50 protein-coding genes and 1 pseudogene (1 of these 51 cut by a window edge) are annotated in these 56752 nt (G+C 71.1%); 34 read left to right on the top strand and 17 right to left on the bottom strand.

Annotation, left to right across the window (positions count from 1 at the left end; genetic code table 11):
* From KUF83_RS15695 to KUF83_RS15685, 3 genes are all read left to right on the top strand, one after another.
* Positions 1-999: the 3' portion of an excinuclease ABC subunit UvrA gene (locus KUF83_RS15695; RefSeq protein ID WP_217455291.1), read on the top strand. Its footprint begins 1344 nt before the window's first position; 999 of the gene's 2343 nt are visible here — the last part of the coding sequence; its start codon lies beyond the left edge, outside the window; the stop codon is at positions 997-999.
* Between the two features lie 131 nt (positions 1000-1130).
* Entirely contained in the window at positions 1131-1907 is a 777-nt protein-coding gene (ddaH, locus tag KUF83_RS15690; RefSeq protein ID WP_217455290.1) for a dimethylargininase, read from the top strand.
* Positions 1908-2120: 213 nt separating this feature from the next.
* Positions 2121-3101 (top strand): acyl-ACP desaturase, encoded by a 981-nt coding sequence (locus tag KUF83_RS15685; protein WP_217455289.1) that lies wholly within the window; start codon positions 2121-2123, stop codon positions 3099-3101.
* Between the two features lie 116 nt (positions 3102-3217).
* Here the strand turns inward: KUF83_RS15685 and KUF83_RS15680 are convergent, their stop codons facing one another.
* Entirely contained in the window at positions 3218-3640 is a 423-nt protein-coding gene (locus KUF83_RS15680; protein WP_217455288.1) for a hypothetical protein, read from the bottom strand.
* 117 nt (positions 3641-3757) lie between these two features.
* Here KUF83_RS15680 and KUF83_RS15675 point away from each other — a divergent pair, with 117 nt between their 5' ends.
* Both KUF83_RS15675 and KUF83_RS41955 read left to right on the top strand, forming a co-directional pair.
* Positions 3758-4207: a hypothetical protein gene (locus KUF83_RS15675; protein ID WP_254643897.1), complete on the top strand. Its 450-nt coding sequence runs from the start codon at positions 3758-3760 to the stop codon at positions 4205-4207.
* Positions 4204-5667 (top strand): caspase family protein, encoded by a 1464-nt coding sequence (locus KUF83_RS41955; protein ID WP_254643896.1) that lies wholly within the window; start codon positions 4204-4206, stop codon positions 5665-5667. Before KUF83_RS15675 ends, KUF83_RS41955 begins: the two co-directional genes overlap by 4 nt.
* A gap of 126 nt (positions 5668-5793) precedes the next feature.
* Here KUF83_RS41955 and KUF83_RS15665 read toward each other — a convergent pair whose 3' ends face one another.
* Positions 5794-6039: a WhiB family transcriptional regulator gene (locus tag KUF83_RS15665; RefSeq protein ID WP_217455287.1), complete on the bottom strand. Its 246-nt coding sequence runs from the start codon at positions 6037-6039 to the stop codon at positions 5794-5796.
* Positions 6040-6428: 389 nt separating this feature from the next.
* Between KUF83_RS15665 and KUF83_RS15660 the strand changes: the two genes are divergently transcribed.
* On the top strand, positions 6429-7220 hold the full coding sequence (locus tag KUF83_RS15660) for a VOC family protein (protein ID WP_217455286.1): 792 nt from the start codon (positions 6429-6431) through the stop codon (positions 7218-7220).
* 344 nt (positions 7221-7564) lie between these two features.
* On the top strand, positions 7565-8791 hold the full coding sequence (locus KUF83_RS15655; protein ID WP_217455285.1) for a glycoside hydrolase family 64 protein: 1227 nt from the start codon (positions 7565-7567) through the stop codon (positions 8789-8791).
* Between the two features lie 272 nt (positions 8792-9063).
* Here KUF83_RS15655 and KUF83_RS15650 read toward each other — a convergent pair whose 3' ends face one another.
* Entirely contained in the window at positions 9064-10110 is a 1047-nt protein-coding gene (locus KUF83_RS15650; RefSeq protein WP_217455284.1) for a LacI family DNA-binding transcriptional regulator, read from the bottom strand.
* Positions 10111-10383: 273 nt separating this feature from the next.
* On the opposite strand from KUF83_RS15650, the gene KUF83_RS15645 reads away from it, so the two are divergent.
* Entirely contained in the window at positions 10384-10908 is a 525-nt protein-coding gene (locus KUF83_RS15645) for a GNAT family N-acetyltransferase (protein WP_217455283.1), read from the top strand.
* A 227-nt stretch (positions 10909-11135) separates the two neighbouring features.
* Here KUF83_RS15645 and KUF83_RS15640 read toward each other — a convergent pair whose 3' ends face one another.
* Positions 11136-12095 (bottom strand): multicopper oxidase domain-containing protein, encoded by a 960-nt coding sequence (locus tag KUF83_RS15640; RefSeq protein WP_217455311.1) that lies wholly within the window; start codon positions 12093-12095, stop codon positions 11136-11138.
* A 227-nt stretch (positions 12096-12322) separates the two neighbouring features.
* Here KUF83_RS15640 and KUF83_RS15635 point away from each other — a divergent pair, with 227 nt between their 5' ends.
* Both KUF83_RS15635 and KUF83_RS15630 read left to right on the top strand, forming a co-directional pair.
* Positions 12323-14842, top strand: coding sequence for a ThuA domain-containing protein (locus KUF83_RS15635; RefSeq protein WP_217455282.1), 2520 nt, complete (start codon positions 12323-12325; stop codon positions 14840-14842).
* Positions 14843-14910: 68 nt separating this feature from the next.
* A complete protein-coding gene (locus KUF83_RS15630; RefSeq protein ID WP_254643903.1) occupies positions 14911-17073 on the top strand; it encodes an OmpL47-type beta-barrel domain-containing protein in 2163 nt (720 codons plus the stop codon).
* A 54-nt stretch (positions 17074-17127) separates the two neighbouring features.
* On the opposite strand, the gene ligD is transcribed toward KUF83_RS15630, so the two are convergent.
* Positions 17128-18156, bottom strand: a complete 1029-nt coding sequence (ligD, locus tag KUF83_RS15625; RefSeq protein ID WP_217455281.1) for a non-homologous end-joining DNA ligase — start codon at positions 18154-18156, stop codon at positions 17128-17130.
* A gap of 93 nt (positions 18157-18249) precedes the next feature.
* Here ligD and KUF83_RS15620 point away from each other — a divergent pair, with 93 nt between their 5' ends.
* Together KUF83_RS15620 and KUF83_RS15615 are read left to right on the top strand one after the other, a co-directional pair.
* On the top strand, positions 18250-19320 hold the full coding sequence (locus tag KUF83_RS15620) for an ATP-dependent DNA ligase (protein WP_217455280.1): 1071 nt from the start codon (positions 18250-18252) through the stop codon (positions 19318-19320).
* Between the two features lie 348 nt (positions 19321-19668).
* Entirely contained in the window at positions 19669-20634 is a 966-nt protein-coding gene (locus KUF83_RS15615; RefSeq protein ID WP_254643895.1) for a DUF3048 domain-containing protein, read from the top strand.
* Between the two features lie 54 nt (positions 20635-20688).
* Here KUF83_RS15615 and KUF83_RS15610 read toward each other — a convergent pair whose 3' ends face one another.
* A complete protein-coding gene (locus KUF83_RS15610; RefSeq protein ID WP_217455278.1) occupies positions 20689-21162 on the bottom strand; it encodes a MarR family winged helix-turn-helix transcriptional regulator in 474 nt (157 codons plus the stop codon).
* A 206-nt stretch (positions 21163-21368) separates the two neighbouring features.
* Between KUF83_RS15610 and KUF83_RS15605 the strand changes: the two genes are divergently transcribed.
* From KUF83_RS15605 to pcaD, 7 genes are read left to right on the top strand one after another with little or no spacing between them, the layout of a single operon-like run.
* Positions 21369-22148, top strand: a complete 780-nt coding sequence (locus KUF83_RS15605; protein ID WP_217455277.1) for a CoA transferase subunit A — start codon at positions 21369-21371, stop codon at positions 22146-22148.
* Complete coding sequence (locus KUF83_RS15600; protein ID WP_217455276.1) at positions 22148-22807, top strand: CoA transferase subunit B; 660 nt, start codon at positions 22148-22150, stop codon at positions 22805-22807. The genes KUF83_RS15605 and KUF83_RS15600 overlap by 1 nt, the downstream gene beginning before the upstream one ends.
* Positions 22804-24006, top strand: coding sequence for a thiolase family protein (locus KUF83_RS15595; protein ID WP_217455275.1), 1203 nt, complete (start codon positions 22804-22806; stop codon positions 24004-24006). The genes KUF83_RS15600 and KUF83_RS15595 overlap by 4 nt, the downstream gene beginning before the upstream one ends.
* Before the next feature lie 8 nt (positions 24007-24014).
* On the top strand, positions 24015-24785 hold the full coding sequence (gene pcaH / locus KUF83_RS15590; protein ID WP_217455274.1) for a protocatechuate 3,4-dioxygenase subunit beta: 771 nt from the start codon (positions 24015-24017) through the stop codon (positions 24783-24785).
* A gap of 2 nt (positions 24786-24787) precedes the next feature.
* Positions 24788-25351, top strand: a complete 564-nt coding sequence (pcaG, locus tag KUF83_RS15585) for a protocatechuate 3,4-dioxygenase subunit alpha (protein ID WP_254643894.1) — start codon at positions 24788-24790, stop codon at positions 25349-25351.
* Positions 25348-26724, top strand: a complete 1377-nt coding sequence (gene pcaB, locus KUF83_RS15580; RefSeq protein ID WP_217455272.1) for a 3-carboxy-cis,cis-muconate cycloisomerase — start codon at positions 25348-25350, stop codon at positions 26722-26724. Before pcaG ends, pcaB begins: the two co-directional genes overlap by 4 nt.
* A gap of 26 nt (positions 26725-26750) precedes the next feature.
* Positions 26751-27857: a 3-oxoadipate enol-lactonase gene (pcaD, locus tag KUF83_RS15575; protein WP_217455309.1), complete on the top strand. Its 1107-nt coding sequence runs from the start codon at positions 26751-26753 to the stop codon at positions 27855-27857.
* Positions 27858-27962: 105 nt separating this feature from the next.
* Here pcaD and KUF83_RS15570 read toward each other — a convergent pair whose 3' ends face one another.
* Complete coding sequence (locus tag KUF83_RS15570; protein WP_217455271.1) at positions 27963-30638, bottom strand: AAA family ATPase; 2676 nt, start codon at positions 30636-30638, stop codon at positions 27963-27965.
* 224 nt (positions 30639-30862) lie between these two features.
* Between KUF83_RS15570 and KUF83_RS15565 the strand changes: the two genes are divergently transcribed.
* From KUF83_RS15565 to KUF83_RS15555, 3 genes are read left to right on the top strand one after another with little or no spacing between them, the layout of a single operon-like run.
* The gene (locus tag KUF83_RS15565) at positions 30863-32167 is read left to right on the top strand and encodes an MFS transporter (RefSeq protein ID WP_217455270.1); all 1305 of its coding nucleotides are present in this window, start codon (positions 30863-30865) and stop codon (positions 32165-32167) included.
* Positions 32168-32190: 23 nt separating this feature from the next.
* On the top strand, positions 32191-33339 hold the full coding sequence (locus KUF83_RS15560) for an anhydro-N-acetylmuramic acid kinase (RefSeq protein WP_217455308.1): 1149 nt from the start codon (positions 32191-32193) through the stop codon (positions 33337-33339).
* Between the two features lie 54 nt (positions 33340-33393).
* The gene (locus tag KUF83_RS15555; protein WP_217455269.1) at positions 33394-34353 is read left to right on the top strand and encodes a DUF2510 domain-containing protein; all 960 of its coding nucleotides are present in this window, start codon (positions 33394-33396) and stop codon (positions 34351-34353) included.
* A gap of 294 nt (positions 34354-34647) precedes the next feature.
* Here the strand turns inward: KUF83_RS15555 and KUF83_RS15550 are convergent, their stop codons facing one another.
* The gene (locus tag KUF83_RS15550) at positions 34648-35271 is read right to left on the bottom strand and encodes a TetR/AcrR family transcriptional regulator (protein ID WP_217455268.1); all 624 of its coding nucleotides are present in this window, start codon (positions 35269-35271) and stop codon (positions 34648-34650) included.
* 215 nt (positions 35272-35486) lie between these two features.
* Between KUF83_RS15550 and KUF83_RS15545 the strand changes: the two genes are divergently transcribed.
* Together KUF83_RS15545 and KUF83_RS15540 are read left to right on the top strand one after the other, a co-directional pair.
* Complete coding sequence (locus KUF83_RS15545; RefSeq protein WP_217455267.1) at positions 35487-36335, top strand: phosphatase PAP2 family protein; 849 nt, start codon at positions 35487-35489, stop codon at positions 36333-36335.
* Positions 36332-37321, top strand: coding sequence for a DMT family transporter (locus KUF83_RS15540; protein ID WP_217455266.1), 990 nt, complete (start codon positions 36332-36334; stop codon positions 37319-37321). The genes KUF83_RS15545 and KUF83_RS15540 overlap by 4 nt, the downstream gene beginning before the upstream one ends.
* A 60-nt stretch (positions 37322-37381) precedes the next feature.
* On the opposite strand, the gene KUF83_RS15535 is transcribed toward KUF83_RS15540, so the two are convergent.
* Positions 37382-39433, bottom strand: a complete 2052-nt coding sequence (locus tag KUF83_RS15535) for a phosphocholine-specific phospholipase C (RefSeq protein WP_217455265.1) — start codon at positions 39431-39433, stop codon at positions 37382-37384.
* A gap of 264 nt (positions 39434-39697) precedes the next feature.
* On the opposite strand from KUF83_RS15535, the pseudogene KUF83_RS41950 reads away from it, so the two are divergent.
* Positions 39698-39934, top strand: a pseudogene (locus tag KUF83_RS41950) (hypothetical protein); the annotation flags it as partial.
* 178 nt (positions 39935-40112) lie between these two features.
* Here the strand turns inward: KUF83_RS41950 and KUF83_RS15525 are convergent.
* Entirely contained in the window at positions 40113-40655 is a 543-nt protein-coding gene (locus KUF83_RS15525) for a DUF1360 domain-containing protein (RefSeq protein WP_217455264.1), read from the bottom strand.
* Between the two features lie 715 nt (positions 40656-41370).
* Between KUF83_RS15525 and KUF83_RS15520 the strand changes: the two genes are divergently transcribed.
* Positions 41371-42903: a glycoside hydrolase family 43 protein gene (locus tag KUF83_RS15520; RefSeq protein ID WP_217455263.1), complete on the top strand. Its 1533-nt coding sequence runs from the start codon at positions 41371-41373 to the stop codon at positions 42901-42903.
* Positions 42904-42922: 19 nt separating this feature from the next.
* On the opposite strand, the gene KUF83_RS15515 is transcribed toward KUF83_RS15520, so the two are convergent.
* Positions 42923-43099: a hypothetical protein gene (locus KUF83_RS15515; RefSeq protein ID WP_308403016.1), complete on the bottom strand. Its 177-nt coding sequence runs from the start codon at positions 43097-43099 to the stop codon at positions 42923-42925.
* 218 nt (positions 43100-43317) lie between these two features.
* Between KUF83_RS15515 and KUF83_RS15510 the strand changes: the two genes are divergently transcribed.
* The 4 genes from KUF83_RS15510 to KUF83_RS15495 all read left to right on the top strand — a co-directional run bounded on the left by KUF83_RS15510 (position 43318) and on the right by KUF83_RS15495 (position 46310).
* Complete coding sequence (locus KUF83_RS15510; RefSeq protein WP_217455262.1) at positions 43318-43812, top strand: MarR family winged helix-turn-helix transcriptional regulator; 495 nt, start codon at positions 43318-43320, stop codon at positions 43810-43812.
* A gap of 325 nt (positions 43813-44137) precedes the next feature.
* On the top strand, positions 44138-45202 hold the full coding sequence (locus KUF83_RS15505; protein ID WP_217455261.1) for an aromatic ring-hydroxylating dioxygenase subunit alpha: 1065 nt from the start codon (positions 44138-44140) through the stop codon (positions 45200-45202).
* Positions 45199-45369: a hypothetical protein gene (locus KUF83_RS15500; protein WP_217455260.1), complete on the top strand. Its 171-nt coding sequence runs from the start codon at positions 45199-45201 to the stop codon at positions 45367-45369. The genes KUF83_RS15505 and KUF83_RS15500 overlap by 4 nt, the downstream gene beginning before the upstream one ends.
* On the top strand, positions 45366-46310 hold the full coding sequence (locus KUF83_RS15495) for a PDR/VanB family oxidoreductase (RefSeq protein ID WP_217455259.1): 945 nt from the start codon (positions 45366-45368) through the stop codon (positions 46308-46310). The genes KUF83_RS15500 and KUF83_RS15495 overlap by 4 nt, the downstream gene beginning before the upstream one ends.
* Here KUF83_RS15495 and KUF83_RS15490 read toward each other — a convergent pair.
* The gene (locus tag KUF83_RS15490) at positions 46261-47076 is read right to left on the bottom strand and encodes an IclR family transcriptional regulator C-terminal domain-containing protein (protein WP_217455307.1); all 816 of its coding nucleotides are present in this window, start codon (positions 47074-47076) and stop codon (positions 46261-46263) included. The genes KUF83_RS15495 and KUF83_RS15490 overlap by 50 nt on opposite strands.
* A gap of 184 nt (positions 47077-47260) precedes the next feature.
* Between KUF83_RS15490 and KUF83_RS15485 the strand changes: the two genes are divergently transcribed.
* Genes KUF83_RS15485 through KUF83_RS15470 form a run of 4 tightly spaced genes read left to right on the top strand, consistent with a single transcriptional unit; the run spans position 47261 to position 50629 of the window.
* Positions 47261-48232 (top strand): ABC transporter substrate-binding protein, encoded by a 972-nt coding sequence (locus KUF83_RS15485; protein ID WP_217455258.1) that lies wholly within the window; start codon positions 47261-47263, stop codon positions 48230-48232.
* Complete coding sequence (locus tag KUF83_RS15480; protein WP_217455257.1) at positions 48229-49002, top strand: ABC transporter permease; 774 nt, start codon at positions 48229-48231, stop codon at positions 49000-49002. The genes KUF83_RS15485 and KUF83_RS15480 overlap by 4 nt, the downstream gene beginning before the upstream one ends.
* Positions 48999-49787 (top strand): ABC transporter permease, encoded by a 789-nt coding sequence (locus KUF83_RS15475; protein WP_217455256.1) that lies wholly within the window; start codon positions 48999-49001, stop codon positions 49785-49787. The genes KUF83_RS15480 and KUF83_RS15475 overlap by 4 nt, the downstream gene beginning before the upstream one ends.
* A 20-nt stretch (positions 49788-49807) precedes the next feature.
* Positions 49808-50629 carry an ABC transporter ATP-binding protein gene (locus KUF83_RS15470; RefSeq protein ID WP_217455255.1) on the top strand — a complete coding sequence of 274 codons (822 nt, stop codon included), beginning with the start codon at positions 49808-49810 and terminating at the stop codon, positions 50627-50629.
* Here KUF83_RS15470 and KUF83_RS15465 read toward each other — a convergent pair.
* The 5 genes from KUF83_RS15465 to KUF83_RS15445 all read right to left on the bottom strand — a co-directional run bounded on the left by KUF83_RS15465 (position 50601) and on the right by KUF83_RS15445 (position 56607).
* Positions 50601-52265, bottom strand: a complete 1665-nt coding sequence (locus KUF83_RS15465) for a glycoside hydrolase family 13 protein (protein WP_217455254.1) — start codon at positions 52263-52265, stop codon at positions 50601-50603. The two genes, KUF83_RS15470 and KUF83_RS15465, sit on opposite strands and share 29 nt — an antisense overlap.
* Positions 52266-52311: 46 nt before the next feature.
* On the bottom strand, positions 52312-53190 hold the full coding sequence (locus KUF83_RS15460; RefSeq protein WP_217455253.1) for a carbohydrate ABC transporter permease: 879 nt from the start codon (positions 53188-53190) through the stop codon (positions 52312-52314).
* Positions 53187-54149, bottom strand: a complete 963-nt coding sequence (locus KUF83_RS15455) for a carbohydrate ABC transporter permease (protein ID WP_217455252.1) — start codon at positions 54147-54149, stop codon at positions 53187-53189. The genes KUF83_RS15460 and KUF83_RS15455 overlap by 4 nt, the downstream gene beginning before the upstream one ends.
* Before the next feature lie 8 nt (positions 54150-54157).
* Positions 54158-55501, bottom strand: a complete 1344-nt coding sequence (locus KUF83_RS15450; RefSeq protein ID WP_217455251.1) for an ABC transporter substrate-binding protein — start codon at positions 55499-55501, stop codon at positions 54158-54160.
* Positions 55502-55611: 110 nt separating this feature from the next.
* Positions 55612-56607, bottom strand: a complete 996-nt coding sequence (locus tag KUF83_RS15445) for a LacI family DNA-binding transcriptional regulator (protein ID WP_217455250.1) — start codon at positions 56605-56607, stop codon at positions 55612-55614.
* Between the last annotated feature and the right edge of the window lie 145 nt (positions 56608-56752).

Genomic DNA, 56752 nt, shown 5'->3' with positions numbered 1-56752 from the left:
GTGGTGTTCGAGGGGACACCCCGCGAGCTGGCCTCGGCCGACACCCTGACCGGCCGCTGCCTGAACCGCCGCCGGCGGGTGAAGCCGGAGCCGCGGGCCGCCACCGGCGGGCTCCGGGTGAAGGGCGCGGACCTGCACAACCTGCAAAACGTCACGGTGGAGTTCCCGACGGGTGTGCTGACCGCGGTGACCGGCGTCGCCGGGTCGGGAAAGAGCACGCTCGTGTCGAAGGAGTTCACGGCCGCGTACCCGGACGCCGTGGTGGTCGACCAGTCGTCCATCGGCATCTCGGCACGGTCGACCCCGGCCACCTACCTCGGCGTGATGGACACCGTACGGAAGGTCTTCGCGCGGGAGACCGGAGTCGAGCCGGGACTGTTCAGCTTCAACTCCGAAGGTGCGTGCGGGACATGCCAGGGGCGCGGGGTCAGCCACACCGATCTCGCGTTCATGGATCCGGTGACGACGACCTGCCCCGACTGCGAAGGGCGGCGCTTCAAGGACGAGGTGCTGCGGCTGACCGTGGGCGGCAACTCCATCGTGGACGTACTGGAGATGACGGCCGATCAGGCGCTCGACTTCTTCGAGGACGCCGGGGTGCGCCGCAGGCTCCGAGCCCTGCGGGACGTGGGGCTCACCTATCTGACGCTCGGTCAGCCCCTGTCGACGCTCTCCGGTGGGGAGCGGCAGCGCATCAAGCTCGCGACCCGGCTCCACCGGACCGGGGCGGTGTACGTCCTCGACGAGCCCACGACCGGCCTGCACATGTCGGACGTCGACGGGCTGCTCTCCCTGCTCGACCGGCTGGTCGACGCGGGCAACACCGTCGTGGTCGTCGAACATCACCTCGATGTCGTCGCCCACGCCGACTGGGTCGTCGACCTCGGTCCCGACGGCGGCAGGGACGGCGGCCGGGTCGTCTTCGAGGGGACGCCCGGGCAGCTGCTGGAGGCACGGGGGTCGTTCACGGCGGAGCACCTGCGGCGCCATGTCGGGTAGGACCGCGGCAAGCGCTTGCGGGCCGTGAGGCCCGGTGGGGGCGGGTGGAGGCCGGGGGCCGGGGGGCTGTTGTGACTCCGGTGCGGGTTGCATGATGTGCGGGACGCACCCTGCCGAGACGGAGACCGCACGTGCCCAGCCAGAAGGCCCTCATCCGCCGCCCCGGCCCCCGCCTGGCCGAAGGTCTCGTCACGCACATCGAACGGACGGCGGTCGACGTCGAGCTGGCGGCCGAGCAGTGGGAGGCGTACGCGCAGGCGCTGCGGACGCACGGCTGGGAGACGGTCGAGGTGGAGCCCGCGGACGACTGCCCGGACTCCGTGTTCGTGGAGGACGCGGTGGTCGTCTTCCGCAACGTGGCGCTGATCGGCCGCCCGGGCGCGGAGTCCCGGCGCGGCGAGACCGCCGGGGTCGAGGAGGCGGTGGCCCGGCTCGGCTGCTCGGTGAACTGGGTGTGGGAGCCGGGCACGCTCGACGGCGGCGACGTCCTGAAGGTGGGCGACACGATCTACGTGGGTCTCGGCGGACGGACCAACGCCGCCGGGGTCCAGCAGTTGCGGGCCGCGTTCGAGCCGCTCGGGGCCCGGGTCGTCGCCGTACCGGTGAGCAAGGTGCTGCACCTGAAGTCGGCCGTCACCGCCCTGCCGGACGGCACGGTCGTCGGGCACGAGCCGCTGGTGGACACGCCGTCGCTGTTCCCGCGCTTCCTGGCGGTGCCTGAGGAGGCCGGATCGCACGTCGTCCTGCTCGGCGGCGGGAAGCTCCTGATGGCGGCGAGCGCCCCCAAGACCGCGGAACTGTTCGCCGGCCTCGGCCACGAGCCGGTGCTCGTCGACATCAGCGAGTTCGAGAAGATCGAGGGCTGTGTGACATGCCTCTCGGTCCGGCTGCGGGAGCTCTACGTGTGAACACCGGGCGACGTGCTCCGACGGTCCCGGGACCTGGGGTTCCGCCGGACGGGTGCCCTCCGTATGCGAACAGGAATGATCTTCAGAGAGATCGTCGCTGATCAGGGCTCTTTACGACGCGCTTAACCTACGGCATCGTAACCTACGGATACGTAGCCTACGATGCCGTAGGTTGTGTGAACGCTCAGTACTGACGTCCCCTCTGGAGTCCCCGTGACGATCACTTCTCCCCATCTCGGCAGCCCGTCCTCCGACTGGACCGACGCACGGCTGCTGTTCGCGCTGGAAGAAGTGGTGGAGACCGAACTCAACCGTCACCTGAAGGTCGCCAAGGACTGGATGCCGCACGAGTACGTGCCCTGGTCCGACGCCCGTAACTTCCCCGGCGTCTTCGAGGACGGCGAGGCCTGGGGCAAGGAACAGTCCAAGGTCACCGAGCTCGGCCGCATCGCGCTGGTCGTGAACCTCCTCACCGAGGACAACCTGCCCAGCTACCACCACGAAATCGCTTCCCTCTTCGGCCGCGACGGCGCCTGGGGCACCTGGGTGCACCGCTGGACCGCGGAAGAGGGCCGCCACGGCATCGTGATGCGCGACTACCTGCTCGCGTCGCGCGCCGTGGACCCGGACCAGCTCGAAGCGTTCCGTATGCAGCACATGAGCGAGGGCTTCGAGTCGGACAACCGCCACTCGATGCTCCACTCGGTCGCGTACGTCGCCTTCCAGGAGCTCGCGACCCGCGTCTCGCACCGCAACACCGGCCACCAGTCGGGCGACCCCGTCTGCGACCGCATGCTGGCGCGCATCGCGACCGACGAGAACCTGCACATGGTCTTCTACCGCAACCTCCTCAAGGCCGCGTTCGAGCTCGCCCCCGACCTGACCATGCAGGCGGTGCGGGACGTCATCGTCCAGTTCCGGATGCCCGGACACGGCATGCCCGGCTTCGAGCGAGCCGCCGCGCAGATGGCGATCGGCGAGGTCTACAACATGCGGATCCACCACGACGACGTGCTGATGCCGGTGCTCCGCCACCTCAGGGTCCTGCAGATCGACGGCCTGGGCCCCGAGGGCCTCAAGGCGCAGGAGGAGCTCGGCCTCTACATGGGCGGCCTGGACGCCGAGGCCTCGAAGTTCGACGAGAAGCTCGCGGCCCGCAAGGCCCGCATGGCGGCCCGCGCCGCCTCCGCGTGATGCGCGGCCCCGGCTCCGGCGTGCGCGCCTGAGCCGGGGCACCTCTCACTCGTACGCCGTCACCTGGGCCAACGCCGCATCGCGGACGTCGGCCACCGGGTGGCGGCGCAGTGCGTTCAGCTGGATACGCACGGCGGCCCCCAGTCCATACGGGCACCGAGCGCCCCTGCGAGGGCGACGGCGAGCAGCCCCTCGCTGTGACCGCCGTGCGCGGCGAGCCGGCGGGCCGCGCCCAGCAGGGTCCTGGGGTCGCCCTCGTGCGGCCCGCGGAGCAGTCGGCCGGCCAGTTCCGATGCGGTCCTGGCCGCGAGCGCCGGTCGCCCGGCCGTCGGCGCGGCCAGCCGTGCGAGGGCCGATTCCAGTGCATCCGCGTCCTTGTCCAGGTCGAGATGGGCCGCCGTGACCGCGGTCGCCTGCGGTACGAAGCCGTCGTACCGCGCCGGCCCAGCCGGAAGTCCTCGCGAGAGCGCCCGGATCTGCCGCAGGTTCCGGTGACAGGTCAGGTTCGGTTCCGCGGCGTGGAGGGCCGGTGTGACCATGACGGTTTCGTATTCGATGGACTCACACATGAGTTGTGGTCGGGTATGCCGGGACGCGGTTGCTGGCTGACCTCGCCGATGCCACCGGACTGACCAGCGCGCACGATCTTGTTGAGTATGCCGCGCAGCACCGGGCTGGAGGTGGACGATAGCCATCGGCAGTCGTCCACAAGGGCGGCTCTGCTTTTGGGCGGGGAGGTCTGGATGCGGTTGGTGGTGCGTTTGGAGTCGGGTCCGGGGCCGGGGGAACTGCGTTCCCTGCAGGGGTGGTTGCGGTCGGATCCGGATGTGCGCAGGTCCGCGCATGTCGAGGTGCAAGGGAGCGTGCCGCGTCCGGGGGAGATGGGCACGGCACTTGACGTGCTGCAGCTGGTGACGGGTAACGGGTGGAGTGCCGCATCGTTCGTACTGGCGCTGGTGGCATGGCGGCAAACCCGGCCGCAGCGCCCACGGGTAGAGATTCACCACGGTGACACAGTCATCATCCTGACCGATTGCTCACCCGAGGAAATCGAGCGGGCGACCGCAGCGCTGAACGCTGCCGCGGGCGAGGACCGGGACGCATGAGCGTCCTACCCGACCCGAGTGCCTCGCGCGCGGTCCTGATCGGCACGAGCCGTTACGACCACCTGGAACAGCTACCGGCGGTCTCGAACAACCTGACCGCCCTTGCCGACATCCTGAGCGGCCCGCTGTCCCTGCGCATGCCCGCCTCACACGTGACCGTCATCGAGAATCCGTGCGACCCGGCCACCGTGATGAACCCGCTGCGCCAGGCGGCCGCCGAAGCCACCGACACACTGCTCGTCTACTACGCCGGCCACGGTCTCATCGACCCCCACGACACGCTCGCCCTGGCCATGCCACACACGCACCTCGGCCGCATCGAGACCAGCCTGAACTACGACTGGCTGCGCCAGATCCTCCTGGACTCCTGTGCCCAGCGGCACATAGTCCTCCTCGACTGCTGCTACAGCGGCCTCGCCCTCGGCAGAATGAGCGCACTCCAGGGACTCGCCAACCACGCCGCAGTCGAAGGCACCTTTCTCCTCGCCGCCTCCGCCGAAACTCGCACCGCGCTGGCACCGATCGGCGACACCCACACAGCCTTCACCGGAGCCCTGCTCGACACACTGCGCCATGGCATTCCTGGCGGCCCGCCGCTGCTCGACCTGGAGAGCGTCTACCTGCACCTGCGCCGGACTCTGGTAGCACGGGCGCATCCCGCTCCGCAGGCCAGGAACCGCAACAGCGGTGCCCGAGTGGCGCTGGGACGCAACCATGCGGAGATTCCCTCAGCGCCGGTCACCGCGACAGCCGGCCCCGAGCAGCCGGACGAGGTGGACAGGCTGCTTGAGGCATCGAGCGCTCGACTCGTCGTCCAGGCCGGGGAAGTGGCTGCCTTTGGTGCGAATGCCGATGTGGCCTCTCGGCACCAGACAACGGGGGCGCTGAACTCAGCGATGGCCGCCCGCGTCCCTCCCGCGGGCGATGTGGCCAATCCATCCGCAGGCAAGAGTCCTGGCCATGATCGATCAGCCGCCGAATGGGAAGCTGCCCGATACAGGGCACTCGCCGACATCGCCGGGGCGATGGCAAGAGTTGTTGAATTCCACCGGCGTACAAACGCCCGTGCTGTTGTGCGGTCTTCTGTGGTCGGGCAAGGCGCGACGGGCAAATCGGTCGAGGTGACTTACCCGGACTGGAACCACTCACTGCTGCAAGGCATTGAAGGGAACCCGCGGAACCATGAGGTCGTGGAGTATCAGTACCGTGCGGCTGCCATGAAGGCCCTGTTGCAGCTCGAACTAAGGCTCACCGCAGTGACGGTTGTGCAGCCGGGTGTAGTACAGGTGCGCATTGAAGACGCTGCCAACCCGGTGTGGGCGCAGCGAGATTTCTGGGTGCACATCACCACACGGGGTAAACAGGGCCACCGCCTCAGTGCCATCCCGGTAAGCCTCGAGGTGGGGGATCACATGAGCCGGGAGGCACGCGGTGATCGCCGGGGTCAGCCCTTGAGGTAGGGGTGTTCATAGGAATCCGAGACGGTGGACATGTTGCCGCGGTGCGAGGACCATGGGCTGGATTGTGCCCGCCGAGGCAGCCACGCGCGCCGGATTTCCCGATGCGACCGGCCCGGTGCACGGCCACTACTGCTCTACGCGTCGCAGCCCCAGCCGCTCCTTCTCGGACAGGCCGCCCCAGACGCCGAAGCGTTCGTCGTGGGCGAGCGCGTACTCGAGGCACGCGGAGCGCATCTCGCACATTCCGCAGATCCGCTTCGCCTCACGCACGGAGCTGCCCGGCTCGGGAAAGAAGAAGTCGGATCCGGTCTGTGCGCACAGTGCCTGTTCCTGCCAGGAGAGGTCGGGCGCGATGACGGTGTCGTTGTGCATGCCGGCGATCGTGCCGGGCGCCGAAAAACGTTCGATCAACGCCGGCTCAACGGCCGCCCGGCGCACTCCTGGGCGACGGGGCCGGCCCTCGATCCAGAGCGCGAAGCGCGCACGGGGCCCGCAGCTCGGAACCTCACGATGCCCCGGGCGACATGCGGGCGCACGGCGGCGCGGCTCGATCGGGACGGATTCCCGCAGCCGACCGCCTCCGGCACGGACAACGGCCCGGCCCCCGGCACCAGCACCGGCACCGGCACCGGCACCGGGAATCCATCACGGTGAGTGACCGCTGACTCCGCCGGGCCCACGCCGGCCTTCCGGCAGCGGTTGTCAGTGGGCGGTGCGAGACTCGGCAGTGCAGGCAACGGGACCCCTCAAGGGAGGGCAACATGCTCACCACCCGCTTCGTCACCGGCGCCCCAAACTGGGTCGACCTCGGCACCCGCGACATCGACGGCGCCGCGTCCTTCTACCAGGCTCTCTTCGGCTGGGACTTCCGGTCGGCGGGACCGGATTCCGGCGGTTACGGCTTCTTCCAGCTGGCCGGAAAGACCGTGGCGGGCGGCATGCAGACCACCCCGGAGCAGGGCCCGCCGTCATGGGGTGTCTTCTTCCGGAGCCCGGACTCCGACGCGACGGCCAAGGCGGCCGAGCAGGCCGGGGGCAGCGTCCTGTTGCCGCCCGACGACGTCATGGACAAGGGCCGTATGACGATCCTCGCCGACAGGGCGGGCGTCTCCTTCGGCATCTGGCAGCCGGGCACGCACCAGGGCATCGACGTGGCCGGCGCCCCGGGCTCCCTGTGCTGGCTCGAGCTCTACACGCCGGACATCGCGGCGGCGGCCGCGTTCTACAACTCGGTGCTGGGCCTGGAGACCTCGGCCGTCACCTTCCCCGGCGGCACCTATACCTGTATCAATCCGTCCGAGGGCGGCGAGGACGCCATGTTCGGCGGTGTCGTCCCGCTGGCCGACGATCCGACGGAGCAGGGGGCGGAGCCCTACTGGCTGCCGTACTTCGAGGCCACGGACACGGACGCGGTGGCCGCGAAGGCCCAGGAACTGGGCGGTACGGTCCGTATGCCCGCCACCTCCGTGAGCGGCGTCGGGCGGGTGGCGAAGCTCGCCGACCCGTACGGGGCGCGCTTCGCGGTGATCAAGAGCGATCCGGCGCAGGGCTGACCGTCGCCGAGGCCGGGCTAGGGCCCCGTCCCGGCGGCCCGAGGACCGTCTCGGGCGCCCCGCCCCGCCCGGCCCTGCCTCGACGTCCCATGTGATCGGCCGAGGGCCCCTCGTCGGCGACCCCCGGCCTGACGAGCGCGGACCGAGCCGAAGCCACCCGCACGTCCGCGGCCGACCACCTGACCGTTCTACCGTCAACTTCTGAACGCACGAATATTTTGAGAGCGCTCCCAGTCATAACCCTTGACGCTTCAACTCCCCCTGGGGACAGTGGTGCTCCGCAGGGCGTCGATGCCCCACACATCGGCCCGTCCCTGCCTCCCCCACACCCCCAGGAGACCTCCGTGATCTCACGCAGAACGTTCCTGACCGGAGCCGCGGCCGTCACCACGGCCGCCAGTTACCCCGTCTGGGGAAGCGCTCTCAGCCCGGCGGCCGAGGCCGCTCCCGCCACGTGTCAACTCGCCCTCAAGAACGCCTCGTTGCCCGGTACGGTCCGCGCGTACGTCACCGGACACGAACTGTCGACGGGGAACTGGCTGCTGCTGCGCGCCGACGGCAGCGTGTACCGGCCCACCTCCCCGCCGGCGCCGCAGACACCGCTGCCCGTCGACTGCGCCATCCCGCTCGGCGCCGCAGGTTCAGCCCCGAGGGTCTTGACGCTTCCTCAGATGTTCGGCGCCCGCGTCTACTTCGTGCGCGACAGCACCCTCAACTTCTTCCTCAACCCGGGCCCCGCGCTGGTCGAGCCGGCGTTCGCCACGCCGGCCGACTCGAACTACGGCAAGACCTGGTCGTTCTGCGAGTTCACGTTCAACACCCAGCAGTTGTACGCCAACATCAGTTACGTCGACCTGGTCACCGCGCTGCCCATCGGGCTCACTCTGGAGGGCGACACCACGCACACGGTCGCCCCGCTGCCCAACGGTGCCGTCGACAGGATCGCCTCGGACCTCACGGCGCAGGCGGCCCGGGACGGCCAGCCCTGGGACAAACTGGTGATCCGGGGCAACAACGGCTCCGTACTGCGCGTGATCTCCCCGCAGAACCTGATGGCCCCGTACTTCGACCGGCCGGCCGAGATGCCCTTCCGCAACCTCTGGAACAGCTACATCGACCAGGTCTGGGCGAAGTACCGCTCCACCGACCTGAGGATCGACCTCCAGGGCGGCCGGGGCGTGCGCACCGGTCGTGTCAGCGGCGACACGCTCACCTTCGCCGGTGGCCACACCTTCAGTAAGCCCACGTCGAAGGACATCTTCACCTGCAACCACGGTCCGTTCGCCAACAACCCTGGCGATCCCGACGACAAGAAGGCGCTCCTCGCACGCCTCGCGGCCGGCTTCAACCGCTCGATCATGCTGTCCCACCCCAGCCAGCCCAACGGGACGACCACGTCCGACTACTACAAGGGCACCGTCACCAACCACTGGGCGCGTGTCGTGCACGCCAACTCGCCCATCGGGTACGCCTTCCCGTACGACGACGTACGCCCGGACGGCCAGCCCGACGTGTCGGGGGCGGCCCATGACGGCAACCCGCGCCGCTTCACGGTGACGGTCGGAGCGTAGGCGCTCCGCTGGGCCTGCAGCATTTCGACTGCGGGTCCGTCGTGGCGGGGCGCGCAGTTCCCCGCGCCCCTCCATGGCGACCACCGCCCCACAGGACCAGCACCATTTCGTCCGCGGATCCGCCATAGCCCGGCGCGCAGTTCCCCGCGCCCCTCCATGGCGACCTCCGCCCCACAGGACCAGCACCATTTCGTCCGCGGATCCGCCGTGGCCGGGGGCGCAGTTCCCCGCGCCCCTTCACGGGGCGTACCTGAACTGCGCGGCCTAGCGGTTTACGCCGAGGCTCGTCTGACCAGTGTCGTCGGCAGGACGACGCTGGACGGTGCTCCCGCCAATCCGACGGAGGTCCCCTCGGAAGCGGTCCGGTCCAGTCCGCGCAGGAGCAGTCGCGCCATCAGCCGGCCCATCTCCTCTATGTCCTGACGGACCGTCGTGAGCGGTGGGTCGGCCGATTCGGTGACCGGGAGCATGTCGTCGAAGCCGATCACGGCCACGTCCTCCGGCACCCGCCGTCCTCGCTCGCGCAGGACGCGCAGGGCGCCCGCCGCCGTGAGGTCGTTGGCGGCGAACACGGCGTCCAGGTCGGGGCAGCGGTCGAGGAGTTCCCTCATGGCGCGTTCGCCGCCCGCCGGGGTGAAGTCGCCCTCCGCGATCAGTTTCGGGTCCGCGTCCACCATGACGTCACGAAAGCCGTCGAGCCGGTCGACCGCCGAGGTCTGGTCGAGGGCACCGGTGATGTGGGCGACTCGCCCGCGCCCGAGCCCGACGAGGTGCCGGACCGCCTCACGGGCACCGCCTCTGTTGTCGCAGTCGACGTAGACGGCGCCGCGCGAGCCGCCGGCCCAGCCGGGGCGCCCCCCGTACACGGTCGGCACCCCGTGGATCAGGCCCGGCAGCGGGTCGTCGAGGTGCAGCGAGAAGACGAGCGCGCCGTCGACGTGGCCGCCGGCTAGGTAGCGCCCGACGCGGGCGTGGTCGTCGCGCCCCTCCGTCAGCAGCAGCACGAGCTGTGAGTCGTGCGCCGTCAGCTCCTTGCTGATGCCCCGGAGCTGCAGGGCGAAGAAGGGGTCCGCGAAGACCCGCGTCTCCGGTTCGGCGATCACCACGGCGACCGCGTCGTGCCGTCGGGTGACGAGACTGCGCGCGGCCTGGTTCGGGACGTAGCCGAGCTCTTCGACGGCGCGCCTGACCCGCTCGACCAGGGGCTCACGCACGCCCTCACCACCGTTGACGACACGGGACGCGGTGGCCCGGGAGACCCCGGCCCGGGCCGCCACTGCCTCCAGCGTCGGGCGTGGCTGTGTCGACTGCTCGGTCACCTCGGGGCTCCTCAGGGCGGTGTTGCCGATCAGGATAGCCCTCGCCGGACCCGTGTTGAGAGCGCTCCCGATCGGAAAGCCCCTGGAAAACCACCCTGCCCCGCGTCACCGGGCCTTGAGAACCGGGTCAGTGGCGACCAGGGACCAGGGCCTGCCGAACATGCTCTGGACCCGATTTCGTCGCCGCCGAAACCGATTGAGCGTCCGATCCCGGCCGTGGTACCACTTCGTGATTCGTAAGATGATCACGAGATGCGCAAGGGGTTGGCCAGCATGGCGCTTGGAGAACTGGTGAAACTACGGGCGATGGGTCCCGCGGACGCCGACGCGCTGTGGCGCTGGAACCACGACCCCGAGGTCATGCGGTGGATGGACGACACGTATGCCCAGCCGGTGGAGCGCGTCCGCAAGTGGCTGGAGGAGCGCCCCCGCAACTCCTATGGCGACTTGCTCCTTGGCATTGAGGCACTGGCCGACGGCCAGCTCATCGGCCTGGTCGCGCTGCGCGACGCGGACCCGGAGAAGGGCATCGCGGAACTCGACATCTACCTGGGCGAGAAGGCGTATTGGGGCCGCGGATACGCCACCGACGCGGTGCGGACGATCTGCCGCTACGGCTTCGAGGACATGCGCCTCCACAAGGTGACGCTGACCGTGGTCACCGAGAACGACGCCGCACGCAGGGTCTACGAAAAGGTCGGCTTCGTGGAGGAGGGCCGTCTTCGGCAGGTCTTCCGCCGTGACGGCAAGTGGTACGACATGTTCACGATGGGGCTGCTGGCGGGCGAGCTCCGCTGAGCCCCGGCTCAGCACGGGAAGCGCATCCTCACCCGGCTTCGGACCGGGGCGGACGCGCACGGCCTGCTCACCTGGGACCTGAGCATGGACTCCAGCCCGGACCCGACGGCCGGCAAAGAGCACCCGACGGGCCCCGAGGAAGGTGCCAGGCCGTGTCAGGTGCGGGCCCTCCCCGAGCCCGCACCTCCACCACGCCCGCGCCCGGAACTCGCCCGGCCTCGCGGCGCTCAGTGCTCGTGCGGCTCGTACCCCGGAATCGTCCCGTCCGTCTTCTTCACGAGGAACAGCCCCGCCATCCCCATGTCGGAGTGGCTCTGGACGTGGCAGTGGTACATCCACGCTCCTGCCCCGACGCCCTCACCGGCGATCACCTGGAAGCCGAACGAGTCGGCGGGCCCCACGATCTTGTTGTCGATGACCTGACTCGGGTCGTCGGGGCCGGTCAGCAGCCCCGTGCGGTTGTCGGCCCAGCGGTGACCGTGCACGTGGAACGTGTGGTAGTACTCGCCGTGCGTGATCATCACGAACTCGACGCGGTCACCCACGGTGGCCTCGAAGTTGGGGCTCTGGTGGCCGGGCTTGTTGTTGATCGTCATGTCGTTGAAGACGATCGTGTGGGTCTTGTCGGGGAGGATGTCGCCCTTGCGGCGGACGACCAGCGGCCCGTAGAGGCCCTTGCGGACACCGATCGTGCCGTGCTCGGTGCCGACGACGTGGTCGTGGTAGTGCCAGTAACCCGCGCTGCCCGCACGCCAGGTGCCGTCCTTGCGTCGGCCCGGGGCGTGGGTGCGCCAGGTGTACATACGGGTCGCGCCCGGCTCCACATGCGATCTGCTCAGCTTCGTGCCGTCGCTGGAGACCTCGTAGTCCATGCCGTGGACGTGCAGGCTCGCCGCCACGTCCATCGTGTTCTCGACCTCGATGTGCAGCGTGTCGCCCTCGTTGAGTTCGATGAGCGGGCCGGGGATCGTGGCCTCGCCCTTGGCGAGGCCGTAGCCCATCTGCCCGTCGGCGAGCTTCTCCATGTAGAGCTTGACGCGCTTCACCTCACCGCCCGCGGGAGCGGTCCGGACCGGGCTGTCGGCGGATGTCGCGTCCTGCGCGCCGACGAGCGACAACGATGTCGCGACCGTGGCGACGGCGGCCCCGCCCATCATCATCCGCCGACTGAAGCCACGTCTGTCCATGCCGTCCGTGGTGCTCATGCCGAACTCTCCCAACCTGCAACGCAGTCGACGCGATTGACGGAACCGAGTGACAGAGACGAACGGGGGAGACGGTAGTGGCACCTCCCGCGTTTATCCACACCCAGGACAAAGTTCGTGCCATCCCGGTCATAGCTATTGGCGAGTTGCGCGAAAAGGTCTAGCTTCCTTGGCGCTGATGCTGTGACCGACGAGGGATGGGTGACCACATGCGGCGCACACCGCATCAAGAGCCCTTGGCTGTACAAGGGTTGAGCAGAGCCGTCCGCAGACGGAGACGCAGGGGATGGGCCGCGGCGCTGGCCGCCGGAGCCGTGACGGCCGGGGTGCTTTCGGGCCCGTCCGCGAGCGCGCGCCCTGCGCCCGATCCGGCGCTGACAACGATGTCCGTCAAGTCGCCGCCCGGCGGCGCCAACGTAAGGGTGCTGATCTTCCACGGGTCCGCGGCGGGTGGCGAGGAGTCGCCCGTCGTGAACGCCGGTATCGAGGCGATCGAGGACATCGGCCTGTCGGGCCCCGCCGCGCAACGCTTCAACGTGACGGCGACGGACGACGCTTCGGTCTTCACCAACGAGACGAAGCTCGGCCGCTTCAACGCCGTGGTCTTCCTGACCGGCGGCGGAGACGTCCTCGAACCGGAGCAGGAAGCCGGTCTGGAGGCGTACATGGAGGCGGGCGGCGGCTTCCTCGGCGTCCATGACGCGGCCCGCGCCGAGCCGTACTCGGACTGGTTCACCGGTCTGGTCGGCGCCCGCCCGGCGGCCGGCAGCCCGACCACCGTGCAGCGGGCGACCGTGGAGACCGGCGACCGGCAGCACCCGGCCACCAAGGACCTCCCGCTCCAGTGGAAGCGCCCCGACCAGTGGCTGAACTGGGTCAAGAACCCGTCCGGCGACGTGCACACGGTGGCGCGCGTCCGCGAGTCGACGTACCAGCCGGGCGACAGCAGGAACGGCGCGGACCACCCGGTGTCGTGGTGCCGCGACTACGACGGCGGCCGCTCCTTCTACACCGGTATGGGCGGCACGGTCTCCTCGTACGACGAGACGGACTTCCGTGCCCATCTGCGCGGCGCGCTGATGTGGACGACCCGGATCGCGCGGGCCGACTGCAAGGCCACGATCAACGCCAACTACAAGGCGGAGCGCCTGACCCAGCCCAACCAGCCGGGCCAGAACGACCAGATCGGTGAGCCGCACGGCCTGGTCACCGCGCCCGACGGGCGGGTGTTCTACATCGGCCGCGGCGGCGCCGACTCCTCGCAGCCGGTCGTCACGGACTGGAACAACCCGGACATCGGCAAGGGCAAGGGCGAGATCCACGTCTACGACCCGAAGACCAAGAAGGTCACCCTGGCCGGCACGCTCAACGTCTTCGGCAACAAGGGCGGCGGCGACGAGCTGATCAAGGTCGAGGAGGGTTTGCTCGGCATCGAACTGGACCCCCGGTTCGAGGAGAACGGCTGGGTGTACCTGCACTACACACCCCACTCCAAGATCAACCGTGACACGCGGATGGCCGAGCGCTACGTCTCCCGGTTCACCCTCAGCTCGACCACGGGCAAGCTGGACATGAGCAGCGAGAAGGTCCTGCTGAAGTGGCCCGTCCAGATCCACAGCTGCTGCCACTCCGGCGGCGGCATGGCGTGGGACTCGAAGGGCAACCTCTACGTCGCCACCGGTGACAACAACTCCAGTGGCTTCAGCAGCGGTTACTCGGGCAACAACCCGCAGCCGAACTACAAGGGCGTCTCCTTCGCGGACGCGCGCCGCACCGCGGGCAACACCAACAACCTCAACGGCAAGATCCTGCGCATCCACCCGGAACAGGACGGCACGTACACCCTGCCCGAGGGGAACCTCTTCACCGGCAAGGAGACCGCCGAAGGCGGCGGCAAGACCCGCGGCGAGATCTACGTGATGGGCGTCCGGAACCCGGCGCGCATCTCCGTCGACAAGAAGACCGACACCCTGTACGCGGGCTGGGTGGGCCCGGACGCCTCGGCGCCGTCGACGACCTGGGGGCCGGCGAAGTACGACACGTTCGCCGCGATCACCAAGCCGGGCAACCACGGCTGGCCGTACTGCATGGGCAACAAGCAGCCCTACCGGGACCGCAACCTGCCCGACCCGACGCAGCCGCTCGGCTGGTACGACTGCGACAAGCCGAAGAACGAGTCGCCCAACAACGACGGGCTGGTCAACCTCCCGCCGGTCACCTCGAACACCATCTGGTACTCGCCCCAGGGCGGGGGCCCGGACTTCCCGCGCAACGCCGCCGGCGTCCCGTCGTACAAGGCGGAGGAGCAGACGTTCTCGCTGCCGTGGCTGAAGGGCGGCGGTCAGGCGGCGATGGACGGGCCGGTCTACCGGTACGACGCCACGTCGGCGAGTGACGCCAAGTGGCCCTCGTACTGGGACGGCAAGTGGTTCGTGGGCGACTTCTACGACGCCGACCAGCCGCGGCACGCCGTGCTCCTCGACCCGAAGACGGCCGGGCAGGGCGGCATCCCGGTGCACGCCGAGTCGTTGAAGAAGATCGTTCCCGTCGGCAACGACGGCATCAGGAACCTCATGGACTGGAAGTTCGGCCCCGACGGCACGCTGTACGTCCTCGACTACGGACGCGGCTTCTTCACGTCGGACCCCAAGTCCGCTCTGTGGCAGGTGACGTACAAGGGCGGTGGCCCCACACCCGCCGCCGATCAGCTGGCCAGGGAGGCGCAGTGACAGGCGTGACGACCATCCGAAGGCGAAGAACTGGACGGCTGTGGACGGCGCTGCTGGCGTCGCTGCTGATGGTGCTGGGGCTCTCCTCCACCTCGGCGTCCGGCCAGAGCGACGGCGCTCCGGCCGACACGGCGGCGGCCGCGCAGACACTCACGTGGACGGCCGGCGACGACATCACCAAGTACGTGACCGCACCCGCCACGGCGGTCGCGGGCCCGACGACGATCGTCTTCGAGAACAGCGAGGCGACCGGCAACACCATGGGCATGCCGCACACGTTGACGTTCGACGTGTCCGACCCGGAGTACCAGAACGACGTGCCGCTCAACATCCTGGCCAACCCGAACGACGACCAGGGCGGCAGGCACACGGCCGAGGTGACCCTCACACCGGGCCGCTACCGCTACTACTGCACCATCCCCGGGCACGGCCAGATGCAGGGCATCCTCGTGGTGACCGAGGGCACCGGCGAGGACACGACGGCGCCCGAGACCGCGGCGGACGTGAACGGCACGCAGAACGCCGACGGCGCGTACGTCGGTTCGGCGGCCTTGACGCTCAGCGCGACGGACGCCGGTTCGGGCGTGGAGCGGATCGAGTACGCGATCGGTGACGCGGGTGCCTGGCAGCCGTACACCACTCCTGTGGTGGTCGATCAGGTCGGTGACCACAAGGTCCGCTACCGGGCGGTCGACAAGGCGGGCAACATGGCCGCGGAGAAGACCGAACAGTTCACGGTGGTGCCACCGCCGACCGATGACAAGACGCCTCCCGATACGTCCGCCGCCGTGACCGGCGAGCAGAACCCGCAGGGCGAGTACCTCTCCATGGCGACGGTCACGGTGACGGCCTCCGACACCGGCTCGGGCGTCAACACCATCGAGTACGCGCTCGGCGACTCCGGCGCGTGGCAGCCGTACACGGCCCCCGTGATGGTCCACGCGGTGGGCGCGCACAAGGTGCGGTTCCGGGCGACGGACAAGGCGGGCAACGCGGCCGCCGAGAAGTCCGTCTCGTTCACCGTCGTCGCACCGCCCGCCGAGGACAAGACGCCCCCGGTGACCGGTGTCGCGGTCGAGGGCACGAAGAACTCGGCCGGGGCGTACATCAACAGCGCCAAGGTGACGGTGACCGCCACCGACGCGCACGGTTCGGGGGTCGCCGCGATCGAGTACTCGCTCGACGGCGGGCCGTACCTCGCCTACACCACCCCGGTGGTGGTCGACCGCGTGGGCGCGCACACCGTGGCGTACCGGGCGCGCGACAAGGCGGGCAACACCTCGGACGCCCGGACGGTGAGCTTCACGGTCGCCCCGGGCGGCGGTGTGCCGGCACCCAACTGCGCCGAGTACGACGAGCGGTTGACGGTCATCGTCGGCACGGTCGACTCGGGTGTGCCGAACCGGATCACCAACAGCCGTTGCCGTATCAACGAGTTGATCGAGGACGAGAAGGAGTGGACGTCCCACGCGCTGTTCCTCAAGCACGTGAAGACGGTCCTGGACTCCCTCCTCGATGACGGTGTCGTCGTCCAGCGCGAGTACAGGCTGATCAACAAGGCGGCCAAGGAGTCGGGCATCGGTGAGCCCGGCCAGACCGAGGGCTACCGGACGATCCTCGACGGCACGCAGGCCTCCTTCGACAAGTGGCAGCAGGTGGGCGGCGGTTCGTTCGGCCTGAACGCCGACGGAACCATCACGTCGGGCACCTCGAAGGCCGGCCTCGGCATGCTGTGGTTCCCCGAGCGCAAGTACGGGGACTTCTCGCTGAAGCTGCAGTGGCGTGACGACGCGCCGGGCACGGGCAACGCCAACTCCGGTGTGTTCGTGCGGTTCCCGGGGGTCCACAACCACCCCGAGGAGTCACGGCCCGAGTGGGTCGCCATCAAGTACGGGCACGAGGTGCAGGTGTTCGACAGCCCGAGCGGCGACATGTACAAGACCGGTTCGCTGTACGGCTTCGACCGGGTGGGTCTGGCAGGTGCCGGAGTCACCCAGAAGGGCACCTGGAACGACTACGAGATCCGTGTGGTGGACCAGCACTACTCGGTCTACCGCAACGGCGTGCTGATCAACGAGTTCGACAACACCGGCGGTCAGGACTTCACCCCGCCGCGCTCGGACGACCCGGGCACGGACGGGCGGCGGTTCGCCTCCGGCTATCTCGGACTGCAGGTGCACGGCACGACGGACGTGGTCTCGTACCGCGACATCCGGATCAAGGAGTTGTAGGCCTCGGCCGGCCGCGGCCGTGAGGCGGTCGCGGCCGTCACGAGGGTGCGGTTGTCACGAAGGTGCGGGTCCGCTCTCCTTCTTGGCCCTGCTCGGCTGTACCCGCTTGGGCTCGCCCGGCATCTTCGGGTACTCGGGCGGGTACGGCAGATCGCCCAGTCCGTGGTCGTGTTCGTCACGGCTGGCGAGTTCGAGCAGGGCTTCGAGGGAGTAGGCGTGGTCGTCCATGTCCGCGTGCACGTCGCCGAGTTCGGCGAAGCGCGCGGGCATGGTGGCCAGGTCGAAGTCCCTGGGTACGGCCTCGCCGACCTCGTCCCAGGTGAGGGGCGCCGACACCGGCGCGTGCGGGCGGGGGCGTACGGAGTACGCGGAGGCGATGGTGCGGTCCCGGGCCGTCTGGTTGTAGTCGACGAAGATCTTCTCGCCGCGCTCCTCCTTCCACCAGGCCGTCGTGACCTGGTCCGGCATGCGGCGCTCCAGCTCACGCCCGACGGCGATGGCGGCCCGGCGGACCTGGGTGAAGGTCCAGCGGGGCTCGATCGGTACGAAGACGTGCAGCCCGCGGCCGCCGGAGGTCTTGGGGAAGCCGCGCAGGTCCCCGTACTCGTGGAGCACCTCGCGCAGCTCGTGGGCGGCGCGGACCGCGTCGGCGTAGTCGGTGCCCGGCTGCGGGTCGAGGTCGATGCGCAGTTCGTCGGGCCGGTCGACGTCGTCGCGGCGCACCGGCCAGGGGTGGAAGGTCAGCGTGCCGTACTGGGCGGCCCACACGACGGCGGCGACCTCGGTGGGGCACATCTCGTCGGCGCTGCGGCCGCTCGGGAAGGAGATGTGCGCGGTGGGAATCCAGTCGGGCATGTTCTTCGGCGCCCGCTTCTGGAAGAACGACTCGCCGGCCATCCCGTCGGGGTAGCGCTCCAGGGTCGTGGGTCGGTTCCGCAGGGCGCGCAGGATGCCGGGTCCGACGGCGATGTAGTACTCGGCGAGGTCCCTCTTGGTGAAGCCGCGCTCCGGGAAGAAGACCTTGTCCGGGCTGGACAGCCGTACCGTCCTGCCCGCCGCCTCCAGCTCCACCGCGTCTCCCATGCGAGCCACGGTAGGCGTATCGCACATTCCCCGCATATCCGGTCACAGCTTCCATGCCGGGCGAATCCGGATGGGTCCGCGCAGAATCGGAGCATGGATCTGCCGGTGATGCCGCCCGTGAAGCCCATGCTCGCCAAGTCCGTGGCGAGGATTCCGCCGGGCATGCACTACGAGGCGAAGTGGGACGGCTTCCGGGCTGTCGTCTTCCGTGACGGCGACGCCGTCGAGATCGGCAGCCGTAACACGAAGTCGCTGGTCAGGTACTTCCCCGAGCTGGTGGAGGCGCTGCGGGAGCGGCTGCCGGAGCGCTGTGTGCTGGACGGCGAGATCGTGATCGCGCGCGGTGGAAGGCTGGACTTCGACGCCCTCACCGAGCGCATCCATCCGGCGGCCTCGCGTGTACGGACGCTCGCCGAGCGGAACCCCGCGTCGTTCGTCGCGTTCGACCTGCTCGCGCTGGCCGACGAGTCGCTGGTGGACGTCCCCCTGACGGACCGGCGGGCGCTGCTGGTGGCGGCGCTGTCCGGCAGCACGCCTCCCGTTCACGTGGCGCCGGCGACCACGGACATCGAGGTGGCGCGGCGGTGGTTCGAGCAGTACGAGGGCGCCGGGCTGGACGGGGTGGTCGCGAAGCCCCTCACCCTGCGCTACCGGCAGGACGAACGCCTGATGTTCAAGATCAAGCACGAGCGCACTGCGGACGTGGTGGTCGCGGGCTACCGGCTCCACAAGAGCGGACCGGTCGTCGGTTCGCTGCTGCTCGGCCTGCACGACGCCAGGGGGACGTTGCAGCACGTGGGAGTGTGTGCCGCCTTCACGATGAAGCGGCGCGAGGAGCTGATCGCGGAGCTGGCGCCGCTGCGGATGGAGTCGGCCGCGGGGCACCCGTGGGCGGCCTGGGCCGACGAGGCGGCCCACGAGTCGGCGCGGCTGCCGGGCGCGCCCAGCAGGTGGACCGGCAAGAAGGATCTCTCCTGGACACCGCTGCGGCCGGAGCTGGTGTGCGAGGTGGCGTACGAGCACATGGAGAACGGCGAGCGCTTCCGGCACACGGCGCGTTTCCGCCGCTGGCGCCCCGACCGTACGCCCGAGAGCTGCACGTACGCCCAGCTGGAGGAGCCGGTCGGCTACGACCTGGCGGACATCCTGGGGCCGCGGGACTGAGCACCCGTCCGGCGTGCGCCTTCCGGGCGAACACACCCGGGACGCCATCCGCGGCGAACCGGATCGGAGGCCTCCGGCCGCCCACGCCCGCACCCAGCTTCAACACCCTTACAGCGCAGGGCGGTTGGGTACCGATCCCGCGTACGGCGAAATCGTCGTGCCGCCGCACCGCCCGGCCGACCCGCCACAGCCGCCCGACCGCACCCGTGACCCGCTTGGACCAGCGCGCGCCTTCGATCTTGGCTCATTGGGTAATCCCTCATTGAACCGATAACCTGATAAACGACGAAACGGGGCACGGTGGCCACGCTGGGCATGAGACGGACGGGGCGTACGAGACGCGCCGCCATGACGACGACACTGCTTTCGACGCTCCTGGTGGGGGCGGTGGTGTCGGGCTGCACGCGCGGCGACCCCCTCGACGACGGACGCGGAAAGATGCCGCCGCGCTCGGACAGCACCGCGGAAGGCTCCAGCCCGCCGCCGAGCCCGGCGCCCAGGACCGCTTCCCCGCTCGTCGTGAAGATCGACAACGTGCCGGGGGCCCGGCCCCAGACCGGCCTGGACGCCGCGGACGTCGTGTACGCCGAGCAGGTGGAGGGCGGTCTCAGCCGGCTGATGGCGGTGTACGCGACCCGGCTGCCGGAGGCGGTCGGCCCGGTGCGCAGCGCGCGCGAGTCGGACCTGGAGCTGCTGCGCCAGTTCCACGAACCCACGCTCGCCTTCTCGGGAGCCCAGGGGAAGCTGCTCCCGCTGATCGACCGGGCGCCGCTGCGCACCGCCCTGCCGGAGGACAAGACGTCCGCGTACTACCGCGGCACCGACCGGCCCCAGCCGCACAACCTCTATCTGCGCCCTCAGCGGCTGCTGGCCTCCGCTCCGGGGGCCGACGCCCTGACGACGGGATTCCGGTACGGCGCGCCGCCCGCGGGAGGCACGGCCGAGAGCACGCGCACGGTCCGCTTCCCGGCGGCCCGCTTCACCTTCGACTGGTCCGGGGACCGGCGGAGCTGGCTGGTGTCGATGGACGGGACGCCGACCGTGACGACCGGCGGCAAGCGGGTGGCGGCCTCCACGGTCGTCGTGCAGTACGTGAAGGTCCGCAAGTCCCGGTTCCACGACTACCTCGGCAACAACACGCCCTACACGGAGACCGTGGGCTCGGGCACGGCGAAGGTATTGCGCGACGGCAAGGCCTTCGACGCCGCCTGGAAGCGGCCCTCGGCCGCGGAGGGCACGCAGTTCACGACGGCCGACGGCGCGCCGTTGAACTTCGCGAAGGGCCAGGTGTGGGTGGTGTTCGCGAAGGCGTGAACCTCGCCGGGCACGGCGTCCCCCGGCCGTGCCCGGGGCGCCCCCGGTGGAGTGCTAGCGCTGGGTGACGAGGGGCTCCCCCGGACCGCCGGGATTGCGGAGCCCCTCCGCCGCGTCCGAGACCCGCTGGATCAGATCGAAGAAGAGGGTCCGCTCCTCGCCGGAGAGCGGAGCCAGGAAGACCTGGTTCATCCGGGCCGTCCGCACCGTCAGCTTGCGGTGGACGCGCACACCCTCGTCCGTGAGGCGCAGCATGAAGCGGCGGCCGTCCTGGGGGTCGCGGACCTTGCCCAGGAGGCCGCGCCGGCCGAGCCGGCTGATGACCTCGGCGATGGTGGACCGGTCGAGACCCACCCGCTCCCCCACCGTGCGCTGATCGAGCCCTGGTTCGGCGACGAGGGCGTTCAGGACCGCGAACTGGGGCGAGGTGATCTCCTCGGAGACCATCGTGTTCCACAGCAGGTAGTGCGCCTGCTGCAGCCGCCGGGCCAGGTGCCCGGGGTGGGCGGAGAGATCCACCGCGGCCATGAGCGCTCCTAAATCGTTGGTGCACTGAACGATACCGGGCAGTCGCACGCCTTGTCTCGCCCCGCGTCGAGACTCCGGCCAGGCCCTTCATCCCAGGTCTTGACGGTTCACGGCCGGAATGGCAGCGTGTTCGAAACCTCGAAGAAATGCTCAGTGCCCTGACTAATCAGGGCCACGGGACGTTCGGGAGAGATGAGGCTTCGCAGATGGACAAGGTGGTCGCCACAGCCGCCGCGGCTGTGGCCGATGTTCCCGACGGCGCGACACTCGCCGTCGGCGGTTTCGGCCTCAGCGGGGTGCCGAACGTACTGATCGAGGCGTTGTACGAGCGCGGGGTCTCGGGCCTGGGCGTGGTGTCCAACAACTGCGGGGCCATGGAGTCCGGCCTCGCGGTCCTCCTGGCGGCGGGCCGCATCGCCCGCGTCACCGGTTCGTACATCGGCGCGAACAAGGAGTTCGCGCGGCAGTACCTCGCCGGGGAGCTGGAGGTCGAGATGATCCCGCAGGGCACCCTGGCCGAGCGGCTGCGGGCCGGCGGGGCCGGCATCCCCGCGTTCTACACACCCGCCGGGGTGGGCACACAGGTCGCCGACGGCGGGCTGCCCTGGCGCTACGACGGTGACGGCGGCATCGCGCTGGCCTCGCCGCCGAAGGAGGTCCGGGAGTTCGACGGCACCCCGTACGTGCTGGAGCACGGCATCCGCACCGACTTCGCCCTGGTACGGGCCGCGAAGGGCGACCGGCACGGGAACCTCGTCTTCAACAAGTCCTCCCGGAACTTCAACCCCCTCGCCGCAATGGCCGGACGGGTGACGATCGCCGAGGTGGAGGAGCTGGTGGAGCCGGGCGGGATCGATCCGGACGCGGTGCATCTGCCGGGGATCTTCGTGCAGCGGGTCGTCGCCCTCACCGCGGCGCAGGCGGCGGACAAGAAGATCGAGCAGCGCACGGTCTCCGCGCCTGCCCGAGGGACGGGGAGCCGGTAATGGCCTGGAGCAGGGAAGAGATGGCCGCTCGCGCCGCGCGCGAACTCGCCGACGGGCAGTACGTGAACCTGGGCATCGGGCTGCCGACGCTGATCCCCAACCACCTCCCGCCGGGCGTGGAGGTGATCCTGGAGTCCGAGAACGGCATCCTGGGCACCGGCCCGTACCCGGCCGAGGACCAGGTCGACCCCGACCTGATCAACGCGGGCAAGGAGACGGTCACCGTCCTGCCCGGCGCCTCCTACTTCGACTCGTCGCTGTCGTTCGGGATGATCCGCGGCGGGCACATCGATGTCGCCGTGCTGGGTGCCATGCAGGTCTCCGCGGGCGGGGATCTCGCCAACTGGGCCGTCCCCGGCAAGATGATCACCGGGATCGGCGGGGCGATGGACCTGGTGCACGGCGCCCGTACCGTCATCGCCGTGATGACCCACACCGCCAAGGACGGATCGCCCAAGGTCCTCGACGCGTGCACGCTGCCGCTGACCGGCAAGGCCTGCGTGGACCGCGTCATCACCGACCTCGGCGTCCTGGACGTCACCGGCGACGGCCTGGTACTCGTCGAGACCGCGCCCGGTGTCACGGTCGAGGAGATCGTGGCGAAGACCGCCGCGAAGATCCGTATCGCCGACGAGCTCACCGAGGAGACCCAGTCGTGAAGGACGTCTACATCGTCGACGCCGTCCGTACGCCGTTCGGCAAGTACAACGGCGCTCTCGCCGCCGTCCGGCCGGACGACCTGGCCGCCCACGCCCTGCGCGAACTCATGGCCCGTACTCCGGAGTTGGACCCGTCCCGCATCGACGACGTGTACTTCGGCAACGCGAACGGCGCCGGCGAGGACAACCGCAACGTCGCCCGCATGGCCGCCCTCCTCGCCGGTCTGCCCACCTCCGTACCGGGCGTGAGCGTCAACCGGCTGTGCGCCTCCGGCCTCGAGGCCGTGATCCAGGCCGCCCGCGCCATCGCGCTCGGCGACGCCTCGGTCGCCCTCGCCGGCGGCGTCGAGTCCATGACCCGCGCCCCCTACGTGCTGCCGAAGAACGACCGGCCCTTCCCCGCCGGGCACACCGAGCTGTACTCCACCACCCTCGGCTGGCGCATGGTCAACCCGAGGATGGACCCGCAGTGGACCGTCCCGCTCGGCGAGTCCGCCGAACTCATCGCCGACAAGCACAAGATCACCCGCGAGCAGCAGGACGAGTACGCCCTCGCCAGTCACCGCAAGGCGGCCGCCGCCCAGGCCGCGGGGTTGTTCGACGCCGAGATCGCTCCCGTTCCCGTTCCTCAGCGCAAGGGCGACCCGGTGGCGTTCGCGGCCGACGAGTGCGTACGCGCCGACACCTCCCTCGCCGCGATGGGCAGGCTCAAGCCGTCGTTCCGCCCCGAGCACGGCACGGTCACCGCGGGCAACGCGTCGCCCCTGAACGACGGCGCCGCCGCCCTGCTGCTGGTCGACGAGGAGGGCCTGCGGGCCACCGGCCGCGAGCCCCTCGCCCGGGTGTCCGCCTCGGGTGTCTCCGCGCTCGACCCGCACTACTTCGGCCTCGCGCCCGTCGAAGCCGTCAACCGCGCACTCGCCAAGGCGGGCAAGGGATTTGACGACCTGTCGGCTCTCGAACTGAACGAGGCCTTCGCCGCCCAGGTCCTCGGCTGTGTCGCCGAGTGGCCCGAGTTCGACCCGGCCGTCCTCAACCCGCAGGGCGGCGCCATCGCCCTGGGCCACCCCCTCGGCGCGTCCGGCGCCCGCCTCGCCGGGACCGTCGCCCATCAACTCGCCCGCCGGGGGTCGGGAGTCGGCGTCGCCACTCTCTGCATCGGCGTCGGCCAGGGCCTCGCCCTCGTACTGGAGCGTTAGGAACCCTCATGACTCTCACCCAGCCGGACATCGACCAGGAGATCAGCGACCACCAGGAGTCGTACGCCAAGGCGGTCGCCGGCGGCGCGCCGGTCCTGCACCACCCGCGGCGCGACTACGCCCCCTACCGCAGCTCCCTGCTGCGCCACCCGAAGCAGCCGCTGGTCGCCGTGAGCGGCGGCGACCCGGAGACCGTCGAGCTGTCGGGCCCCGTGTTCGGCGTCACCGACATCACCGAGCACGACAGCGACCTGACGCTCCAGCACCGGGGAGAGCCGATCGGCGAGCGGATGACCGTCTCGGGCCGTCTGCTCGACCGAGAGGGCCGGCCCGTGCGCCGCCAGCTCGTCGAGATCTGGCAGGCCAACGCCGCCGGCCGGTACGCCCATCTGCGCGAGCAGCACCCGGCTCCGCTCGACCCCAACTTCACCGGTGTGGGACGGACCCTGACGGACGATCAGGGCCGGTACTCGTTCACCACGGTCAAGCCGGGCCCCTACCCGTGGGGCAACCACACCAACGCGTGGCGGCCCGCGCACATCCACTTCTCGGTCTTCGGCACGGCGTTCACCCAGCGGCTCGTGACCCAGATGTACTTTCCGAGCGACCCGTTGTTCCGGTACGACCCGATCCTGCAGTCCGTGACGGACGAGGCGGCCCGCGACCGGCTGGTCGCCGCCTACGACCACGACCTCTCGCAGCCCGGCTTCTCGATGGGCTACTCATGGGACATCGTCCTCGACGGTCCCTCCGCCACCTGGATCGAGGAAGGCCGTTGACCATGGCCGAGCGACTGCTCCCCACCCCGTCCCACACCATCGGCCCGTTCTACGGCCACGCGCTTCCCTTCCCGGGCGGCGACCAGGTCGCGCCCCGGAACCATCCGGACGCGATCAGCCTGCACGGGTACGTGCTCGACGGCGCGGGCACGCCGATCCCCGACGCCCTTCTCGACTTCTGGCAGGCGGCGCCCGACGGCTCGTTGAAGGGCGCCCCCGGCTCGATGCGCCGCGATCCGTCGACGGGCGGTTTCGTGGGCCGCAACGGCGTCGACTTCACCGGCTACGGGCGGGTCCCCACGGACGCCGACGGGCACTACGCGCTGCACACGCTGCCGCCGGGCAACCCCGGGCTGCCGTACGTCGGCGTGTGTGTGTTCGCCCGCGGTCTGACGCACCACCTCTTCACCCGGGCGTACCTCGCCGACGGCGCGGACCCGCTGCTCGACTCGCTGCCGGCCGACCGGCGCGCCACGTTGGTCGCGACCGCCGGCCCGATGCGGACGTACCGTTTCGACATCCGCCTTCAGGGCGAAGGCGAAACGGTCTTCCTGGAGTTCCAGTGACAGCTGCCGACCCTGCCGGTTCCGGCGATCCCGTCCGTCCGGACAATCCTGCCGGTGACGACGCCGGGCTCCTCGCCCCCGGGCGGGCGGGCTCCCCCGCCGAGGCCGCCACGACCGACGGCGCCTTTCTGCAGGCGCTCCTCGACGCGGAGGCGGCACTCACCCGGGCGCAGGCCTCGCTGGGCACGGCCCCGGCCGGGGCGGCCGACGCGGTCACCGCAGCGGCCGACGCGGCACGGTTCGACGTCCACGCGCTCGCGCTGCGCGCGCGGGCCGGCGGCAACCCGGTGATCCCACTGGTCGCCGACCTGAGCGCGGCGGTCGACGCCGAGCACTCCCCCTATGTCCACCGGGGCGCGACCAGCCAGGACATCATGGACACGGCCGCGATGCTGGTCGCGGTCCGGACGCTCGACCCGGTCCTGGCCGACCTCGCCCGTACGGAGCGCGCGCTGGCCCGGCTGGCGCGCAAGCACCGGGACACGGCCATGCCGGGGCGCACGCTCACCCAGCACGCCGTGCCGACCACCTTCGGTCTGAAGGCGGCGGGCTGGCGGTCGCTGGTGCTGGACGCCAGAGACCGCGTCCAGGCCGTGCGGGACGGCCTGCCGGTACAACTCGGGGGCGCAGCAGGCACCTTGGCGGCGTTCACCGCGTACGGCGCCCCGGACACGCGAGGTCTCGTCGAGGCGTACGCGCGTGAACTGGGCCTCGCCGCGCCGGTGTTGCCCTGGCACACCCTGCGTACGCCCGTCGCCGACCTGGCGGGAGCCCTCGCGTTCACCGCGGGCGCCCTCGGGAAGACGGCCGCGGACGTACTCACCCTCGCCCGCACGGAGATCCGCGAACTGAGCGAGGGCACGGGCGGCGGGTCCTCCGCCATGCCGCACAAGGCGAACCCCGTGCGGGCCACGCTCGTCGCGGCCGCGGCCCGCCGGGCACCACAGCTCGCGGCGACGCTGTACGGGGCCATGGCGGCCGAGGACGAACGGCCCGCCGGCGCCTGGCACGCCGAGTGGGAACCCCTGCGCGACCTGCTGCGCCTGACGGGCGGGGCGGCGCGTGACGCGGCCGAGCTGACCGAGGGCCTGCAGGTGCACGCGGACGCGATGCGCGCCCATCTGGACCTCACCCACGGCCTGATCGTCTCCGAGCGGCTGTCCGCCGAACTAGCACCGGTACTCGGGCGTGCCCGGGCCAGGGACGTCCTCACGCGCGCCGCGCGACGGGCCACCGCCGAGGACCTTCCCCTCGTGGAACTCCTCGCGGCGGAACCCGAGTTGGAGGACCTCGACCTCGCGGCCCTCACCGATCCCACCCGGTACACCGGCTCCGCCGGAACCCTCACCGACCGTGCACTGGAGCGACGTTGACCAGCCGACCGCCCCTGCCCGACGGCATGTTGCTCCACCATCGCGCGGAGGGGCCCGCGACGGCTCCGCCGCTGCTCCTCGGCCCTTCCCTCGGCACATCGACGGCGCTGTGGGACAAGGTCGCACCCGAACTCTCCGTCACGCACCGGATCGTGCGCTGGGACCTGCCGGGCCACGGCGGCTCCCCCGCCTCTCTGATCGGCCCGGGCGCGACCGTCGCCGACCTCGCCGAGCTGGTGCTGGCGCTGGCCGACTCGCTCGGCATCGACCGGTTCTCGTACGCCGGTGTCTCGCTCGGCGGAGCGGTGGGACTGCATCTCGCCGTGCACCACCCGCAGCGGGTGGAGAAGCTCGCCGTGATCTGTTCCTCCGCGCACTTCAACGGTTCGAAGCCGTGGGAGGAGCGGGCGGCACGCGTACGGGACGAGGGACTGGCCGAACTGGCGGAGAGCGCCGACTCCCGTTGGTTCACGCCCGGGTTCACCGTTCCCGCGCTGGTCGAGGACCACCGGTCGGCGGACCCGGACGCGTACGCCGCGTGCTGTGACGCGCTGGCGGCCTTCGACCTCCGGGCGGACCTGCCGCGCATCGGTGTTCCGACGCTGCTCGTCGCCGGGCGCGAGGACCCGGCGACCCCGCCCCCGCATCTGCGGGAGATCGCGGACGCGGTGCCGGGCGCCGCGCTCGTGGAGATCCCGGGCGCCTCCCACCTCGCGCCCGCCCAGTGCCCGCGGGCCGTACTCACGGCGCTGCGCGCGCACTTCGACGGTGGTGCCCGGCGCGGGATGGAGGTGCGGCGGCAGGTGCTCGGCGACGAGCACGTGGACCGGGCACAGGCACGGCAGTCGGCGTTCACCGCACGGTTCCAGGACTTCATCTCCCGGTACGCGTGGGGTGAGATCTGGACGGACGAGACGCTGGCCCGCCGCGAACGCAGCATGATCACGATGACGGCGCTCGTGGCGCACGGGCACTACGACGAGCTGGCGATGCACGTCCGCGCCGCCCGCCGCAACGGGCTCACGCCGGAAGAGATCGGCGCGGTGCTGTTGCAGACCGCCGTGTACTGCGGTGTTCCGGCGGCCAACTCGGCGTTCGCCGTGGCCCAGCGGGTGCTCGCCGAGGAGGAGTGACCTGCCGGTCGGGCGCGTGGCAGTGCCCGTACCGCCACTGAACGCGCGGGCAGGCACGGCGCGCCCCGTGGGGCTCGGGAAAACTCACGTACGGGGCCTCGGCGTTCAGCGGGCGACGCGTCCCGGGTCCAGTGCCTCGCGGGCCCGTGCCACCAGGCCGTCCGCGCCGCAGGAGAGCGCCAGGGTCAGACCGCGGTTGATCTCCGTGACGGAACGGGACGCGATGCCGTACTCGACGCGGGCCGCGGCGTGTTCGTAGGCACAGGGTGACGCTTCGAGGTACGTGACGGCCTGGGCGTAGAGCGTGACCGAGCGCTGGCCGGTCTCCAGGGCGGCGGCGCAGCGCAGGGCTTCGCCGATGGCCGTGTCGGTGCCGAAGCGCTCGGCCTGGGCGCGGGCGTCGGCGGCCACCTCCGCGGCGCGACGCGGGTCCTGGACGGCGAGGGTCCGGGCGAGGTCTCCCGCCCAGGGCGCCATCACCGTGTTGTGCCCGCCGCGGGCCCCGGACAACTTCTCGGCGGTCTCCAGTTCGTTCACGCCTTCCTCGACGCGGCCGGTGGCGATGAGCAGGCGGCCCCTTATCGAGTGGGTGTCCGGCAGGACGATCGTGGACGGGTGGGGCGGCTCGAAGGCGTACCGCTCGGCGATCTCCTCGGCCTCGCCGACCCGGCCGCGGGCGAGCAGGGTGTCGATGAGCATGCACGCGGCGGACCAGTGCATGGGCAGTCCGCGGCCCACCCGGTCCGCGAGGCGCAGGGCCTCGCGCAGGGATTCGTCCGCCTCCCTGAGACGGCCCCGTCTGCGGAGCACGTACCCGCCGAAGGCGTGCGCGAGGGCCAGATGGCCGCCGCTCCACCCGGCGGACTCGTATGTCCGCCGGGCCTCGGTGAAGAGGCTCTCGGCGCGGTCGAGGCGGTCCGCGTAGGTGTACGAGATGCCGAGCATCATGAGGAGCTCGAAGCTCCACTCGGTGTCGGTCCAGCCGAGGCCCGGCGCGAGCCGGCCGTTGACGAGCGAACGGTCGCAGAGCTCGGCGACCTCCTCGGCGTTCTCCCCGCGGGTCATCGCGTCGAAGGCGCGCAGGATGAGCAGGGCGCGCTCGGAGTTGTCGCGGCCGGTGAGCGGCTCGACGAGCCCGGCCAGCCGGCGGGAGCGGCCGGGCGCGTCCTCCTCGCCGGCGTGGATGCCCTCCCACATGTAGTGCACGGCCTGCAGTCGCATCCGGGCGGGGCCCGGCTCCAGCCGGTCGGCCTCCGCGTCGACCGTGGCCACGGCCTCCTCGAGCTGGTCGTTGTGGACGAGCGCCGAGGAGAGCCGGCAGACCGCGTCGACCCGCAGCTCCTCCTCCAGGCCGTGCACGGTGAGTGCCTGCCGCAGGTACCCGATCGTGGTCGCGGGCGAGGTGAGGAGTGTGGCGCAGCCCAGTTCGTAGAGCACGCGCGCGTGGACCTCGGGAAGCGGCGGTTCCAGCAGGGCGCGTTCCAGACAGCGGCGGGCCGCGTCCGGGGCGCCGACGGCGAGATGCTCGCGGGCCGCCTCGCGCAGCTGCTCGACGAGTTCGGGGTCGTCGTCCGGATGGACCTCCAGCAGGTGGCGGGAGGCCGCGGCGGCGCCCAGCCCCGACGCGGTGACGACGGAGGCGGCCACGCCGTGCATCGCGGTGCGCAGCGCGTCCGGGATCGAGCGGTAGACGGCGGTGGCGATGAGCGGGTGGACGAACTCCAGGTCGCGGTCGGCGGCCTGGCCGGACGTCCGGTCGGCCTCGGTGAGGATGCGGGCCACGCTCAGGCGTGCCGCGCAGCGCTCCGCCTCGTCCCGCTGCATTCCGGCGAGTTCGGCCGCCAGTTCCAGGGAGATCTGCGTGCCGAGAATGGCGGCCGCCCAGGCGAACTTCGTGGCGTCGACGCCGAGTGCCTCCAGCCGGTCGACCAGTCCGCGGCCGCGTGCCGAGCGGTTCAGGGCGCGCAGTTGTGCGGCCGAGTCCTCGACGGGGTCGAGTTCGCTGTCCTGGACCTTGGCGAGGAGCTCCACGCTCTCGTAGGGGTTGCCGCCGGTGACCGCCCACACCTCGCGGCAGAACGGGGCGTCGGCGTGCGCGCCGAGCGTGGCGCGGGTGAGTCCGGCCGTGGCGTCCGGAGTCAGTGCGCGCAGGGCGGGCATCGGGTGGGCCAGCGCGCCGATCGCGTCGAGGTGGCGGGCGCTCTCGCCGGTGGCGTCCCCGGGGCGCCGGGCGACCACGACGAGGACGGGCAGGTCGTCGAGGCGCTCGGCGAAGGCCGCCAGCCAGTGGAGGCTTTCCTGGTCGGCCCAGTGGGCGTCGTCGACGAGGAGCACCAGCGGCCACTCGCGGCGGGCGAGTCTGCGTACGGCGGCCACGAGGCCGTCGCACACGCCCTGCGGGTCGGCCTGGCGCGCGCCCGGCTCCGCGATGCCGAGCGCGGGTCCCGCGATGTCGTACCAGTCGCCGAAGTACTCGCGGGCCTCGTCGGGCATCAGCGCGACGAGCGCGGGCTGGAGCAACTGCCGTACGACGTTGAAGGGGACGGACGTGATCGTCTCGCCGCCCCGGGCCGACCAGACCGTGCAGCGGCCCTCCGCGACGGCGCGGACCTGGCCGAGCAGGGCGGTCTTGCCGATGCCCGCCTCACCTGTGAACACCAGCAGGCTGCCCGCCGCGGAGCCGGCGCACAGGGCGTCGACGGCCTCCGCGACCGCGGCGAGTTCCGCGTCGCGCTCCCAGAGGGGTGCCGAGGCGGCCGTACCCGGCCGTGCCTCCGTCATCCCGCTACCTCCCCAGGTCGCCCAAACGACGTACAGGCCTTGAGCCTAGTCCTCCCGGAGGCGCGATGGAGCCTGGTCGGGACACCTGTTGCCGTGAGGGGTGACACCGGAGGACGAGAGGCGACGGCATCGGCCGCCGACCAGCACGGGTGAAACTTATTGACAGTCAAAAGCCGTGAACTGAAACTAACTTTCAGCATCGTCGTGAGAGCGGAAGGAACGGCATGGACGCTCCGGCGCAGGGCTCCGACCTGCGGACCGACAGGCCGGAGCGCTCCCGAAGGGCGCTGGTCGCGGGGTCGGTGGGCAATTTCATCGAGTGGTACGAGTTCGGTGTCTACGGCTACTTCGCGACGGTCATCGCCGCCAGGTTCTTCACCCCGGAGGGCGGCAGCGAGGCCGAGGCCCTGGTCCGGACGTACGCGTCGTTCGCGCTCGCGTTCTTCTTCCGGCCCGTGGGCGCCGCACTGTTCGGCCGGCTCGGCGACCGGGTCGGGCGCCGTCCCGTGCTCGTCCTGGTCATCGTCCTCATGACGGCCGCGACGACCCTCATCGGCGTGCTGCCCACGTACGACACGGTGGGCCCCCTCGCACCCTGGCTGCTCACGCTCCTCCGGGTGGTCCAGGGCCTGTCCGCGGGAGGGGAGTTCGGCGGGGCGGTGTCGGTGATGACGGAGTTCGCGCCACCGGGCAGGCGGGGGTTGTACGGATCGTGGCAGTCGTTCACCGTGGCGCTGGGGCTGCTGGGCGGGGCGGGGGCGGCGGCCCTGCTGGCGACCCTGCTCTCCGAGGCGCAGTTGAACTCCTGGGGCTGGCGCCTGCCGTTCCTGCTGACGCTGCCGCTGGGGCTGGGGGCCCTGTGGCTTCGGCTGCGCCTCGACGAGACACCGTCGTTCGAGGCCCTCCGGGAGGAACCGCGGCACGAACGGCCCCCGGGCCGTGAGGTGGCGAAGGCGATCGCGCTCGGGGCGGGGCGCGTCATGGGCTGGGCCGCCGCCGGCTACACCTTCCTCGTCGTGCTCCCCTCGTACCTGCAGAGCTCTTTGAACGCCACGTTCCAGCAGGCACTGGTCGCCACCGTCCTCGCCAACCTGGGCTTCGCGGTCACGATCATCCCGGCGGGGCTGCTCAGCGACCGGATCGGGCGGCGGCCGGTGATGCTGACCGGTGCGCTGCTGGTCACCGTGCTGGCGGTCCCGCTGCTCAACCTCCTCCAGGACGCGGGCACTTCGACCGCGTCGAAGGGCGCGGCCGTCTTCGCCGCGGGGGCGATCGTGGGTCTGATGGCGGGGCCGGGGCCCGCGATGCTCTCGGAGATGTTCCCGACGAGCGTGCGCTACACGGGCCTGGGACTCGCCTACGCCCTGTCCAATGCCGTGTTCTCGGGCTGTGCGGGCCTCATCATCACGGAGTCGATCAAGCGGACGGGAAGCGTGGACATCCCGGCGTACTACGCGGCGGCCGCGTGCGCCGTGAGCGCGCTCGCGCTTCTGACGCTGCACAAGAAGCAGGCACACGACGAGAGTTGAGCGTGTGCGAGAAGGGTGAACTGATGCGGGTGATCGGTCTGATGTCCGGCACGTCGTACGACGCGATCGACGCGGCGGCGGCCGATCTGCGGCTCGACGGGGAGACCCTGGTGCTGCGGCCGCTCGGAATGGTCAGCACGCCGTACGGGCCGGGACTGCGTGAGGCACTCGCGGCGGCGCTGCCCCCGGCGGCCACGACCTTCGCCGAGGTGTGCCGGCTGGACACGCTCATCGGGCAGGCCTTCGCCCGGGCAGCGGCCGACGCCCACCGTGAACTGTGCGGCGGGCGGGGCGAACTGGTCGCGTCGCACGGCCAGACCGTCTTCCACTGGGCGGTCGGGGGAGAAGTGCGCGGCACCCTGCAGATCGGACGGCCCGCCTGGATCGCGGAGGCGACCGGACTGCCCGTGGTCGCCGACTTCCGGCCGCGCGACATCGCCGCGGGAGGCCAGGGGGCGCCGCTGGTGAGCCTGGTCGACCTCCTGTGGCTGCGCGGAAGACCGGGCACACCGGTCGCGCTGAACCTCGGCGGCATCGCCAACCTCACCGCGCCCGACGGCACCGCCTTCGACACGGGGCCCGCGGGCGCGCTCATGGACGCCGCAGTTCGCCGTTTCACCGGCCGCGACTTCGACACCGACGGCACCCTGGCCGCTCGCGGGACCGTGCACGAGCCGCTGCTGCGGCGCCTGCTCGACGAGCCGTACTACGCGCGGCCCGCGCCCAAGACGACGGGCAAGGAGTTGTTCCACGAGGGCTATCTGCTCGCGGCGCTGGCGGACTTCGCCACCGTGCCGGAGGAGGACGTGGTCGCGACGCTCACGCGGCTCACCGCGCGGACGGTGGCGGACGCCGTGCGTTCCGTGCGTGCCACGGAGGTAATCGCCTCGGGCGGCGGAACACGCAATCCCGTGCTCATGGCGATGCTGGGCGCGGAGCTGCCGGGAGTGCCGCTCCGCGGCTCCGACGCCCTCGGTCTGCCGGCCGCGGCCAAGGAGGCGTACGCCTTCGCCGTCCTCGGCTTCCTGACGCTGCACGGGCTCGTGGGCACCGACCCGCGGAGCACCGGCGCCCGGCACGCCAGTGTGCTCGGTTCGCTCACGCCGGGGCGCGACGGCTTCCCGCCGCTGCCCCGGGGCGCGGAGCAACCGGTACGCCTCGTGATCGAGTGAACCGAAACCGGGTCCTCTCATCCGGCTTTCACCCGCGCCTCATACGGTGGACCCATGACGCAGGCGACTCCCCCCGGCTGGTATCCCGACCCCGGGCAGACAAGTGACGGTCCCGCAACGCAGCGCTGGTGGGACGGCAGGACATGGACGGACCAGACCCGCCCCGCGGAGTCCGCCGCGACATGGGGTCCCCCGGCGTACCCGCCGGGCGCACCGCATGCGGGCGCGAACCCCGGCGGACCCCGGCGCGGGGTGCGCACGGCGATAGCCGTCGCCGCCGCCGTGGCGGTCCTCGCGGGCATCGGCGGCGGCGTGTACGCGCTGACCTCGGACGACGGTTCGGGCGGCAGTGACCAGAGCAACGCCCGGCCGGCACCGACGCTGCCGGGCGGCCCTCAGGGGCAGGACGGTGGCGGCCAGGGCGGTCCCGGCGGCCCGGACGGCGGCGAGAGCGGAATCCCGCAGCCGCGGCAGAGCGAGGAGGGCTTCGCGGCCGATCCCGTCAACGGCATCAGCCTGCCCGTGCCCGACGGCTGGAGCGGCGAGACCATCCAGGTGGGCGCCCAGGTGACCTCCAAGGACTCCTACAAGTGCCCGGGTGACGCCTCGGCGACCTGCACGCGCGGCGGCGCCTACTCCGCCCCGGCGATCGCGCTGAAGATCAAGGCGACCACCGCCGAGGCCGCCGCCAAGGAGGACATCGCCAAGAACGCGGAGGAGTCCTACGGCGGCAAGAGCTACGGCAAGATCACCTCGCACGACGAGCTGTCCTCGAAGGCGGTCACGGTGGCCGGTCAGAAGGGTTACGCGGTCCGCTGGAAGGTCGTCACGAGCAAGGGCGCCGACGGCTACGTCGAGTCGCTCGTCTTTCCCGCGCCGGCCGCCGCCAAGCAGCTCGTCGTGGTGCGTTTCGGCCTCGACGTCGGGTCCGACGCGCCGAAGCAGTCCGTGATCGACGACATCACCCAGGGCATCAAGGAGTCCGGGACCGGCGGCAACGGCCAGAACGTCTAGGCCGTACGCCGACGGCCGATGGACCGGGCTCCCGCGGACGCACGTCCGCCGGGACGCCCGGTCCATCGGCGGACGGGTGCGTGCGGCGGGGCGGACCGGCCACTGGCAGGACGTGGGTGGCGGTCCGGATCGTCGCCTCGGTGCCCTTCAGCGCTCCGGCCCCGGTCGGCCGGGTGGGGCACCTCTCCGCTCAAGAGGAACCCCACCCGGCCGGGGGGTGCGCGCCGCCCCCGTCCCCACGGTGCGGCGCGAGCAGGTCACCGTCCTGTCATCCCGTGGACGGCGACCTGGGTCTCAGGTGCCCTCGGTCAGTCCGAGGGCGGGCAGCAGGGCCACTTCCACGTAGCGCAGGAGATAGTCGGCGTCCGCGGGCCGCCCTTCCAGGATGGGGCGGACGCGGAGCATGCCGAGCAGCTGCGCCGGCACGAACTCCAGCACCGGGTGGTCGGCGGTGATCTCGCCCCGCTCGACCGCCCGCCCGATCATCGCCCGGAGCGCGTCGAGTTCCGGTTCCACCAGCGCGTCGCGTAGGGCGCGCTGCAGTTCGTCGTCCTGCATCACGGACTGCCCGAGCGCCTGCAGCAGCCGGGTGTCCTCGTCCGACCGCTCCCCCGCCGCGCGCGCGACCGCGCGCAGGTCACCGGCCAGCGAACCGGTGTCGATCCCGATGAACTTGGGGCAGTGGTTGGCGCGCAGCGCGGCGGCCACGAACTGCGGCTTCGTCCTCCACTGCCGGTAGAGCGTGGACTTGCTGCACCGCGTGCTGGCGGCGACGCCCTCCATGGTCAGCGCGTCGTAGCCGCACTGGCGGATCTGGTCGAGCACGGCGTCGAAGAACTCCTGCTCACGCTCGGGCGTGATCTTGGAGCGGCGCGAGGCGGCGACCGCTTCGGGTCCCTCCGCTGCCTGCGACGTCATGGCTCGTCTCCTCGCTCGTCCCCGCGCCGTGCGGCGGGTCCGCTTCCAGTGTGGCGTACGCCCTATCGATACGCCAGTGTACCGGAACGCCTCCGTATCGGTACACTGGCGTATCGATGAGCCTTGGACAGGACCCACCCCTGCGTCGAGTGGATCCCCTCCTGGGCTCACCACGCATCAGCACACGTGGGACCGTCAAGCAAAGGGGCCGGGGGATGGAACGCCCAACCGAGCCTGCACAGAAGGAATCCGCCGCGACAGCGCGGCCACCCCTCGTCCGGGAGCTCCTGCTCGTCGCGGGGCTCTTCCTCGTCTACAAACTCGGCCGGCAGCTGGCCACGGGCCACACCGCCGAGGCCTTCGGCAACGCGCACCGCGTGTGGGACCTGGAACGGCTCGTGCACCTGCCCGGTGAGGGCTTCGTGCAGTCCGCGATGCTGCACGGCGACACCCTCGTGCACGTCGCCAACACCTATTACGCGACCGTGCACTTCCCCGCCACCGCGGCCTTCCTGGTCTGGATGTACCTGCGGCGGCCCGGGCACTACGTGTGGGCCCGCCGGGTCCTCGCCGCGGTCACGGCCGCCGCCCTGGTGGTGCATCTCACGTTCCCGCTGGCCCCGCCGCGCATGCTCGCCGCGACGGGCCTCGTGGACACCGGTCAGGTCTTCGGGCCCACGGTGTACGGCGCCTCCCCCGAGACCGATTCCCTGTCGAACCAGTTCGCGGCGATGCCGTCGCTGCACTTCGGCTGGGCCCTGATGGTCGCGATCGGCCTGATCGTCGCCACCCGCTCCAGGTGGCGGTGGCTGTGGCTGCTGCATCCGCTGGTGACCCTGCTGGTGATCGTCGGCACGGCGAACCACTACTGGCTCGACGCGATCGTGGCGGCCGCCCTCCTCGGCATCGCTCTCGCCGTGATCCGCCCGCCGGGCCGGACGGCGCCGACCACCCGGTCCGGGCGGGGTCGCGAGGACGCCGGCAACCCCGTACCGAGGACGCCGGACGGACAGGACGGGCCCGGCGTGCCGGAGGCACCCGAGCTCGTGGGAGCCGGACGATGAGCGCCACGCTCGTCGCCGTCGTCCTGTCGCTGTTCTCCGCCGTCGCGTACGCGGCCGCCGCGGTGGCCCAGGAACGGCTGGCCTCGCGGACCGACGGCACCGGAGTACTGCGGCTGCTGAGCCGCGGTGCCTGGTGGTGGTCGGTCGGTCTCAACGCCGGCGCCGCGCTGCTGCACGTCGCCGCGCTCAAGTACGGAACGCTCACCCTCGTCCAGCCGCTCGGCGCGCTCACCCTGGTGGCCGCGGTTCCGCTGGGCGCGCGGATGGCGGGACGGCGGGTGACCGCAGTCGAGTGGCGCGGTACGGCGCTGACACTGGCCGGGCTCTGCGCGGTGCTCGTCACGGCGTCCGGGCCCGCCCCCGACGACGTGCTGAGCGTTCCGCAGGCCCTGGCCGTGGCGGGCGTCACCGCGACCCTCATCGGCGCGCTCTCCCGGCCCGGCACACGCCCCGGGCTCCGGCACGCGACCGCGTCCGGTTTCGCCTCGGGCGTCGCGTCGGCGCTCACGCAGACCGTGACGGTCGCGGCGACGGACCGCACGGGCCCGCTGCTCAGCGGACAGGTGGTCGTGGTGGCCCTGCTGGTCGCGGCCTTCGCGGCGGGCGGACTGCTGCTCTCGCAGACCGCGTACAAGGGCGGCCTCGGGGCCCCGCTCGCGGTCGTGACGCTGGCCAATCCGATCGCCGCCGCGGTGATCGGTCTCTCGCTGCTCGGCGAACGGCTGCAGGGCGGGGCGGCGGGCCTGCTGCTCGCGGGAGCCGGGGCGGCGGTCGCGGCCTGGGGCGTGGTGACACTGTCGCGTGCCGCACCGAACCCGGTTGCCGTGCCCTCACCGCCGAGCCCATCGGCGGACGATCCGGTGGACGATCCGGTGGAGGAGGAGCATCCGGTGGCCGCGGTCCTCGCGCTGGAGCCCGGATCGGCCGCGTACGAGCCCTCGTTGCTGCCGCGGCAGCCGAAGCCGGGGCATCTCACCCCGCTGTAGCCGAGGGCACACGGCGGGCGGAGCGGTCGCGGATGTCCGTGACCGCCCCGCCCGCCCCGCTCACGCCCTGGCCATCGCCGGGTCGCTGACGCCCACCCGGCCGTTCTCGACGTGCCCCGCGAAGCGGCGCAGGAACGAGCCGTCCGCGTCGGACACGACGGTGAGGTCGTACCACCGCCTGCTCGCCCGCAGGTCCACGGTGTGCCTGACGGTCGCGCCGGGCCGTACCCGGAACGACCGGGGCCTGCCGCCGTAGCCGCTGCTGAGCTTGAGACCGACCGTGCGCGACCCCTTGTTGGTGAAGGTCAGCTCGATGTCGTCCCCGTCGTGCCGTGCGGTGACCTCGGGTCCTGCGGCCTTCCCCGGCCCCTTGAAGACGCGTACGAAACCGTTGGGTCCGTGCACGGTCAGGTCGTACGAGCCGTTCGAGTACGCGGAGTTCCAGGTGTCCGCGACGCTCTTGCCCGCCTCGGTGGTGTACGTCCACGGGCCGTCGGTGCGGTTCCCGGAGGTCACGTGGAAGGAGGCGCCGGCCTTCCGGCCCGAGGCGAAGGTCAGCGTGAACTTCCCGGCCTTCGGGTCCGCCGAGCCGTCGATCCACGGCGCGTACCGCAGCGGGCGTGCGGGCCGCAGACCGCGCTCCTGCCTGGGCAGCTTCGGGTCGGCGGGCGGTGTCGGTTTGTAATCCGGGTGCCGGTCCTTGTCCGGCGGCTCGTACGCGTCGGTGTCCGGGAGGTCGGCCGGCCTGCTGTCCTTGCGGGAGAAATCGAACGCCCCGGTCAGGTCACCGCAGACGGCCCGCCGCCAGGGCGAGATGTTCGGCTCCTCGACACCGAAGCGACGCTCCATGAACCGGACGATCGAGGTGTGGTCCAGGGTCTCGGAGCAGACGTAACCGCCCTTGCTCCAGGGCGAGACGACGAGCATCGGCACCCGCGGACCGAGACCGTACGGACCGGCGACGTTGGTCGCACTGCCCGCGAAGAGGTCCGGGCCGACGTCGACGGTGGACTTGCCACGGTCGGCGTCGCGCGGCGGCAGCGGCGGAACGACGTGGTCGAAGAAGCCGTCGTTCTCGTCGTACGTGATGAACAGGGCCGTCTTCGCCCACACCTTGGGGTCGGAGGTGAGCGCCTCCAGCACCTGGGAGATGTACCAGGCACCGTAGTTCGAGGGCCAGTTGGAGTGCTCGGAGAAGGCCTCGGGGGCGGCGATCCAGGAGATCTGCGGAAGCTTGCCGCCCTTGACGTCGGCGCGCAGCTGGTCGAAGAAGCCCTCGCCCTTGCGGGCGTCGGTGCCGGTGCGGGCCTTGTCGTACAGCGGGTCGCCGGCTTTGGCGTTGCGGTATTTGTTGAAGTAGAGCAGCGAGTTGTCGCCGTAGTTGCCGCGGTACGGGTCGGAGATCCAGCCCCAGGAGCCGGCCGCGTCGAGGCCGTTGCCGATGTCCTGGTAGACCTTCCACGAGATCCCGGCCTTCTCCAGGCGCTCGGGGTAGGTCGTCCAGTCGTAGCCGACCTCGTCGTTGCCGAGGACCGGGCCGCCGCCCTTGCCGTCGTTGCCCGTGAAGCCCGTCCACATGTAGTAGCGGTTCGGGTCGGTGGAGCCGATGAACGAGCAGTGGTAGGCGTCGCAGACGGTGAAGGTGTCGGCGAGGGCGTAGTGGAACGGAATGTCCTCGCGCGTCAGGTACGCCATGGTCGTGGGGCCCTTCGCGGGGACCCACTTGTCGTACTTGCCCCCGTTGTAGGCGGCGTGCCCGTCGGGCCAGCTGTGCGGGAGGCCCTCCAGGAACTGCATGCCGAGGTCGTCGGCCTCCGGATGGAAGGGCAGCAGGTCCTTGGTGCCGTCCGACTGGTGCCACACCGACTTGCCGTTGTCGAGCGCGACCGGGTGCGGGTCGCCGAAACCGCGGACACCTCTGAGCGCACCGAAGTAGTGGTCGAAGGAACGGTTCTCCTGCATGAGGACGACGATGTGCTCGACGTCCTCGATGGTGCCGCGGTGGTATCCCGCGGGGATCGCCGCGGCCTTGGCGATGCTCTCCGACAGCGCGGTGAACGCCGCGGTGCCGCCTGCGAGTTGCAGGAATCGGCGCCGATTCACTTCGGTCATGACTGGGTGACCTCTCGTCCTGACGGGTACGGGGCGACTGGCGGACGGCCCTGCTTGTGCTGAAACGTGTGCGAAAGGAGTGTTCCAAGAGCAACGAACGTCAGGGAAGGGCCGCGTGGCGCCCGCGTGAAAGACGGCGGTACGCGAGGTGCCGGTGTTCTTCCCCGGGGAGACGCCCGTGCCCCGGGCAGGTCCGCCGCGGTTTCCGGGGTTCATGGGGCCCTGGCCTCGCGAGGGCGGTGCCAGGCCGCCGCTGATCGTGTCGAGTTCGCCATCCGGCACCAGGCCGACGGCCTGGCCGCTCCGGAGACGCCGCGCAGGCTCGTACGCGCCGTGCCGCACCACCACGACGGGCGCCTCTACGACGACGCCACCGTGCTGCTCCGCGCATGGCACGGCGGCACCGCGACAGCCCCGCCCCTCCAGGACGAGGGCGTGTCGGGGCCGAGGTCGCCGGTCAGCGCGGTGTGCCCCGGTGACCGGACCGGGTCGACGTCGTGAGGTCCTCGCGGTGAGGGAATCACCCAGTGCCGTTCGCGGAGTGCGGCGGCGGCCGGCACGGCGCAGAGCGGCACCCCCGCCGTCCCGGCGGCCGCCTTCGTGACCGGGGCCTCCGGAGGACAGGGGCCGAGTGCGTCACGAGTCCGGTCATAGGGACGCGCCGGTACGTCCAGGACGGTCACTCGCCTTCGGTCCTGTCCACCAGCGCCGCGTACGTCAGTTGCAGCGCGTCCGCTCCGGCCAGGGCCGTGAGCGCGCCCATGGCGGTGCGCGTGGCCCGCGGCCAGAGCAACTGGCCGGCGGTCAGGGTCGACACCACCCACACACTCGTGCAGAACGGGCAGGTGACCAGCTCGCCGACGGTGTCCTTGCCGGCGCCGGCCCGTGCCTCCTCGTGCAGTTCGGCCGGGCCCTGCGGACCGACGTACGTCGTGAACGGGGCTCGCAGAGGGCTGGTCACCGCCGCCTTGCTGAGGAGGCGGCTGAGCCGGAACGCGGCCACCGCGGTCAGCGCCACGTCCCAGGGCGCGGGCCGGTCGGGCAGGGGGCGCCCCCGGAGCCGTACCACCGTCGACCAGGCCGCTGTGTACACCCCGAATCCGGCCATGGCCGCCAGATAGCCGCCCAGAGGACGCTCGTGCCCTGCCGAGTAGTTCTTCTTCGTGCCTCGGAGGAATCCCTGCAGACGTCCCGCGAGGCGGTGCTCAGTCGCTGTGCCCATGAGCCGTCACCGCTCCTGTCCCGCTCGTTCGCCGGTCCGTCGTGTCATCGTCACTCGTCTCCGTCCGAGCGGCAGGGACCGTGTGCCCGTACGGAGCGCGTCGGTCACCGTGTCTGCCCGCGGCTCCCGTTCCTGCCGGCCGAGGAGCCAGAGGGTCCGGTTCTGCCGCGGTCGGCGGCGAGGAGACGTTGTGCGCATGGGGCACCGGGTCCCCACCGGGGCGTACGGCAAACGACCGGCGGGCGTCGGCTCCCGCCCGTGCCGCCGTCCCGCCGCCCGGCCGCGCGGCGCAACGGCCCGGTCAGGCGTCCGGTGACGTCATCCGCGGACCCACGCCGCGCTCGCACCATGGGACGGGCGGGAGCATCCGGTGCGCGTGGAGTGTGCCGTGTGAGCGGACGCGGCCGCCCGCCGGCCTTCATCAACGCGTGCGGCCCCCTCGACGCGCGCCCCGGGGTACCTTTCACGCGTGAGGTGACAGCGCTTTCTACAGCTACCACCGGCAAGGGGTCGCCCGCTGTGAGTACCGCATCCGTGCCGGCCGGCCCGGCGGCCCGACTCCCGGGCCCGCGCGCCCCGTTCGTGGTGCTCACCGGTGAACCCCGGCCTCGGGCCCCCGGCTTCGAGGCGTGACCACCACTCATCGGGCCCCCGCCCCCGCGCGGACGTCTCCCCGCGGCGCACTCTCCCCGACCGCACTCCCCTCAGGACGGACATGGCGTTCTTCGACAATCCCGTCATACCCGGCTTCAGTCCCGACCCGAGCATCTGCCGGGTCGGCGACGACTACTACGTGGCCACGTCCAGCTTCGAATACGTGCCCGGCGTGCCGATCCGGCACAGCCGTGACCTGGCGAACTGGCGACTGATCGGACACGCGTTCGACCGGCCTTCGCAACTGGACCTGCCGGACACGGCCCCCGCCTCCACGGGGGTGTACGCCCCGACGCTGCGCCACCACGACGGTCTGTTCTGGCTGATCACGACCGTGGTCGCCGGAGCGGGCAACGTCCTCGTGACCGCCGAGGACCCCGCCGGGCCCTGGTCGGATCCGGTGCCCGTCGGCGTGCCCGGCATCGACCCGGACCTGGCCTGGGAGGAGGACGGGACGTGCTGGTGCGTGTTCTCCGCGGGCGGCATCCGCGGCGTGCGCATCGACCCGAAGTCGGGACAGCTGCTGGGCGAGCCGGTGCCGATGTGGTCGGGCAGCGGACTGCAGTACCCCGAGGGGCCGCACCTGTACCGGATCGGCGACTGGTGGTACCTGCTGCTGTCGGAGGGCGGCACCGAACGCGGCCACGCGCTGTCGGTCGCCCGGGCCCGCACCCTGCCGGGACCGTTCGAACCGCACCCGGCGAACCCCGTGCTCTCCCACCGCAGTACCGGCCATCCGGTGCAGAGCACCGGCCACGGCGATCTGGTGCAGGCGGGCGACGGCACGTGGTGGATGGTGCTGCTGGGCACCAGGCCGCGCGGCGACACCCCGATGTACCACGGCATGGGCCGCGAGACGTTCCTGGCACCGGTGCGCTGGGAGGACGGGTGGCCGCTGCCCGGCCCGCTGGAACTGCGGGCCGAGGCCCCGGCGCTCACGCCGCATCCCTGGCCGCGGGAACCGGACCGGGACGACTTCGACTCCCCCGCGCTCGCGCCGTGCTGGGTGTCGCTGCGGCGCAACGACCCCGAGGCCACGCGTCTCGACGAACGGCCGGGCCACCTGGTCCTGCACGCCCGCGCGGACAGCCTCGACACACCCGGCGCGCTCTTCGTCGGACGCCGCCAGCGCGACCCCGACTGCACCGCGCGCACCCTCGCCGACGTCACCGGCGACGGCCGGGGCGGGCTCGCGGTACGCCTGGACGAGGCCCACCACTACGAGGTGGAGGTGGCCGACGGCGCGGTCCGCGCGGTCGCCAGGATCGGACCGCTGCGCCAGGTGATGGCCCAACGATCCGTCCCCGACGGCCCGGTGACCCTGCGCATCGACGTCACCACCACCGACGTGCTGCCGCCCTCGGTCACCGTCCGCGATCCAAAGGCGGCTCCCCCGTCCGGTCTGCGCGCCGGCGGCCCCGACACCCTCCGCCTGGGCTACGAGACCGACGGCGGCCGCTTCGAAATCCTCGCGGAGCTCGACGGCCGCTACCTCACCACCGAGGTCGCCGGAGGTTTCACCGGCCGGGTCTTCGGCATGTACGCCACCCGGGGCAGCGCGGCCTTCGACTGGTTCGAGCTGCGCCCGGCCTGACGGGCACGACCCCGCGCGGTCAGCGGAGCCGGGCCGTCAGGTCGTACGTGCCGGACGGGATCCGGTACGAGGACACGCCGTCCGCATGGCCCAGGAACCGCACACCGTCCGCCCGTGACAGCGGGGTCCGGCCTTCGCGGACGGCGTCGGCGGAGGCGGTCGGCAGGCGCAGTGTCGCTCCGGTGTTCGCGGGCACGACCGCCTGATACCGGAGGGTCCGGCCGCCACAAGTCCCCGGTCCAGGTCAAGCTCTCCCCCACGCTGGTGCCGCGCCGGACCACCGCGTCTCCCCCGCAGTAGCCGGACCGTTCCGGTGTCCGGCTGCTCCGGGGGTCCGGCCGTTCCGGAGCGGAGCCGTACCGGGCATGATCGGTACGGTGGTGTTCCGGACGACGGAAGAGGGGGCGGCGAGCCGTGAGTGAGCGGGCGGGGATCAGCACGGCGAAGGAGGCCGCCGACGACGAGTCGATCCTGGCGTTCGGGCGGCTGCAGGGGGCGGCCAACCGGCTGGAGTACATCCTGGGGCGGGCCCTTGAGGAGGAGTGCGGCATCAGCCACCTGATGTTCGAGGTGCTGCTGATCCTCGGCCGGGCGGGCGCGCCGGGTCTGTCGATGCGGGCCATCGCCCAGGAGCAGATCCTGACCACGGGCGGCGCGACCCGGCTGGTGGACCGTATGGAGGCCGCGGGGCTCGTGGCGCGTGCGGCGGCCCCCGACGACCGCCGCGGGAAGCTGGTGCGGCTCACTCCGCTGGGCGAGGAGACGACGGTCCGCGCCTCCCGGGTCCATGTGGCGAACATCGAGCGGTACTTCACGCGGCCGCTCCCCGCCGAGGAGCGCGAGCGGTTCGCGGAGAACCTCCGCATCCTCAGCCACTCGGCCCGGGACGTGCTGCCCCGCCTGCCCTGACCCGCGCCGGGGCCACGCACCACCGGGGCCGCCGGGCCGCCGCTCCGAGCCGGCCTCCGCACCGGTAGGTACCGGAGGAGGCGGAGGTCTCCGTCCGGGCGGACGTGCCGGTTCACTTCCTTGGAGCACCGCCCCCTCGCCTCTCCGGCGGCGTGCACCTTGGCCAGGAGCTCGTCCCAGCCGTCCACGGCGTGGACTCTGTCGACGAGTGACTGCTCCGACCAGCCTGTTCAACCGTGCGCTTCCGCGGGGCGGAAGTGGCCTTGCGGCCCCGCGGGCTCTGTCAGGACGATGTCGCCACACCAGAGAGACGGGAGCCGCATCCATGCCTCACACGACTGCGTTCGCCAGGAACCAGTGGTACGTCGCCGCCTACGCCCACGAGGTGGGGCGTGAGTTGCTCGGCCGGACGATTCTCGGTGAGCCGCTCGTCTTCTACCGCACCGAGGAGGACGGCCGGCCCGTCGCCCTGCACGACCGCTGCGTGCACCGCCGCTACCCGCTCTCCGAGAGCGGGCTCGACGGGGACCGGATCGTCTGCGGCTACCACGGCTTCACGTACGACACGACGGGCGCGTGCGTGTACGTGCCCGGTCAGAAACGCGTTCCCCGTACCGCCCGCGTCGCCTCCTACCCGGTGGTCGAGCAGGATGCCCTGATCTGGGTGTGGATAGGCGACCCGGCCCTCGCCGACCCGGAGGTCATACCGCGGGCCAGGCACCTCGATGCGCCCGGCTGGCTCACCGTGCGGGGCATGGAGCCGATCGACGCCGACTACGGTCTGCTCGTCGACAACCTCCTCGACCTGTCCCACGAGACGTATCTGCACGGCGGGTACATCGGCACGCCCGAGGTCGCCGAGACGCCGATCACCACGGAGGTGGACGAGGGCGCGGGCATCGTCCGGGTGAGCCGGCACATGGACGACGCCGAGTGCCCGCCGTTCTACGCCCGTTCGACCGGCATCGAGGGGCGGATCACCCGCTGGCAGGACATCGAGTACCACGCGCCCTGTCTGTACCTGCTGCACAGCCGCATCGCGCCGGTGGGTGTCCTGCCCGAGGCCGACGGGAGCGACCCGAACGGCTTCCACACGGAGATCACGTACGCCATCACGCCGTCCGCCGACGGCAAGGTGTACGACTTCTGGATGGTCTCGCGCGACTGGGCGACCGACGACGACGAGGTCACCGACTTCCTGCGGGCGAACAACCACACGGTGGTCATGCAGGACGTCGACGCGCTCAACCTGCTGCAGAGGACGCTGGGCACGGAACGGACCGGCTACCAGGAACTGAGTATCAACATCGACACCGGCGGTCTCGCCGCCCGCCGCATCCTCGCCCGGCTGGTCGAGGAGGGCGAGAAGCCCATGGAGACGGTCCTGTGACCAGCCCCACCGGTGAGGTCTACCGCATCGACTGGCTGCCGGGCACGGACGTGCTGCACGGCACCTGTCACTGCGGGGCCGAGCACACCGCCGAGGACCCGATCGAGATGTGGGAGTGGATGCTCGCCCACCCCGAAGGACACTCCCCCCAAGGACACGGCTCATGACCTCGTACGAAGCCGAACTCGTCGTCGACCGCAGGGATCCGGCGGCCGACGGCGTGCTCGCCCTCACCCTCCGTCATCCGCTGGGCGAGGACCTGCCTGGCTGGGAGCCCGGCGCCCACATCGACGTCGTGCTGGGCTCCGGCCTGCAGCGCCAGTACTCGCTGTGCGGCGACCCCGCCGACCGGACCTCGTGGCGGATCGCCGTCCTGCGCGAGCCCAACGGACGCGGCGGATCCGCCTATGTGCACGGGCAGTTGCGGACGGGGGACAAGGTCGTCGTCCGCGGGCCCCGCAACCACTTCGCCCTCCAGCCGTCGCCCCGCTACCGCTTCGTCGCGGGCGGCATCGGCATCACACCCATCCTGCCGATGCTGGCCGCCGCGGAGGCCGCGGGCGCGGACTGGACGCTGCTGTACGGCGGCAGGACCCGCCAATCCATCGCGTTCACCGCGGAGTTGAGCCGGTACGGGGACAGGGTGAGCATCGCCCCGCAGGACGAGACGGGGCTGCTGGACCTGGCCTCCGTGCTCGGCTCCCCGCAGCCGGACACCCTCGTCTACTGCTGCGGCCCCGGTCCGCTGCTGGACGCGGTGGAGGAGCGGTGCGCGGTGTGGCCGAAGGGCGCGCTGCACGTCGAGCGCTTCCAGCCCAAGGTGCAGGAGACCGGCGCGGACACGGAGTTCGAGGTGGTCCTGGAGCGTTCGGGCCGTACGCTCACCGTCCCCGCGGACGTGTCCGTGCTCGACACCGTGCGGGCGGCGGGTGTGGAGGTGCTCTTCTCCTGCACCGAGGGCACCTGCGGGACCTGCGAGACGGACGTCGTCGACGGGACGCCGGACCACCGCGACTCGGTGCTCACGGACGAGGAGCGGGAGGCCGGCGAGACCATGCTCATCTGTGTGTCCCGGTGCCGCGGGAAGCGCCTCGTGCTCGACCTGTGATCCGCAGGTCCGCCTCGATCCGGGCGACCGTGGCCAGCAGATGAGGCAGCAGGTCACGGCGTACGGACTCCACGGAGTTGCGGCTGGCGTGCACGGGGACGTTGACCGCCGCCACCACCTCGCCGTCCCGGTCGCGCACCGGGACGGCGACCGAGCGCAGGCCCTCCTCCAGTTCCTGGTCGACGATCGCGTACCCCTGGCGGCGCACCCGGCGCAGTTCCGTGCGCAGCAGGTCGGCCGACGTGATCGTGCGGGGCGTCAGGGGCCGCAGGTCCGCGCGCGCGAGCCGGGCGTCGGTCTCCTCGTCGGGCAGCTGCGCGAGCAACACCCGTCCCACGGACGTCAGATGGGCCGGGAAGCGGGTTCCGACGGTGATCGTGGCGGTCATGATGCGGTGGGTGGGCACCCGGGCCACGTACACGATGTCGTCGCCGTCGAGGACGCACAGGGACGACGACTCCCGTATCTGCGCGACGAGTTGTTCCAGGTGCGGCTCGGCGATCTCCGGCAGCGTGACACTCGACAGGTACGAGTATCCGAGTTCGAGGACGCGCGGGGTCAGGCGGAACGTCCGGCCGTCCGTCGCCACGTATCCCAGGTCGTAGAGCGTCAGCAGGAAGCGGCGGGCCGCCGCGCGGGTCAGGTCGCTGACCCGCGCCACCTCGCTGAGCGTCAGTTCGGGGTGGTCTGCGTCGAAGGCGCGGATGACCGCGAGACCACGCTCGAAGGAACGGACGAAGTGCGGTTCGCGGGCTCCTGCGGGCATCATCGCCTCCACGGGACGCACGGGGGTGCGCTGTGCGCACGCTAGGAGCACACTTCGGCAACTGTCAACAACCGTGCGCGTCAAGGGCATTGACCTGTTCCCCGGCCACGTTCTACGTTCCCGCTGAGCACTTCTGTGCGGTCTGCGCACAGCCTGTCGAAGAACTGTCCCACTAGGGGGAGTCATGCGTCGTCTGCTCATCGGCCTCACGGCCGGCGCCGTGCTGGCCGCCGCGACGGCCTGCGGTTCGTCCGACTCCCCGGGGTCGGACGACAAGGACAAGGCGTCCGGCGGCACCACCACGATCAAGGTCGGCGTCATCCCCATCATCGACGTCGCACCCCTGTACCTGGGTGAGAAGAAGGGGTTCTACAGCAAGCGGGGCATCAAGCTGTCGCTGACGAGCGCGCAGGGCGGAGCGGCCATCGTGCCCGGCGTCGTCGCTGACCAGTTCGACTTCGGCTTCAGCAACACGACGTCCCTGCTGGTCGCCCGGTCGAAGAACGTGCCGGTCAAGGCCGTCGCCAACGGCGTCGCCTCCACCGGCAAGCAGAAGGCCGACTTCGCGGAACTCGCCGTGAAGAAGGACAGTCCCCTCAAGTCCGCCAAGGACGTGGAGGGCAAGAAGGTCGCCGTCAACACGCTCAACAACATCTGTGACACCTCGGTCAACGAATCGGTCCGCAAGGACGGCGGGGACCCCTCCGAGGTGAAGTTCGTCGAGATGCCCTTCGACCAGATGCCCGCCGCACTCGCGGGTGGCCAGGTGGACGCGGCCTGCGTCGTGGAACCCGCGCTCGCCACCATCAAGTCCCAGGGCGGCACCAGCATCGCGTCGCTCTTCGTCGACGTGTCGCCGGACCTCACCGTGGCCATGTACTTCACCTCCGAGCGGTACGCGCAGAAGAACCCCGGGATGGTGAAGAAGTTCCAGGAGGCGACCGCCGAGTCGCTCGCGTACGCCGACAGCCATCCGGAGGAGGTCCGCGAGATCATCACCACGTACACGAAGATCCCGGACACCCTCCTGGAGCAGCTGACCCTGCCCCGCTGGCCCGCCGAACCGGACCGCGCCTCCATCGAGAGGCTGGCCGAACTGGGGCAGCAGGACGGGCTGTTCGACAAGGCGCCGGACCTGGACAAGCTGCTGCCGTGAGAGGCGCCAACGCCCTCCTGGGCGCATCCGGGCTCGCGGCCTTCCTCGCCCTGGGCGAGGCGGTGCCGCGGCTCGGCGTGGTCGACGAGGACTACTTCCCGCCGACCAGCCGCATCGCCGACGCGTTCGCGACGGAACTCGCGGACGAGGCGTTCTGGACCGCGCTCGGGGACACGCTCACCGGCTGGGCGCTGGGTCTCGTGATCGCCGTGACCGCGGGCATTCTCGCGGGGGTCCTGATCTCGGTCACGCCGTACCTGCGCGAGGCGACCTCCTCGACGATCGAGTTCCTGCGCCCGATCCCGTCGGTCGCGCTGATCCCGCTGGCCGTGCTGCTGTACGGCACCGAACTGCGCTCGGTCCTCCTGCTGGTCGTCTACGCGTCGTTCTGGCAGGTCCTCGTCCAGGTCATGTACGGCGTCCAGGACGTCGACCCGGTCGCCGAGGAGACGGCCCGCTCGTACGGCCTCGGCACCTGGGCGCGGATCCGGCACGTTCTGTGGCCCACGGCCCTCCCGTACGTCATGACGGGTGTGCGGCTGGCCGCGGCGGTGGCGCTGATCCTCGCCGTGACCGCCGAACTCGTCATCGGCGCACCGGGGTTGGGCGCCCGCATCGCCGTCGCCCAGACGTCGCAGGCGGTGCCGGAGATGTACGCGCTGGTGGTGGTCACCGGCCTCCTCGGGCTGCTCATCAACGTGGGCGCACGGACGGTGGAGCGGCGGGCGCTGGCCTGGCACCAGTCCGTGCGCGGGGAGGTGGCGGTGTGAGGCGCGCCGAGGCCGTCCTGCTGCGGCTCCTCCTCGTCGTGGCGCTGCCCGCGCTGCTGGTCGTGGTGTGGTGGTTCGCGTCGGACGACAGCACCGACGTCTACTGGCCGCCGCTGCGCACCATCGTCACCACGTTCCCCGACGTGTGGACCGGGGAGCGGCTGCGCGGGGACGTGCTGCCCAGTCTGCTGCGGCTGACGGCCGGTTACGCGTGCGCGGCCGTCGCGGGGGTGGCGCTGGGCACGGTGATCGGCTCGTACCGCCGGGTGCGGGCGGTGTGCGAACCGGTGCTGGAGTTCCTGCGCGCGGTGCCGCCGCCCGTGCTCGTCCCGGTCATCATGCTGTTCGCGGGCATCGGCGACACGATGAAGATCGCGGTGATCGCGAGCGGCTGCGTCTGGCCGATCCTGCTCAACGCGGTCGAGGGTGTGCGGGCCGTGGACTCCGTGATGGCGGAGACGGCCCGCTCGTACGGCATCACGGGCCCCGCCCGTCTGCGGCACCTCGTGCTGCGCTCGGCCAGCCCGCAGATCTTCGCGGGTCTGCGCCAGGCCCTGTCGATCGGCATCATCCTGATGGTCATCAGCGAGATGTTCGCCGCCAGCAACGGGCTCGGCTTCACCATCGTCCAGTTCCAGCGCGGCTTCGCCATCCCCGACATGTGGACCGGGATCCTGCTGCTCGGTCTGCTCGGCTTCGTGCTGTCGGTCGTCTTCCGGCTGGTCGAGCGCCGTGCGCTCGGCTGGTACCACGGTCGGCGTGACGCTTCCCGGCGGTCGTCGTGAACCTCGCGAAAGGGCGGTCCATGCTCGACGTAAGCGGCCTCAAGAAGGTCTACGAGGGGTCGGGCCGGCGCGTGGAGGCGGTACGCGACCTGACCTTCTCGGTGGACGCCGGTGAACTCGTGTGTCTGGTCGGGCCGTCGGGCTGTGGCAAGACGACGCTGCTGAAGTGCGTGGGCGGGCTGCTGACGCCCACGGCCGGCGAGGTGTCGGTCGGGGGCCGTCGGGTGACCGGCCCGCCCCCGGACATGGCCATCGTCTTCCAGGAGTACGGGCGCAGCCTGTTCCCGTGGATGAGGGTGCGTGAGAACGTCGAACTCCCGCTCAGGCAGAAGAAGTTGAGCGCGGCCCGGCGGCGTGAGCTGGTCGCCGACGCCCTGGACTCCGTCGGGCTCACGGACGCCGCGGGCGCGTATCCCTGGCAGCTCTCGGGAGGCATGCAGCAGCGGGTGGCCATCGCCCGCGCTCTGGCGTACGAGCCCGGAGTGCTGCTCATGGACGAGCCGTTCGCGGCGGTGGACGCGCAGACGCGTGCCGATCTGGAGGATCTGGTCCGCGGACTGTGGCGGCAGCGGGGCATCACCATCCTCTTCGTGACGCACGACATCGACGAGGCCGTCTATCTCGGCGAGCGGGTGCTGATCCTCTCCTCCTCCCCGACGGTCGTGCAGGAGCAGCTGAAGATCGACCTCCCCGCCGACCGGGACCAGTTGCACACACGGGTGTCCCCGCGCTTCGCCGAACTGCGGACCCATGTGTACGAACAGATCCAGACGGCGAAGCGCGGGGCACCGGTCGACCGTGTGGTCAAGGACCTCAGCTCAGGGACGCCTCCACCTCACTGAACCGGCCCGCCGGCCCGCCCGTGTCGCCGGTGCGCAGCCAGGCCGCCGTGTCCTTCGGCAGTCGGCCGTCGGTGTCCAGGGGTCCGCTGGCGACCAGGAGGCGGGAGTGCGCGGGCAGCTCGGCCGGTGCGTCCGCGAGGTTCACGACGCACACCGCCTCCTCCCCCCGGGTGAAGGCGAGCACACCGTCGGGCGCGGGCAGCCAGGCGAGAGGGCCCTCGCCGAGCTCCGGCCGGATGCTCAGCGCCGTCCGGTAGAGGGACAGCATCGACCCCGGGTCCTGTGCCTGCAGATCGGCGGCGTAGGCGCTCCACCCGGCCGGCTGGGGCAGCCAGGGCTCTTCGCGTGAGCCGAACCCGGCGTGGGGGGCCCGCGCCACCCAGGGCAGGGGGACCCTGCACCCGTCGCGCCCCGGATCGGCCCCGCCCGACCGGAAGTGCATCGGGTCCTGGATGCGTTCGCGCGGGATCTCCGCCTCGGGCAGGCCGAGTTCCTCGCCCTGGTAGAGGTAGGCGGCGCCGGGCAGCGCGAGCGAGAGCAGCGCGGCGGCCCGGGCCCGCCTGGTGCCGAGCACCAGGTCGGACGGTGTGCCGAAGGCCTTCGTGGCGAACGCGAAGGCGGTGTCCGCCCGGCCGTACCGGGTGACCGTGCGGGTGACGTCGTGGTTGCACAGGACCCAGGTGGCGGGCGCCCCCACCGGAGCGTGCTCGGCGAGAGTCTCGTCGATGGACCTGCGCAGCTCCCGCGCGTCCCACGGGCAGGACAGGAAGGAGAAGTTGAAGGCGGTGTGCAGTTCGTCGGGGCGGAGGTAGCGGGCGAAGCGCTCGGAGTCGGGAAGCCAGACCTCACCGACGAAGATCCCGTCGTACGCGTCGGCGACCGCCCGCCAGGACCGGTAGATGTCGTGGAGTTCGTCGCGGTCGACGAACGGATGCGGGTCGCGCCCCTCGACGAAGTCCGGCAGGTCCGGGTCCTTGACGAGCAGGGCCGCCGAGTCGATGCGTACACCGGCCACGCCCCGCTCGAACCAGAAGCGCAGTACCTCCTCGTGCTCCTTGCGGACCGCCGGATGCGTCCAGTTGAGATCGGGCTGCTCGGGGGTGAACAGGTGCAGGTACCAGTCGCCGTCGGGCAGCCGGGTCCAGACGGGCTCCGTGGATCCCGCGAACTGGGACGGCCAGTCGTTGGGTGGGAGTTCACCGTGCGAGCCGCGTCCCGGGCGGAAGTGGAAGAGGTCCCGTTCGGGGCTGCCCGGCCCCGCGGCGAGCGCGGCGCGGAACCAGGGGTGCTGGTCGGAGACATGGTTGGGGACGATGTCGACGAGGGTGCGGATGCCCGACTCGGCGGCCTCCGCGATGAGTTTCTCCGCCTCCGCGAGGGTGCCGAACGCCGGGTCGACGGCCCGGTAGTCGCTCACGTCGTAGCCGCCGTCGGCCATCGGGGACGGGTACCAGGGGTTGAACCACAGGGCGTCCACGCCGAGTTCGGCGAGGTACGGCAGTGCGGCCCGCACTCCGGCGAGGTCTCCGGTGCCGTCGCCGTCGCCGTCCGCGAAGCTGCGTACGTACACCTGGTAGATGACGGCGGAGCGCCACCAGGTGTCCTTCGTCGTGCGGGCGGGGGAAGGCTGTCCCACGGTGCCTGCCTTTCTCTGTCGGAGGGGCGGGTTCCGCACGGGGGTGTCAGCCCTTCGTGCTGCCCGCGCTGATCCCGGCGATGATGTGGCGCTGGAACACCAGGAACATCGCGACCATCGGAATGCTGGCGATCACCATCGCGGCGATGAGCACCGTGAGCGGGATGTTCTGGGACAGCTGGACGAGTGCCACGCTGATCGGCTGTTTGCCGGTGTCGGAGAAGACCATCAGCGGCCAGAGGAAGTCCTGCCAGACGGCGACGAGCGCGAAGATCGAGACGACGCCGAGGACCGGCCTGGACATCGGGAGCACGATCGACCGGAGCGTGCGCATCCGGCCGGCGCCGTCGATCTCGGCCGCCTCCAGCACGTCGCGCGGAAGCTGGTCGAAGAACCGCTTCAGGAGATAGAGGTTGAAGGCGTTGGCCACGGCGGGCAGCCAGATGCCGAGGGGGTCGTTGAGGAGACTGGTGTGGATCAGCGGCAGGTCGGCGACGGTCAGGTACTTCGGTACGACGAGCGCCTGCGCCGGGACCATCAGTGTGGCGAGGATGCCGCCGAGGATCACCTTGCCGAAGGCGGGCCGCAACTTGGACAGGGCGTACGCGGCGGCCGTGCAGAAGACCAGTTGGAGCAGCCAGGCGCCCGTGGCCTGGACGACCGTGTTCCACAGGTGCGTGGGCAGTTCCATGAGGTCCCACGCGTCGGTGTAGCCGCCGAGGTGCCACCGATCCGGGACGAGTGCCGGAGGGGTGCGGGTCACCTCGTCGGCGGACTTCATGGCTCCGGAGACCATCCAGTAGACGGGGAAGAGGAAGGCGAGCGTGAAGAGGAGGACCACGCCGGTGAAGACGGTCCAGTACAGCGCCCGGCCGCGGGGCCGGGCGAGGGCGAGCGGTGAGAGAAGCGTCCGTGTGCTGCTCATGAGGCCTCCTCTCCGGAACGGGTGAGCCGCAGGTACGCCGCCGAGAAGACGCCGAGCAGCGCGAGGAGCATCACGCTGAGCGCGCAGGCGCCGCCGAAGTCGTTGTAGAGGAAGGCGTACTTGTAGATCAGGTAGAGCACGGTCACCGTGGCGTTCTCGGGTCCGCCTCCCGTGATCACGAACGGTTCCGTGAACACCTGCATGGTGGCGATGATCTGAAGGAGCATCAGCATCAGGATGACGAACCTGGTCTGAGGGATCGTCACATGACGGATGCGCTGCCAGAGGTTCGCGCCGTCCAGCTCGGCGGCCTCGTAGAGCTCGCCGGGGATGCTCTGGAGCGCGGCCAGGTAGATGAGGACCGTGCCGCCGAGGTTGGCCCAGGTGGCCACGACGACCAGGGAGACGAGGGCGGTGTCGGTGCCGTTGGACCAGTTCGAGGTGGGCAGGTGCAGAAAGCGCAGCGTCTCGTTGGCGAGGCCGGCGCCGGGGTCGTAGAACCACTTCCAGAGCAGGGCGCTGACCACCGGCGGGATCATCACCGGCAGGTAGACCACGACCCTGAAGAAGGCCTTCGCGTGCCGGAGTTCGTTGAGGACGAGGGCCAGGGCGAAGGGCACGGCGAAGCCGATGAGCAGGGCGAGCAGGGTGAAGGTGAGGGTGTTGCGCCAGGCCGCGGCGAACTCCGGGTCCTGGAGGACGCGGGTGAAGTTGTCGGTGCCGACCCACTCCGGGTCGGCGCCGGGGGTGTACTCCTGGAAGGCGATCACGACCGCGCGGACCGCCGGGTACCAGGAGAAGAGCGCGAAGCAGAGCAGGCCGCCGAGGAGGAAGGCGTACGCGCGCGCCTGGTCGGCGAGGCGGCGGCCCAACGGGCGCCGGCCCGGGCCGGGCCCGGGCGCCTCCGTCCGGCGCAGAACCGTCGGAGGAGGCGCCGGGGGCCTGGACGCTGTCTTCATGGCGGGGGTCAGCCCCGCGCGAGGATGGCGTCGATCTTCCCGGAGGCGTCGCTGAGCAGCTGGTCGATGTCGGCGTCCTTCCTGGTGAGGACCGAGGAGACCGCGCTGTCGAGGACGGAGTAGATCTGCTGCGCCCGGGGCGGCTCGATCTTCATCTCCAGGTCCTGGTTGCCGTCCAGGAAGGCCTGGTAGTTGTCCACCGGCACATTGGCGTTGGCCTTCTTGACCTGCTGGTCCTTCGCGTCGGCGGCGCCGCTGAACAGCCGGGGTTCGGGCAGGCCCACCGGGGCGTCGTTCTTCCTGGCGCGGGCGTAGTCGCCGAGGAAGCCGTCACCGGGCGTGAGGAACATGTGGTCGAGCCACTTGAGGCCGGCCTTGATCTGTTCGGGCGTGGCCTTCTTGTTGAACATGTAGCCGTCGCCGCCGATGAGCGTGCCCCGGCCGCCCGGCATGGGCGCGAGGGCCAGGTCCTCGTAGTTGCCGCCCTTCTCCTTCACGAGGATCGGGATGTTGTCGGGCGCGGAGAGGTACATGCCGAGCTTCCCCGAACCCATCATCTGCTGGACGTCGTTGATGACGAGGAGCTGCTTGCTGCCCATCGAGTTGTCGGTCCACCGCATGTCCTTGAGGTTCTGCAGGACGGCCTTTCCCTCGGGGGTGTCGATGGTGGCCTTCTTGCCGTCCTCGCTGACGACGTCGCCGCCCTGCGAGTAGAGCTCGGCGGTGAAGTGCCAGCCGCCCTGGTTCTGCGCGCTGTAGTCGGCGTATCCGACGGTGCCGTTGCCGAGCCCCGCTATCTTCTTGGCGGCGTCGCGCAGCTCGTCCCAGGTGGCCGGGGGCCGGTCGGGGTCGAGTCCGGCCCTCTCGAAGAGCTTCCGGTTGTAGATCAGGCCCATGGAGTAGCCGGTGCGCGGGATGCCGTAGATCCTGCCGTCGACGGTGTAGATGTCACGCAGCTGGCGCTGGATGGTGTCGTAGCTCTTGAGGTCCTTGACGTACCGCGTGATGTCGGCGGCCTGGTTGATGTCGGCGACGTGCCGGGCGTCGGTGAAGTACGTGTAGAAGACGTCCTCCATCTGCCCGCCGGCGAGCTTGGCGTCGAAGGTCTTCGGGTCCTGGCAGGGGAACGCGTCGTGCGGAACGACGTCGATGTCCGGGTTGCGCTTCTCGAACGCCCTGATGTCGGCCTCGAAGAACGAGCGGTCGACCTTGGCGCTCTTGGGCGGCATGCAGTTGACGGTGATACGGGTCTTTCCGTCGGCCGCCTCGTCGTCGCCGGAGCCACAGGCGGTGAGCGCCATGGAGCAGGCCATGAGCGTGACGCAGGTACGGCGGATCCCGGTGCTTCTCATCGGTGGACCCCTCTGGGCAGGAGCAGTGGGCGTCGCACACTCAAGCACCGCCGACATCAGCCCGCAAGATGCCGCGTGAAATCTGTAATTATTCGACAGCCGAATGGATCTCAGTGTCGTGGCGCCTGCGCGGTGGACCCCCGGACCACCAGTTCGGGCTCGAACAGCAGCTCCTCGGTGGGCACGCTGCTGCCGCCGATCTGCGCGTTCAGCAGCTCCACCGCGGCCCTCCCCATGGCCTCGATGGGCTGCCGGACGGTGGTCAGCGGAGGCTCGGTGCAGTTCATGAACGCCGAGTCGTCGTAGCCGACGACCGAGATCTGTGACGGTACGTCGAGTCCCTTGCGGCGAGCGGCCCGTACGGCACCGAGGGCGAGCGGGTCGCTGGCGCAGATGATCCCGGTGACCCCCCGGTCGAGCAGCCGGGTGGCGGCGGCCTGTCCGCCCTCGAGGGAGAAGATCGCGCGGGCGACCCGCTCGTCCGTGAGACCGCCCAGGGCGCGTGCGGCGTCGAGTTTGCGGCGCGAGGGGACGTGGTCGCCGGGACCGAGGACCAGCCCGATGCGCTCGTGCCCGAGAGAGGCCAGGTGCCGCCAGGCCTGTTCCACGGCCACCGCGTCGTCGCACGAGACGGCCGGGAAGCCGAGGTCCTCGATGGCCGCGTTCACCAGGACCACCGGGATGTTGCGGTCCGCGAGCCGCCGGTAGTGCTCGTGCGGGGCGTCGGCCTGCGCGTACAGGCCGCCCGCGAACACCACGCCGGAGACCTGCTGCTGGAGCAGCAGGTCCACGTAGTCCGCCTCGGAGACACCGCCCTTGGTCTGGGTGCAGAGCACGGGCGTCAGGCCCGACTGGGCGAGCGCGCCGCCGATCACCTCGGCGAACGCCGGGAAGATCGGGTTCTGCAGTTCGGGCAGGACGAGACCCACGAGCCTGGCGCGTTCGCCGCGCAGTTGGGTGGGCCGCTCGTAGCCGAGGACGTCGAGCGCGGACAGCACCGCCTGCCGGGTGGTGTCGGAGACCCCGGGCTTGCCGTTGAGGACCCGGCTGACCGTGGCCTCGCTGACCCCGACCTTCTTCGCCACCTGAGCAAGTCGTCGCGTCATGAGCGCAAGAATAGCGCAAGATATGCAAGCCGTTTGCGTAATACGGAACGTGGGATACCGCGCAGGAGAGGCCGTGCAGGGGCCGCCCCTCGACCTGCCGGGAGCCGTCAGACCTCGGCCGCGGGCACCACGCTGAGGTGGCCGG

It is taken from the genome of Streptomyces sp. BV286, from assembly GCF_019090165.1.
In the GTDB taxonomy this organism is placed as follows: domain Bacteria; phylum Actinomycetota; class Actinomycetes; order Streptomycetales; family Streptomycetaceae; genus Streptomyces.
The sequence above is the reverse complement of the archived record's forward strand: the minus strand, read 5'-3'. Positions and strand labels throughout refer to the sequence as shown.

What these genes read in the sequence shown, in the direction of transcription:
- KUF83_RS15570 (WP_217455271.1), bottom strand. Translation starts at nt 30,638, where the DNA reads ATGACGGAGGCACGGCCGGGTACGGCCGCCTCGGCACCCCTCTGGGAG.
- KUF83_RS15680 (WP_217455288.1), bottom strand. Translation starts at nt 3,640, where the DNA reads ATGGTCACACCGGCCCTCCACGCCGCGGAACCGAACCTGACCTGTCAC.
- KUF83_RS15490 (WP_217455307.1), bottom strand. Translation starts at nt 47,076, where the DNA reads ATGCCCGCAGGAGCCCGCGAACCGCACTTCGTCCGTTCCTTCGAGCGT.
- KUF83_RS15620 (WP_217455280.1), top strand. Translation starts at nt 18,250, where the DNA reads ATGGATCTGCCGGTGATGCCGCCCGTGAAGCCCATGCTCGCCAAGTCC.
- KUF83_RS15640 (WP_217455311.1), bottom strand. Translation starts at nt 12,095, where the DNA reads ATGGACAGACGTGGCTTCAGTCGGCGGATGATGATGGGCGGGGCCGCC.
- KUF83_RS15610 (WP_217455278.1), bottom strand. Translation starts at nt 21,162, where the DNA reads ATGGCCGCGGTGGATCTCTCCGCCCACCCCGGGCACCTGGCCCGGCGG.
- ligD (WP_217455281.1), bottom strand. Translation starts at nt 18,156, where the DNA reads ATGGGAGACGCGGTGGAGCTGGAGGCGGCGGGCAGGACGGTACGGCTG.
- KUF83_RS41955 (WP_254643896.1), top strand. Translation starts at nt 4,204, where the DNA reads ATGAGCGTCCTACCCGACCCGAGTGCCTCGCGCGCGGTCCTGATCGGC.
- pcaG (WP_254643894.1), top strand. Translation starts at nt 24,788, where the DNA reads ATGGCCGAGCGACTGCTCCCCACCCCGTCCCACACCATCGGCCCGTTC.
- KUF83_RS15565 (WP_217455270.1), top strand. Translation starts at nt 30,863, where the DNA reads ATGGACGCTCCGGCGCAGGGCTCCGACCTGCGGACCGACAGGCCGGAG.
- KUF83_RS15470 (WP_217455255.1), top strand. Translation starts at nt 49,808, where the DNA reads ATGCTCGACGTAAGCGGCCTCAAGAAGGTCTACGAGGGGTCGGGCCGG.
- KUF83_RS15485 (WP_217455258.1), top strand. Translation starts at nt 47,261, where the DNA reads ATGCGTCGTCTGCTCATCGGCCTCACGGCCGGCGCCGTGCTGGCCGCC.
- KUF83_RS15455 (WP_217455252.1), bottom strand. Translation starts at nt 54,149, where the DNA reads ATGAAGACAGCGTCCAGGCCCCCGGCGCCTCCTCCGACGGTTCTGCGC.
- pcaD (WP_217455309.1), top strand. Translation starts at nt 26,751, where the DNA reads ATGTTGCTCCACCATCGCGCGGAGGGGCCCGCGACGGCTCCGCCGCTG.
- KUF83_RS15450 (WP_217455251.1), bottom strand. Translation starts at nt 55,501, where the DNA reads ATGAGAAGCACCGGGATCCGCCGTACCTGCGTCACGCTCATGGCCTGC.
- KUF83_RS15550 (WP_217455268.1), bottom strand. Translation starts at nt 35,271, where the DNA reads ATGACGTCGCAGGCAGCGGAGGGACCCGAAGCGGTCGCCGCCTCGCGC.
- KUF83_RS15600 (WP_217455276.1), top strand. Translation starts at nt 22,148, where the DNA reads ATGGCCTGGAGCAGGGAAGAGATGGCCGCTCGCGCCGCGCGCGAACTC.
- KUF83_RS15535 (WP_217455265.1), bottom strand. Translation starts at nt 39,433, where the DNA reads ATGACCGAAGTGAATCGGCGCCGATTCCTGCAACTCGCAGGCGGCACC.
- KUF83_RS15445 (WP_217455250.1), bottom strand. Translation starts at nt 56,607, where the DNA reads ATGACGCGACGACTTGCTCAGGTGGCGAAGAAGGTCGGGGTCAGCGAG.
- KUF83_RS15630 (WP_254643903.1), top strand. Translation starts at nt 14,911, where the DNA reads ATGGTGCTGGGGCTCTCCTCCACCTCGGCGTCCGGCCAGAGCGACGGC.
- KUF83_RS15460 (WP_217455253.1), bottom strand. Translation starts at nt 53,190, where the DNA reads ATGAGCAGCACACGGACGCTTCTCTCACCGCTCGCCCTCGCCCGGCCC.
- pcaH (WP_217455274.1), top strand. Translation starts at nt 24,015, where the DNA reads ATGACTCTCACCCAGCCGGACATCGACCAGGAGATCAGCGACCACCAG.
- KUF83_RS15545 (WP_217455267.1), top strand. Translation starts at nt 35,487, where the DNA reads ATGGAACGCCCAACCGAGCCTGCACAGAAGGAATCCGCCGCGACAGCG.
- KUF83_RS15645 (WP_217455283.1), top strand. Translation starts at nt 10,384, where the DNA reads ATGGCGCTTGGAGAACTGGTGAAACTACGGGCGATGGGTCCCGCGGAC.
- KUF83_RS15520 (WP_217455263.1), top strand. Translation starts at nt 41,371, where the DNA reads ATGGCGTTCTTCGACAATCCCGTCATACCCGGCTTCAGTCCCGACCCG.
- KUF83_RS15635 (WP_217455282.1), top strand. Translation starts at nt 12,323, where the DNA reads ATGCGGCGCACACCGCATCAAGAGCCCTTGGCTGTACAAGGGTTGAGC.
- KUF83_RS15615 (WP_254643895.1), top strand. Translation starts at nt 19,669, where the DNA reads ATGACGACGACACTGCTTTCGACGCTCCTGGTGGGGGCGGTGGTGTCG.
- KUF83_RS15660 (WP_217455286.1), top strand. Translation starts at nt 6,429, where the DNA reads ATGCTCACCACCCGCTTCGTCACCGGCGCCCCAAACTGGGTCGACCTC.
- KUF83_RS15675 (WP_254643897.1), top strand. Translation starts at nt 3,758, where the DNA reads ATGCCGCGCAGCACCGGGCTGGAGGTGGACGATAGCCATCGGCAGTCG.
- KUF83_RS15505 (WP_217455261.1), top strand. Translation starts at nt 44,138, where the DNA reads ATGCCTCACACGACTGCGTTCGCCAGGAACCAGTGGTACGTCGCCGCC.
- KUF83_RS15495 (WP_217455259.1), top strand. Translation starts at nt 45,366, where the DNA reads ATGACCTCGTACGAAGCCGAACTCGTCGTCGACCGCAGGGATCCGGCG.
- KUF83_RS15555 (WP_217455269.1), top strand. Translation starts at nt 33,394, where the DNA reads ATGACGCAGGCGACTCCCCCCGGCTGGTATCCCGACCCCGGGCAGACA.
- KUF83_RS15540 (WP_217455266.1), top strand. Translation starts at nt 36,332, where the DNA reads ATGAGCGCCACGCTCGTCGCCGTCGTCCTGTCGCTGTTCTCCGCCGTC.
- KUF83_RS15560 (WP_217455308.1), top strand. Translation starts at nt 32,191, where the DNA reads ATGCGGGTGATCGGTCTGATGTCCGGCACGTCGTACGACGCGATCGAC.
- KUF83_RS15665 (WP_217455287.1), bottom strand. Translation starts at nt 6,039, where the DNA reads ATGCACAACGACACCGTCATCGCGCCCGACCTCTCCTGGCAGGAACAG.
- KUF83_RS15525 (WP_217455264.1), bottom strand. Translation starts at nt 40,655, where the DNA reads ATGGGCACAGCGACTGAGCACCGCCTCGCGGGACGTCTGCAGGGATTC.
- KUF83_RS15605 (WP_217455277.1), top strand. Translation starts at nt 21,369, where the DNA reads ATGGACAAGGTGGTCGCCACAGCCGCCGCGGCTGTGGCCGATGTTCCC.